We start from the raw sequence: 55,300 nt of genomic DNA on the forward strand, positions 1-55,300 counted from the left end.
CGGCGCTCGCCAACCAGACGGGCGCGTGGGCGTTCGCGGGTGTCGTGCCGCAGCGACTCGGCAACGAGCATCCGAGCATCTTCCCGTACGGCCCCTTCCCGACGGCCGACGGCGACCTCGTCATCGCGATCGGCAACGATCGGCAGTTCGCGCGACTGCGCGAGGGCCTCGGGATGCCCGTCGACGAGCGATTCCGCGCCGCGGCCGATCGCAGCCTACGTCGCGACGAACTCCGCCCGCTGCTCGTGGCGGCGCTGGCTTCGCGCTCCGCGCGCGCGTGGCACGAGGTGTTGTCCGGCTCCGGCGTCCCGTGCGCTCCGATCCTCGACATCGCCGAGGCGTTCGCGCTCGCCGACCGCCTCGGGCTCGCCCCGCTTGCGCGCACGGCGGACGGCGACGTGGTCGGCACGCGCAGTCCGGTGCAGTTCTCCGAGTCCCCCGTCGAGTACCGCCTCACCCCGCCGACACCTGATCGCGACCGCGACTGGGTCGAGCGCGAAGTCGTCGCGCGCGATCGTGAGGGAGGACGATTCGGCGCGTGACCGGGGATCCGGTACCATTGGAGGGTTGTCCGCACGCGCACCCTGCGCATTCAGCCGGACGACATGCACACACCCTCCTGCTGCCGGGAAATGCCCGGCAGCCGTTCTAGTCCGAAGGAGGTGGGTTAGTGACGCACCAGTACGAGCTCATGGTCATCCTGAGCCCCGAACTCGACGAGCGCCAGGTGGCGCCCAATCTCGACAAGTTCCTGAAGGTCATCACCAACGATGGTGGCTCGATCGACAACGTCGACATCTGGGGCCGTCGTCGTCTCGCTTACGAGATCCAGAAGAAGACGGAAGGCATCTACGCCGTCGTCAGCTTCACCGCGACGTCCGCCGCGACGCAGGAGCTGGACCGCCAGCTCAAGCTCAGCGAGCAGGTCATGCGCACGAAGGTCCTCCGCGCCGAGGAAGCGATCGCCCTGATCGAGTCCGAGCGCAAGCGCGCCGAAGAGAAGGCCGCCCGCAAGGCTGCCGCTCCCGCCAAGGTCGCGAAGGCGTAAGGGCGATGGCCGGCGAGACGATCATCACCGTCGTGGGAAACCTCACGGCTGATCCCGAACTGCGGTACACGCAGAACGGCCTCCCCGTCGCGAACTTCACGATCGCTTCGACCCCGCGCAACTTCGACCGCCAGGCGAACGAGTGGAAGGACGGCGAAGCGCTGTTCCTCCGCGCGAGCGTGTGGCGCGAGTTCGCCGAGCACGTCGCCGGCTCGCTGACGAAGGGCTCCCGCGTCATCGCGACCGGTCGCCTCAAGCAGCGCAGCTACCAGGATCGCGAGGGCAACAACCGCACCGCGATCGAGCTGGAGGTCGACGAGATCGGCCCGTCGCTGCGCTACGCGACCGCACAGGTCACGCGTGCGGCGAGCGGTGGCGGCAACTATGGCGGCGGTGCCGGCGGAGGCGGCGGGCAGCGCCCGGCGCAGGTCGCCGACGAGCCGTGGTCGACTCCGGGTTCGTCGAACGCCGGTGGTGGGGATGCCTGGGCCACGCCCGGTTCCTCCTACGGCGACGACACCCCCTTCTAAGAGATCTCCGGATGCTGCGGCATCCGACAACAACTAAGGACAAACAATGGCTGGAAAGGCTACCGGCGATCGCCGCAAGCCGCGGAAGGGCGCGAAGAACGCAGCCCCCGCGAAGGCGATCCGCGTCGGCGTCATCGACTACAAGGACGTCGCAACTCTTCGCAAGTTCATCTCGGAGCGCGGCAAGATCCGTGCCCGTCGTATCACCGGTGTCTCGGTGCAGGAGCAGCGTCTGATCGCCAAGGCGATCAAGAACGCGCGCGAAATGGCGCTCCTGCCTTACGCCGGCGCCGGCCGCTAAGGAGCACCTCATGGCAAAGCTGATTCTCACGAACGAGGTTGCCGGGCTCGGAAGCGCCGGTGACGTCATCGAGGTCAAGAACGGGTACGCCCGCAACTACCTCATCCCCCAGGGCTTCGCAGTGGCCTGGACCCGCGGTGGCGAGAAGCAGGTCGCTTCGATCCGCGCGGCGCGCGACTCGCGTGCGATCCACGACCACGAAGAGGCCGTGGCGCTCAAGGACGCCCTCGAGGGCACCAAGGTCCGTCTCGCCGTCAAGGCGGGCGCCGAGGGTCGCCTGTTCGGCTCGGTCAAGACGGGTGACGTCGCCGACGCCGTCAAGGCCGCCGGCCTGGGCGAGCTCGACAAGCGCAAGATCCACATCACCTCGCCGATCAAGTCGACCGGCGAGCACGAGGCGACGGTGCGTCTGCGCGACGACCTGACCGCCGTGATCACCCTTCAGGTGGTCGCCGCGAAGTAACAAGTTTCGGCACGCCGTTTCGTGTGCCGGATGACGATGCCGCGGACCTTCGGGTCCGCGGCATCTGTCGTTTCACTCGCGACGCCGAGCGGGCAGGTCGCTCCCGAGCGGGCGGGCTGCGAAACGCTGCAACCTGCCCGCTCGGGAAGAAAGTGCCCGCTCGGGCGAGCGGGAGCGGATGCCGCGCGCAGCCCCCCGGAGGCGCGGCATCCGCCCTTCCTGCACCGGGTCGTCGCAGGTGGCGAGTCCAGGCAATGCCCGCCGCCCGCTCGGACCCGGCGGTCTCTCAGACGAGCCCGCGACGGTGGCCGACGTACATCGCCCCCGCTCCCGCGAGCACGATGAGCAGCGACACGATGAGGATCGGCAGGATGCCGGGGCCGCCCGTCTCGGCGAGTGCCGCATCGGCGAGGATCATGCCCGCCGAGCTCGAACCGTCACCCGCTCCCCCGGGTGCGCCGGGCGTGACCGGATCCGTCGGGTCCGTCGGGTCCGTCGGCTCGGTCGGGTCGACCGGCGTCGTCGGAACCGTGGGCGTCTCGGTCGTCGTGTCGCCGACCACCGAGATGGCGTTGCCGCCGATCGTGATCGGGACCGCGATCGGTGCGACGACCTGCGTGCCGCCGATCGTTGAGTCCTCTCCACTCGTCGCCGGGTCGCCGGTGCCTCCGGGCATGACCGCCGGAGCCGTCGCGCCCGTGCTCTCGCTGTCGCCGACGACGCTGATGGCGTTGCCGACGGCGGTGACGGGAGCTGCCACCGGGGTCACGACCTGCGTGCCGCCGGCGATACCGTCGTCACCCGTCGTGGTCGGGGTTCCCGTTCCCGCGGGCGTCGTGCCGGCGGGTCCCGTGGTGTCCGTGCTCTCGCTGTCGCCGATGACGCTGATGGCGTTGCCGACGGCGGTGACGGGTGCGGTGACCGGTGCGACAACCTGGGTGCCGCTCGCGGTACCGTCGCTGCCGTCGGTCATCGGGCTGCCCGTGGTCCCGCCGGTCGTGCTCGCGGGTGCCGTGGTGCCCTCGCTCGAGCTGTCGCCGAGCACCGAGACGGCGTTGCCGGTGACGTTCACCGGGGCGGTGACGGGAGCGGCGACCTGGGTACCGCCGGCGATGCCGTCGTCTCCGTTGGTCGTGGGTGCCCCCGTGCCGGTCGGAGCGGTCGCGGCGGGTGCCGTGGTGCCTTCGCTCCAGCTGTCGCCGAGGACCGAGATCGCGTTGCCGGTGACGTTCACCGGTGCCGTGATCGGGGCCCCGACCTGGGTGCCGCCGAGGATCGAGTCCTCGCCGGTCGTGGTCGACGATGCCGCGTCAGCGGCTGCCGGGGCGGCCGCAGCGGGAGCTGCGGACCCTTCGCTCCCACTGTCCCCGAGGGCGGAGATCGCATTGCCGGTGAGGGTGATCGGCACGTCGAGACCCAGGAGAGCCTGGGTGCCCGACAGGATGCCGTCGGCACCGCCCGTCTGCAAGGCCGGCGCCGAGGCTGCCGGTGCCGGCGCGGCGGCGGGTGCCGCGGCATCCGTCGACGAACTCTCGCCGAGGACGGACACCGCGTTGCCGGTCACCGTGACCGGAACGCTCACCGAGACGAGCGCCTGCGTTCCGGACGCGACGGCGTCCTGCCCGCTCGTGCTCGCGGCGGGTGCGAGTGCGGCGGGTGCGGCGGGTGCCGGTGCCGCGTTCGTGCTCGAGCTGTCGCCGAGCAGCGAGATGGACGTATCGGTGACGGTGATGGGCAGCGACACGTCGATGAGGGCCTGGGTGCCCGAGAGCAGCCCGTCCTCGCCTGAGGTCGTGTCGTCGGCCGCGTTCGCGGCCGTTGCGCCGAGCAGCGTGATGCCGCCGGCGAGAGCGACGCCCCACAGGGCGCGCTTGATGATGGTGCGCATGGTCTTGCTCCCTTGCTGAGTGATCGGATGATGCGCGCTGAGCGCGCGGATGCGTGTCGCCCATGGGAGGGCGGAGCGTCCCGATCAATCAGGGGAGACGTCGGTGGATGCTGGAGGCGCCGGAGGCACGCGGTCGTCCGACAGTCCTGCGCGACGCACCCAGGCACGGTGTGCGGCGAGCGGGATCATGGCGACGAGCGCCCAGGCACCGGAACCCGCTCCCGCGGGTCCCGTGGTGGTTGATGACAGCAGGCAGAGTCCTGCTGTGTGAGTCGAGGGGAGGGATGCCGCGGCAGAGGCGTCCGCCGGCGCAGAGGCGGCGGGCATGCGCGTGGAGAGCACCGCGATCATCGCGATCGAGTGGCGCGTGGCTACCGACGCGGCCTCGTGCATGTGCGCTGGCGCCGGGGCGGTCGTCGCCGTCAGCACCGCCTGCGGAGCCGCCGGGGAAGCCGGTGTGCCCGGCACGGCGACGACGGGGTCGGTGATGTCGACGACGGTGTCGAGCGTCGCGCCGAGGGTGTCGTCGAGGGTGGTTCCGACGTCGAGAAGCGCGCGGTCCAGCTGCAGCGAGGAGACGAGGTCGCCGACGAGCGGAATGTCGCTCACGAGCTCCGTCGTGGGCTGTACGACCTCGGAGACGACCGGCTCGACGACGGCCGTGACGACGCCTCCGCCGAGCGTCTCGGCAACGGGTGCGGTCACCGCGGTGACGACGGACCCGACGGTGTCGACGGTCTCGGTGACCGGCTGCTGCACCGGCGCGGGTGCGACGGCGACCACCGAGGTGACGACGTTCGACACGGTTCCACCTACTGCGGAAACGGTGTCGGTGACGGTCGTGGTCGTCGAGTCGAGCAGAGATGTGACGGCACCCAGAAGCCCTGGCTCGTCGTCTTCGGCGGCCTGCGCGTGGCCGGCGCCGAGCCCGAGGACGAGCGAGATGAGGATCCAGGCGAACGCGGTTCCGAGCCCGATCAGGGCGAGGCGCAGGATCCGTTCGAGCGATGGTGCGATGTCCACGTTCACCTCCCCCATACAGAAATGGGCTGCGCTCTCCGGTCGGATCGCGCATCGGGTGCCTGGACCCCTGACGATACGCCGATGGAAGACGGTCGTCCAGAGGGGCGGTGAAAATCGCCGAGATCCCACACCGCAGGAAGACGTTGGAGGATGTGTTCGGACGGTAAGTGTTTTACACAACCCGCCTTTCGGTGGACAAACCTTCAATCCATACTTCAACCGCGTCTGAGTGCACAGGTTGTGGAAAGCAATACGCCTGATCAGAAGTCATTTCGACGGAAGAATCGGCTATCGACCCGCGAGTTCTCCACAGTCGTTGTGCACAGGCTGCTCGGCGTTTCTCGCAATCTCTCCACAGAGTTATCCACAGGCTGTGTTGCAGGTGTCGGACCCCGTCCATAGCGTGGTCTCCGGCAGTCGGGGGGCTGCGCGCAGAGGCGCAGAAAGGGAGTGTGCATGTCGATCGCGGACATCTCCGACGACCGCCTTGGTGGTCCCCGCGAAAACCAACGCACACCACCGCACGACTTCCTTGCGGAGCAGAGCACCCTCGGCGGCATGATGCTGTCGAAGGATGCCGTGGCCGACGTCATCGAGTCGCTGCGCGGTTCGGACTTCTACGTGCCGAAGCACGAGCTGATCTTCGAAGCGATCCTCACGCTCTACTCGCACGGCGAGCCGACCGATGTCGTCGCCGTCACCGACGAGCTCATCAAGACCGGCGAACTGCAGCGCGCCGGCGGCGCCGACTATCTCCACACGCTCACCTCGATCGTGCCGACCGCCGCGAACGCCGGGTACTACGCATCCATCGTCAACGAGCGCGCGCTGCTGCGTCGCCTCGTCGACGCCGGCACGCGCATCGTGCAGATGGGGTACTCCGGCCAGGGTGAAGCACTCGACCTGGTCAACAACGCGCAGGCCGAGATCTACTCGGTCACGGGCGCGGAGGCGGCCGAGGACTACGTGCCACTGACGATCGCGGTGGATGCCGCGGTCGACGAGATCGAGGCAGCTCGTGGCCGCGACGGCCAGATGACCGGCATCCCTACCGGCTTCTCGGGTCTCGACCAGCTGACCAACGGCATGCACCCCGGCCAGATGATCATCATCGCGGCGAGGCCGGCGATGGGTAAGTCGACGCTCGCCCTCGACTTCGCGCGCTCCGCGGCGATCAAGCACGACATGCCCACGATCTTCTTCTCACTCGAAATGGGTCGCAGCGAGATCGCGATGCGCCTGATGAGCGCCGAGGGTTCGATCCCTCTGCAGGCGATGCGCAAGGGCACGCTCGACTCGCGGGACTGGACGACGATCGCCGCGACGCGCGGTCGCATCAACGACGCGCCCCTCTATATAGACGACTCGCCCAACATGACCCTGGTCGAGATCCGCGCCAAGTGCCGCCGGCTCAAGCAGCGCGTGGGGCTCAAGATGGTCGTCATCGATTACCTGCAGCTCATGACCTCGGGCAAGCGCGTCGAGTCGCGCCAGCAAGAGGTCTCGGAGTTCTCGCGCGCACTCAAGCTCCTCGCGAAGGAGCTCGGCGTGCCGGTCGTCGCTCTGTCGCAGCTGAACCGTGGCGCCGAGCAGCGCGCCGACAAGAAGCCCGCACTCTCTGACCTGCGCGAGTCCGGCTCGATCGAGCAGGACGCCGACATGGTCGTGCTGCTGCACCGGGAGGCCGCCTACGAGCGCGACAGCCCCCGCGCGGGCGAGGCCGACCTGATCGTCGCGAAGCACCGTAACGGTCCGACCGACACGATCACGGTCGCCTTCCAGGGCCACTTCTCGCGCTTCACGGATATGGCGCCCGGCGACTTCGGGTAGCTGTAGGTTCCCGATGAATCCTGCGGATTCCACGGCAGTGTGCGGCTGAACGTGCGGGTACGCAGGTCAGCGTGAACGACGCGCGTCGATCGCGGCGCGCAGATGGCTGTTGCAAGTTCCGGGCTGGAATTGCCGACCTAGAGGGTGGCGCCGAGGTCGGCGAGCCGTTGCGGGTCGGCGAGGACGTCGAGGTGGACGATCCGGTCTTCTGCGATGACGAATGCCATCACCGAGACGAGGCGGCCGCACGCGTAGGCCGCGACTCCTGACATCCCGTCGATCAAGACCGGGCGGGAATGCTGAGCGAGCTTCACCGCGAACATCGCCTGGGCGGCGATATCGTCGACGCCCTGAAGGGACTGTATGGTCGCCCCGTAGTCGGCACGCAAGGTGACTTCGGTGTCCAGGAGCGCGAGGATGCGGGTGAGGTCGCCACTGCTGACAGCCGCGAGCCACGCGTCGACGATCACGCGGCCGGCGCGGCGGCCGTCCTGCGGATGCTCGGCGCCGCGCAGCCGTCGACGCGCACGCGAGGTGAGTTGGCGGACGGCATCCGGCGACTTGTCGACGACCGCGGCGACCTCGGTGAACGGCTGGCCGAAGACATCGTGGAGCACGAACGCGATCCGCTCGACCGGGCTGAGCGTCTCCAGCACGACCAGCAGCGCGGTGTTCACCCGATCGGACAGGGCCACCGTGTCGAGCGGATCCTCCGCCGTTCCGGGCTCGTCGTCCCACGCTTCGAGGTGCCACGACCGCTCCCAGGTGCGCCGCGGGGCGCGCAGCAGATCGAGGCAGATCCGTGAGACGACGGTCGTGAGCCACGCGTCGAGGTTGTCGATGCTGTCGGCGTCAGTGCGGGCAAGTCGGAACCACGCCTCCTGCACGGCATCGTCCGCGTCCGACTCCGATCCGAGCAGCCGCACCGCCATCCGCCGCATTCGCGGCCGCGCGGCCTCGAATCGCTCCACAACCTCCACAGGGTCGACCATGTCACATCCTCCCGTCCGTGCTCGTCATTTGATTGACGAGCACGCCGACCGCGGTGTGACACCGAGGAGAGACTTCATGACCCGCATCCTGATCACCGGCGGCACCGGCACTATCGGCCGCCGCGTCGTCCCCCTGCTCGCAGGTAGGGCCGACACCGTTCGCGTCGCCTCCAGGCGGCCGGCCACGCACCCCGATCCCGGCATCGAATGGATGCCGGTGGACACCGTGCGAGGCACGGGACTCGACCAAGCGGTGACCGATATCGACACCGTTCTGCATCTGGCCGGTGGAGCGAACGGTGACGACACCGGCACACGCAACACCGTGCATGCGGCGCACGAAGCCGGGATTGATCACGTCGTGCTCATCTCGGTCGTCGGTGCGGATCGGATGCCAATCGGCTACTTCCGACGCAAAGCCTCGTCAGAGCGGATCGTCGAAGAGTCCGGCATCCCGCACACGATCATCCGCGTCGCACAGCTCCATCAGTTCGTGCATCCGATCGCCCGGACCCTGTCGCGCCTGCGACTCGCACCACGCGGCCTCCGATTCGAGCCGGTTGACGTCGACCGCGTCGCAGAGCGCCTGGCAGAGCTCGTGACATCACCGGCCGCGGGAAAGGTCGGCGACCTCGCCGGGCCGGAAGTGCTCTCCGCGCACGATCTCGTCATGCAGTACCGGGCACAGCAGGGCAAGCGCGGCGGGTTGATCGCCTTAGGCATTCCCGGCGCCGTCGGACGTGCGTACACCGCAGGAGACAACCTCGCCCAGGATCCCGACCGTGGAGTGGTCACCTGGCGCGACTACCTCGACGTGTCGACCACCTAGTTCGACGCGGCGACAGCCGAAGGAGTCACGTCGAAATCGACACCCACACGCAGAGGCCACCCGCGATCAAGAAGAAGACCCACGACGGGTGCCTACCCCGCGTGAACAAGAGGGGAAGGACCGCGCACGCGAAGCAGGTGATTCCTATCGTGAGCACGATCCCTCGGATCCCGGTCCCTGCCGCGATATCGACCAGCACGGCGGCGAAACCCAACCCCAGAACACTCGTGATGTGCCACGCGAACCGGACGACGCCGACCGTACGACTTCGATCACCCAATAACGGCGGCAGATCGTCACGTGTCGACAGCGGCACGATCAGGAAGCGCTCGCCCAGACACGAGTGCAGCAGCATCAGCAACCCAAGCACCACCGCGGCCGAAACCAGCACGGAGGTCGTGAGCACGGGCCCAGCATAGACGTCGCGTGAATCCGGCCCCGACGTCCGGTGCGGGCTCCGAGTCGCACGCCACGAACGGACTGACGCGGAGGAACCTGCACGATGACAGCGATCCGACCGGTACCGGCGCGGCGGACTCTCACGCTCTGGCCACGCTCGCCGTGTAGGAATACGCAAAGTAGCGCGAACAGATCTCGCGAACAGGGACGCAAACTAGCGGGGATTCAGAGCCATTTCACGCATGGTCGATCGGGATCCGACAGTAGCAATCGTCGCCCGCCGACTCCATCTGCGGTAGCGAAGTGCGTCGGCACGGTGTCTCCGAAGCTCGCGGTCCCCGAGGGCGTGAGCTAGTCAGTCGCACTCAGCGCGGCGCGAGTCCCTAGAGTGTGGCCATGCCCTGTTCGTCGCTTCCTCTCTCGTAAGGCTTGGCGCGACCGATCCCTCGAGGGCTCCTCATTCATTCCCGTCCGTCCGAACCCCCGGGTACGTTCGCCACGATGGCGCGGAGGCTGCAGCATCCGTCTCCGGCGTGTGAAGCTCGACCCGATCCGACACCGCCGGCCATCCCACGCACCCACCACACGAGGAACGAACTGATGACCACAACCACCCCGACTCCACGGCGTCGAACGCCGATCTGGGCCGTCGTTCTGCTGATCGTCCTCGTGGGAGGTGTCGCCGCGATCGCGGGGATCGCTTTGGGCATGCTGTTCGGTCCTCAGCAGACCGCGACCAGGTCGGAAGTTGTCAAGTACGTGCTCCCGCAACAGAAGGTCGCACTCGCCAGCCTTCGAATAGAAGGCGTGGAAAGGGTGAAGAAGGACGGCGAGATCTTCGGGATCCCGGTCGACGCTGCGGACAGGATGAAGTACCTGATCTACAGCTTCGACGCCAACGTCGGGCTCGACGGCGCGCGGGTGCGTGTCGACCAGACGGGCGATCACACCTACCTCGCGTCGGTCCCGGCGTTCGATTTCCTGAGCCACAGCAACATCCACTTCGAAGACCCGATCGACGACGATGGCCTGCTCGCGTTTCTGACCGACGAGATCAGCCAGAGCGAGATGACGAATCGCATCCTCAGTGACGAGAACAAGGCCGAGTACGTGACGAGCAGCATCGACACACTGAAGAGCCAGACGGAGGCCTTTTACGGAGGCATCGTCACTTCCGTTGACCCGGACGCCGATCTGACCTTCGAGTTCGCGAAATGACCGCCGCCGCCAACCCGGAGGAGCCCGCCATGACCGACGACCCGGTTGTCACGCCCGAGGACGGCGAGCAGGAGTTCCTCTCCGCGACCAACCAGGCGAAGTCGAAGTACGGCCGGTTCAACCTCGCGATCATCGGCGGCTCGGGCGTCGGCAAGTCCTCGCTCGTCAACGCGGTCTTCGGGCGTGACTGGGCGAAGACCGGCAAGGGGCTGCCCGTCACGCGCGGCGTGCAGTACTTCCACGACGAGACGCTCGGCATCTGGGATGTCGAGGGGTTCGAGATCGGATCGTCCGTGCCGCCGCGCGAGCAGCTGCGTGCGCACCTCGAGACGATCAAGACGCATCCCGCCGACACGCAGATCGCCGTCGTCTGGTACTGCATCAAAGCCACGGACGACCGCCTCACGCCCGCCGACATAGAGATGATCCGAGAGCTCGCCGCGGACGGGCTACCGGTCGTGCTCGTCCTCACGAAGGTCGACTGGAGCAAGAACCCGATCACGGGCGCCCGCGGTGTGGCGAAAGACCTCGAGTCGTTCGTCGAGTGGCTCGAAGAGCCCGTGGATGAGAACGGCGAGCCCCTCAGCATCCCGTACGAACGCGTCATCCTCACCTCTACCCGCGACAAGCACGGAAAGGGCAAGGGGCACGGCCTCGGTGAGCTCGTGGCCGAGACCCTCTCCCTCTCGCCGGAAAACGAGAAGGACGCCTTTCGCATCGCACAGCGACTCAACCTCCCGTGGAAGCGCGAGATGGCCCGGCCGATCATCGCGGCAGCTTCCGCCGCTGCCGGAGCAGCCGCAGCCGTCCCCGTTCCCGTTGCAGATGCCGCGGTTCTGGCGCCGATCCAGCTCGGAATGATGGGGCGCATTGCCGCGATCTACGACCTCGACATCAAGGTCATGCTCTCGGCCGGTGCGCTCGCGCAACTCGGCGTGCAGATCACGGGGCAGGCGCTCGCGCGCAGCTTCCTCAAGGTGATCCCCGTCGCCGGCAGTGTCATCAGCGCCGGCGTCGCGCTGTCGCTGACGGCCGCGACAGGCGAAGCCTGGATGCGCCTATGCGAGCAAGTGCATACCGGCAAGATCGACCCGGCCAAGATCGGCGAGGCGTGGGGTCAGTTCGCTCCCTCTGTCCTGGACGTGGGCAAGAAGTGGGCCGAGCAGAAGGTCGCCAAGAGCTGAAGCGTAAACGAGTACAAACGTCTATAAACCGATCCAACGGGAGCATGGGCGTTGCGATTCCAGATCGGACTGCTCAACCCCGACGACGTGATCACCGCGTTGGGCCGGCCGTGGCGAAGTGGACTTCGCGCTGCCGTACTTGCGCGACTACCTCAGAAAGCACACCGTGACGGATGCCGCGGGACGTCTCGCCCCGCTGTCGGCGCTCCCGCCGCCGCCCGACATGGAGGACGTGACATGAAGGGAATCGAGAGCCCGCCGGGAATCATCCCTCAGTCCCCGTCGTTCGCGTAGGCATGCGTGCGATCGTCTACACCGAGCCCGGTGCGTCCTCCGTCCTCTCCCTCGTCGACCGTGAGGTGGCCGATCCCGGTCCCGGCGAGGTGCGGGTGAAGGTCGCCGTTTCAGGCGTCAACCCGACCGACTGGAAGGCGCGCTCTGGCGGCGGGTCGCGCACGCAGTTCGACGAGACGGTGCCGAATCAGGATGGCGCGGGCACGATCGATGCCCTCGGTCCGGAGGTCTCGGGACTCCAGGTGGGAGACCGCGTCTGGATGTTCCTCGCGCAGTACGAGCGCCCGACGGGCACCGCGCAGGAGTACGTGAACGTGCCCGCTTCGCGTGTCGCTCCGCTTCCGGACGGCGTCGGGTTCGAGATCGGCGCGAGCCTCGGGGTTCCCGCGATGACCGCGCACCGCGCCCTCACCGTGCACGAGTACGGCCCGGCGCGGCTCGAGCCGGGTGCGCTCGACGGGCGCACGGTGCTCGTCGCCGGCGGTGCCGGAGCGGTCGGGCACGCCGCGATCCAGCTCGCGCGCTGGGCGGGTGCGACAGTCATCACGACCGTGAGCAGCCGCGAGAAGGCCGCGCTGGCAGAGGCCGCCGGCGCGCACCACGTCGTGGACTACACCGACGACGATGCCGCCGACCAGATCGCGAAGCTCGCGCCGGCCGGTGTCGATCAGATCGTCGAGGTCGCGCCGGCCGCGAACATCGACCTGGATGTCCGGGTTGCGGCGAACCACACGAGCATCGCGTACTACGCGAACGAGCGCGGGGAGGCGGCATCCGTCCCCGTCCTCGCCGCCTTCGCGAAGAACATCCGCTATCAGGGACTGCTCGTCTACACCGTCGGTGCGGAGGCGTGGGCCGCAGCGGCCGAGGATGTGACGCGCGCGCTCGCCGACGGCGCACTGCCGGTGGGCGAGGAGGCGGGGCTGCCGCTCACGTGGTTCGACCTCGCCGACACCGCGTCGGCGCACGACGCCGTCGAGAACGGCGCCATCGGCAAGGTGCTGATCAGGGTCTCCGACAGCGCGAGCTGAGCCCTCCGGCCAGCCGAAAACGGCCAGCGCGGTAGCGGCATCCATCCCGCGATTCAACTCCTGCGGTACCGTCCGGTATGACCGACACAGGTGCGCGGCTCGAGCAACTCCTGGAGGACTACGTCGAGCGCGGCGTGATCCCGGGCGCCGTGGCGGCCGTCGGCGACGACGTCGTCGCGGTGGGCGCGGCATCCACAGGCGGACCGCCGATGCAGACCGACGCGATCTTCCGCATCCAGTCCATGACGAAGGCGGTGACGAGCGTCGCGGCGCTGCGGTTCGTCGAAGAGGGGCGCATCGGGCTCGAGGACGCGATCGACGAATGGATGCCGGAACTCGCGCAGCGCCGCGTGCTGCGCACCCCGACCGCCCAGCTCGACGACAGCGTTCCCGCGTCGCGACCGATCACGCTGCGACATCTGCTGACGAACACGAGCGGCTACGGGTCGATCATGGTCGAATCACCGCTGGCCCGCGCGATGACCGAGAACGGCACGGAAGGCGGTCCGCAGTCGCCCGAGCTCGACGCGGAGGAGTGGCTGAGACGCATCGCGACCCTTCCGCTCGCGTTCCAGCCGGGTGAGGGGTGGCGGTACCACCACTCGTTCGCGATCCTCGGCATCCTGCTGTCGCGGCTCGCCGGCGCGCCGCTCGGAGAACACCTGCGACGAGTGATCTTCGACCCGCTCGGGATGCCCGACACCGACTTCTCGATTCCGATGGAGAAGGCGCACAGGCTCCCGCCGGCATACCGAGACGTCGACGGAGAGCTCGTCGAGACCGAACCGGCAGGCGCCGGGTTCTCCGTCGGCCCGCCCCCGTTCGATGTGAGTCATGGCGAGCTCGTGTCGACCGCGGCGGACTTCATGCGGTTCGAGCGGATGCTGGCTCGTGGCGGCGACGGCATCGTCTCGCCCGAGCACCTGCGCCTTATGACGACCGACCAGGTGCCCGATCGCGTCAAGACCGACGACAGCTTCTTCCCCGGATTCTGGAGCGGGACCGGCTGGGGCTTCGGGGTCGCCGTCGTGACCGCGGGCGAGCACCGCGGTCGCTACGGCTGGTCAGGCGGACAGGGGACCGACTTCTACGTCGATCCCGACGGCACGCCCGCCGTCCTGCTCACGCAGGTCGAGATGGGCGGGACGATCATGCCGCTCCTCTCCGAGTTTCAGTCGGTGCGCGACGACCGGAGGTGAACCGGACAACCCCCTGTCTCAACGGCCGTCGCCGCCATACGCTGGGCCGATGGAAGAGATGGAACCCCAGACCGCATCCGGCAAGGTGCTCTGGCACTTCACGATGTCGCTGGACGGGTTCGTCGCGGGGCCGGGTCATTCGATGGACTGGATGCAGGGCATCGAAGAGGCCGGCGATCGCGACATCGTAGCCGAGTACGTCGCGACGACGGGCGCCGTTCTCGGCGGACGGGACGGATGGGATGCCTTCCCCGACGCGAGTATGACGTACGGCGGCCGCTGGAGCGGCGCGACCTTCGTGCTCACGCACCATCCCGAAGACGCGGCCCCTTCGCCGGGCGTGACGTTCCTCGACTGCGATGTCGCCGAGGCCGTGCGGATCGCACTGGATGCCGCGGGCGGCAAGAACGTTGAAGTGCTCTCGCCGACGATCGGCAAGCAGCTCCTCGAACGGGGGCTCCTCGACGAGATGGACATCCACGTCGCTCCGGTGCTGCTCGGCGACGGCATCCGTCTCTACGACAACCCCGGAGGTTCGCCGGTCGCGCTCACCCTCCTGAACGGCGGGCCGAGCCGCGTCGAGGTGGGACTCCGTTACCGCCCGGTGCGCTGACGGACCAGCTCCTCCGTGAGCGGATCGGCGTCGGCCGGGTCGAGGTGCCGGTCGGCGAGCTGCTCGAGGGGATCCCGCGCCACGCTCGTTCCACCGAGCCCCGGCCCCGGGCGAGCGCCGGCGGAGAGCAGGCGGCGCAGGAGCGGGAGGTCGCCGGCGCTGAGCGTCGGATTCTGGAACAGTACGTTCACCGGGGTGAGGTGCGAGAGCTGGATCGAGGCGTCCACACCGTTCTCGAGAAGGAGGAATGCGATCTCGCGCCGGTGGCGGGGATTCGGATTCGCAAGCGCGGCGTCCAGGAAGTAGCGGCGGTCGGGCATTCCCGTCGCGACGTCGAGGAACTCGTTGAGTGATCCGGTGAGCGCGCGCTCGTGCCGATCGCCCAAGCGCGCGAAGCCCTGCGCGATCTCGTCGTGCTCGGGCATCCGGTCCAGGAGGTGGCGTGCGTACTGCGGGTCGGAGAAGAGGTCGGGCGTGAACTCGTTGCCGACGACCCACGCCCACAGCAGCTGCCCGACTCCGAGCGTCGTCGACGTGAGGGCCGTCCAGGGGTCGGCAGCGGTGCGCAGGCGGCGGATCATGCCGTCGCTCGCGCGCCAGTCGTAGGTGTCGAACCAGAGCACGGCCCGCGCGGCGGGCAGCGAGCGACCGGTGTCCGCGTCGGTGACCACGCCGAAGAGCCCACGGGAATCGCGATCGGCCACGAGTGACATCAGGTCGGCGGGCACGCCGGCGAAGAGGTCCACTTGGTCGTCGAAGGACGGCGCCGCGGCATCCTGCGCCACAGGGAACGAGAGCAGGAGCGCCCGCCCGTCGTGGGTGAAGTGCCACACCCAGAAGTGATCGCCGGCGCGCAGACGTCCGCGCCGCGCGCGGGGCACGAGGTCGGACCCCCGCAGCGGCGGACCGCTCCAAGCGATCTCGTCGGGCGGGGGCACGGTCGAGGTCAGCGTCGCTACCTCGCCGAGCACCCGAGCACGGCGACGGAGTTCCCACATGCTGGTGCCGCGCATCACGTCGAGCACGGCGTCAGCCGGCGCGATCAACAGGATCGCCTGCGGTTCCTCGTCGTAGGACGCATCGGGGATGCCGGCGAGGAGCAGCACGGCGTGACCGTTCACCCACCACATCGGGGCGGACATCAGGCCGGTGCCGCGCATCACGCGAGCCACCGGCGACCGGCGCATCTGCCCGGTCTGGGGATCGTCGCCGCTGACGGACCCCGCGCGACCCCACCTCGTCTCCATCGCGGCCGAGAGACCGTCGACCCAGTCGCGCAGGATGTCGACGGTCCAGGGCTCCGACTTCGCGACGACGGCGCGGAGGATGCGGCCGTCGAGCACGCTCAAGGTCCGGCCGCCGACGCGGAACCCATCGACGCCCTCAGCCCGATCGGGGTCGGTGTCCCACCACAGCTCCGACGCGCGCTCGATCTGGTCGACCATCTCGTCGTGGCTCACATCACGCGGAAGTCCGTAGCCGAGGCGCTCGCCGACCGGCGGCCGCGGCTGCTCGGGAACGGGGCACGCCGCGAAGACGCGCTCGATGTACGCACGGCGCTCCTCGTCGACGCCGCCCGTGAAGTCCTCGGCGACGAGAGCGCCACCGAGCCGATACGGGCGACGAACGGCTCGCGCGAAGCCGAAGTCATCCATCCCGAACACGTTGAGGGCCCCGATCTCGAGCATGCTCGCGGGGACGCGCCAGTGCTCGCCGTCGAACCACGCGAGGCCCGAGATGATCGGCAGCGGCCTGTCGCCCAGCATCCGGAACTCCAGCTCGTGCTGTGCGGGATGCCCGTCCACCGTCTCGGCGGGGGCAGCGATGAGCTCGCGAAGATCCGCGGGCACGCCGTCGAGCATGCGCGCGATGAGAATCAGCCGCGCCTCCTCGCGATCGGTATCGCCGTCGCCGGGTTCCTCGGTCAACTGATCGGCGATCAGCTGGTCCGCCGCCGCGGTGACGAACTCCGACTGCGGGTCCTGCAGGACGACCAGCATCCGTCCGTCGTCGGCGAACGTCCACACCGACGTCGTGCCGTCCTTCGCGCGCAGTCCGAGGCGCGAGGCCTCGAGGACCGCATCGCGCACGCGGACTTCGCCCTGCCCGAACATCGCGCTCAGCAACCACGCGCGCCGGCGCAGCTCGAGCGGGTGCTCGCCGTGCATGAGCAGGTCGTGCACGGTGATCTCGTCATCGGCGAGCACTGCCAGTCCGCCCATCGCATACTCGCGCGGCATGACGGCCATCACCTGGCGCAGCGCGCTCGTCACGGGCTCGTCGGCCCACCCCGACAGCAGGGCGCAGGTGAACTCGCCGCGGTCCCAGACTTCGGCCTCGTCGAAGCCGACCGCGACCATCATGTAATCGAGAATGCCCTCGGGCTCCTTCGAGACGCCGACGAGCCTCGGCGGGCGAACCTGGGGCGCGCCCCACGTCTCGACGAGCACCCGGTGCACGTCCTCGACCGACCGCAGCGCGACCTCGGCGTACTCTGCCGGCGACAGGGGGTGGTTCTGCGCCGAGTACTCGTCGGGGTCGTAGCCGCCGAGGGGGACGAGCCACACGCCCTGCGCGACATCGACCTCGACGCCTTCGAAGACGAATTCGGCATCGGCGGGGTCATCGGCGAGGCGGGCGAGCAGTCGATCGAGGAAACCCGGCACACTCTCGGCACCCCCGGGCGGCAGATAGACGGGAAGGTCGTCGTCGTCCGGCTCGGTGCTGTGTGACATGCGCTCCCTCTCGATGGGTGCATCCATTCTCACCCGGGCGCCCGTGTGCCGGAGGAGCCGATCGACAGCACCGAGCCGATGGAGCTGGTCGAGCCCCCGGATGCGGGTGGATCAGGAGGCCGGCGCGGCCTTCTTCACGAGCTCGGTGACGCGCTTCTTCGTCTCGGGCGTGAGCTTCAGCAGCGCGAAGGCCGACGGCCACATGTCCCCGTCGTCGAGCTGCGCAGGCTGCTCGAATCCGAGGGTCGAGTAGCGGGTCTTGAACTTGCTCGCCGGCTGCACGAAGACCACGATCTTGCCCTCCTCATTGGCCCAGCCCGGCATCCCGTAGTACGTCTTCGGCACGAGGTGCGGGGCGACGTCGGTCACGATGTCGTGCACGCCCTTCGCGAGCTTCTGGTCGGCGGCGTCGAGCTTCTCGATCGCCTCGAGCACGGCCTTGAGCCCCGCTTGGCGGTTCTTTCCCGCCTTCTCCTGAGCGCGGAGCTCCTTGGCGCGTTCCTTTACCGCGTCGCGTTCTTCCTTCGACAGGCCCTCGGCCATCATGCACGTCCTTTCGTTGTGACCCGAGTCACGCTACGGGCGATGCATGCCGCGCGCTTCTCCGATCCTGATCGGTTTCACGACCCGGCGGTGAGCGAGGGGATCAGCACGCGGTCGACGAGTTCGACGGCCTCGTCGTCGGTGAGGGCGCGCCCCGCCGTCGTGAGGCTGCGGAAGGCGAGGGCGGGCAGGATCGTCGCGACGAGTTCGAGGGGCGCGTCGGCGGTGAGGATGCCGCGCTCCACCGCGCGCGCCAGCACGCGGTTCAGCACCTGGACGGGAGGGCGTCCGACCGACGCGGCGGCGGCTTCGCGCAGCGCGGGATCGTTCTTCGACTCGAGCAGGACGTGCGCGAGGATGCGGGCCGAGCGCTCGTCCCTTCCCGAGTAGTGGCGCGCGCAGAGGAGCAGGTCTTCGCGCAGCGATCCCGTGTCGGGAACGTCGGGTGCGCGGTACAGGCGCTGCACGGCGGCGACGATGAGCTCGGTCTTGCCGTTCCACCGCCGGTAGATGGCGGCCTTGCCGCAACCGGCTGCGCGGGCGACGGCATCCAGCGTCATCGTCGTCGGCCCCTCGGCGGCCAGAAGGTCGGCCGTCGCGCGCAGGATCGCCTCGTCGACGTCGGGATCGCGGGGACGACCGGCGGCCGGAGAACTCATGCGATCACTTTACATTTCGAGACCGAGGAGTATCGTAAACGATTACGGAACCCTCCAGTATCGGAATAGGAGAACGTCATGACCGCAGCATCCGCCACCCAGTCCACGTCCACCGGTGCGCGTGCTGGCATCCTCGTCGCGACCGTCGCGGTCGCCGTCGCCCTCAACGCACTCGTCGCCGCCATCGCGACCGCGGCGGGCGCCCCCGCGTCGTGGGCACCGCTCACCCTGCCCGTCTTCGGGGCCTTCACCGTCGTGCCTCTCGTGATCGGCTGGTTCGCGTGGCGCTTCGTCGCCCAGCGCGTGCGCAATCCTCGTCGCACGATGCCGATGCTCGCGCTCGCCGTGCTCGTGCTGTCGTTCATCCCCGACATCGTGCTGCTCGCGACCGGCTTCATCCCCGGCACGACGACGGCAGGAGTGATCGCACTCATGACCATGCACGTCGTCGTGATCGGCACGGCGGTCGCCGGCTACACGCTGGCATCGCGTCGCTGATCAGAGCCTCTTGACGGGCCTGTACGCGAACCGCACCTTCACGACGCCGTGATCGCCGGTGCCGTCGAGCTTGTGGTCCTCGCTGTTGAGGTGGTCGTTGTTGATGGTGAGGCCGTCGAAGAGCCACAGGCGCCGCTCGCTGTGGTCGTAGAACTGCTCACTCACGAGCACGTGGTCGAGCGATTCGCGCAGATCGTCGTGCACGTGCGTGTAGTAGACGTCACGGGTGTCGCGGTACTCCTGCAGCGTCTGTGCTGTGTACAGGCCGATGTCGGCACCGCCCCTCGACTCGCCGACGAGATAGCGCGGCTGCTCGGTGAGGATGTTGAGCGTGTTGCTGTGCTGCCCGTCGTTCAGGTCGCCGAGCACGATGACGGGTGTCACCGTGCCCTTCATGACGTCGGTCAGCAGCACGCGCAGCGCCGTCGCCTCGGCCGTCCGCTGGATCGTCGCGAGCGCGGACCCGAGCGCCGTGACGTGCGGCTTATAGGTCTCGGGATCCTGCTGGTACCAGACCTCGGTGTCGATCCGGATCGGCAGCTTCGACTTCAGGTGCGCGACGAACACTTCGGCGTGCGGATGATCGTCGCGCAGCGCGATCGACATGCGCAGCACGGGCCGCGAGAACCGCGGCACGTTGACGTAGATCCCCGGCGACTGCGGATCCATCGGCGTCGTCGACTGCAGCCGCATCGCCTCGGGGAACGTGTCGACCCAGACGGGGTCGGCCGCCCGCAGTCCGTGCTTGACGAGCGCCGCGCAGATGATGCGGTCGCCGTCGGCGGGCGAGGCGATGAGCTCGTAGGTCTGATCGAGCCCGGATGCCGCGAGCACATCCGCCATCGCCTGGCGGTGCCAGAGCTCCTGCAGGCCTACGACATCGGCATCCAGCGTCTTGAGCTGCGAACCGATCCACGTGAGCTTGCGTGCGTACTCATCCGCCGTCCACGGCGTCTGCCCGGGATTCATCCGCTCACCCGGCAGCTGCAGGTTGTACAGATTGAACGTCGCGACGCTGAAGTTCTTGCGGTTCATGGGGCGATCCTCCTCTCGCACAGAGCGCGGGGCCAGAGCCGCTGATACCGGGGTAGCGTAGTTAGGTGGCCCTTACCTCTCGCACGACTCCCCGCGCCCCCCGACCGCTCATCGAGCTCGAGGTGGTGCGCACGACGTGGCTCAGCCCGCACCTCGTGCGCGTCACGCTCGGCGGCGCAGGATTCGCAGGGTTCGAAGACCGCCCCGACACCGACAAGTACGTCAAGCTGCGCTTCACGGCTCCCGAAGGTCACCCCGTGACCCGCACCTACACGGTGCGCACGGTCGACGCCGAGGCGCAGACGCTCGACCTCGACTTCGTGGTGCACGGCGACGAGGGGCTGGCGGGCCCGTGGGCCGCCGCGGTCGAGCCGGGTGCGCGGCTCAGCTTCATGGGTCCGGGCGGTGGTTACCTCCCGAACTCCGAGGCGGACTGGTTCCTGCTCCTCGGCGACCTCTCGGCCGTGCCGGCGATCGCCGCGGCGCTCGAGGCGCTGCCGACGGATGCCGTCGGCGCCGCGATCATCGAGGTCGACGCCGAAGACGCCATCCTGCCGATCGCCGCACCCGTGGGCGTCGACGTGCGGTGGATCGTGGATGCGTCGCATCCCACCGCCCTCCTCGCCGACGCGGTGCGCGACCTGTCGTGGCGGGACGGTCACGTCGACGTCTTCGCGCACGGGGAACGCGAGTCCATGAAGCAGCTGCGCCGTGCGCTCTTCGACGAGCGCGGACTCGAGCGCTCGCAGGTGTCGCTCTCGGGCTACTGGGCGCGCGGCCGCACCGAGGACACCTTCCAGGCCGAGAAGCGCGAGCCGATCGGCCAGATCTTCCCGACGTCGGCGTGACGTCCGCCGAGCGTGTCCGCGACGCGATCGTCGCCGACATCGAGGCATCCGGCTTCGGAGCTCACGGCCTGCACGTGCGCGTCGGTGATGAAGTGGCCGCGCATCGGTGGACGCCCGACGTCCGGGAGGACATCCACTCGGCGGCGAAGGCCGTGTGCTTCCTCGCGGTCGGCATCGCGGTGGACGAGGGTGCGATCTCGGTGGACGAGCCGATCGCGACGTCCCTGCCGTCGTTCGAGGTCGCGGACCGCGAGATGACGCTGCGTCGGCTGCTGTCGATGACGAGCGGCGTCGACTTCCCGTGGACGCCGACGCTCATGACGGACTGGCCGGATCTCGCTCGCGAGTTCCTGTCGCGGCCCTCGGCCGGGCGGGGATTCCAATATTCGAATGCCAGCACGTACACCGCGATGCGCGTGCTCGATACCCGCGTCGGTGATGTCGCCGAGTACCTCGGGTCACGCCTCTTCGCGCCGCTCGGGATCGAGGCGCCGGACTGGACCCGATGCCCGAACGGGTACATCGAGGCGGGCGGAGGGCTCTGGTTGCGCACCGAGGAGCTCGCCCGTATCGGCCTGCTCGTGCGCGACCGCGGCGTGTGGGAGGGCTCGCAGCTCGTGTCCGCGGAATGGGTGGGCGCGCTCGGCACGGAATGGTCGGTCACCGGTTCCGAGCCGCCGTATGCCGGCTACTCGCTCGGGGCGTGGGCAGGGCCCGGGGCGGCGTGGCGCATCCACGGCGCGTACGGGCAGCTCGTCATCCTGCAGGGCGATGCGGTCGTCACGATCACGGCCGACGATCACTTCGGGGCGGATGCCGCGGCGGCGTCCGTCGTGCGCGTGCTGGAGTCCTGACCGGGGCTTCGTCCAGCCGGCGCTCGGTACAATCCCGTGTGACCTCCGAGACTCCCGCCGCCGGCTCGATCGACCCCGAAGAGCTCGCGATCGCCCTGCGGGTCATCGAAGCGACGGCATCCCTCGATCCCGAAGATCCCGACTACATCGCGCTGCGCCGCGCCACCGGCAAGATGTATAAGGACGTCAAGCGGCAGTCCCGCAAAGAGAAGCGCCAGGCGATCGCCGATGCTGACCGAGCCGTCGTCGCGGCCACGGCGACGGGTGCTCCCGACCGCATCGACGACGAGACCCGCGGCATCCCGCTCGCTGCGCGCACCGAGACGCCCCATGCCGGCGAGCTCATCAAGCCGCGCGCCTGCTACATCTGCAAGCAGCCGTACACGCTCGTCGACGCGTTCTACCACCAGCTGTGCCCCGAGTGCGCGGCCATGAGCCACGAGAAGCGGGATGCCCGCACCGACCTCACCGGCAAGCGCGCGCTGCTCACGGGCGGGCGCGCCAAGATCGGCATGTACATCGCGCTGCGGCTGCTGCGCGACGGCGCGCACACGACGATCACGACGCGGTTCCCGCGCGACGCGGTGCGCCGGTTCTCGGCGCTGCCCGACTCGCCTGACTGGATCCACCGGCTCAAGATCGTCGGCATCGACTTGCGAGACCCTGCCCAGGTGATCGCGCTCGCCGACGCGGTCGCCGCCGATGGCCCGCTCGACATCCTCATCAACAACGCCGCGCAGACGGTGCGGCGCTCGACGGGGGCATACAAGCCGCTGGTGGATGCCGAGCTCGCGCCGCTTCCGACGGGCCCGCTCCCCGAGCTCCTGACCTTCGGGCACACGAACGACGCGCATCCGCTCGCGCTGGCGCAGTCGGTGTCCGCGCATCCGATCCTCGCGTCGGCCGCCCGCACGGCCGAAGAGCTCACGGCCGAGGCGATGGCCGCGGGGTCGTCGTCGCTCGAGCGTCTCGCCGCCGGAACGGCGATCGACGCGGGCGGCCTCGTGCCCGACGAGAACCACATCAACAGCTGGACCCAGTCGGTCGACCAGGTCGAGCCGCTCGAGATGCTCGAAGTGCAGCTCGCCAACATGACGGCGCCGTTCCTGCTCGTCTCGCGCCTGCGGCCCGCGATGGCGGCATCTCCCGCCCGACGCACGTACGTCGTCAACGTCTCGGCGATGGAGGGCGTGTTCGGTCGCGGATACAAGGGCCCCGGGCATCCGCACACCAACATGGCCAAGGCGGCGCTCAACATGCTCACGCGCACGAGCGCGCGCGAGATGTTCGAGACCGACGGCATCCTCATGACGGCGGTCGACACGGGCTGGATCACCGACGAGCGCCCGCACTACACGAAGGTGCGGCTCGCCGAAGAGGGGTTCCACGCGCCGCTCGACCTCGTCGACGGAGCCGCGCGCGTCTACGACCCGATCGTCCGCGGCGAGGCGGGCGAAGACCTCTACGGGATCTTCCTCAAGGACTACCGCAAGAGCCAGTGGTGAGGCCTCGCTCGGCCGCTTCGACGCGTGAGTGTCGCAGAACGTAGGAGATTCGGGCCCGGGGCGACCTTCGGCGACGTCGACCGCGAAATCTCCTACGGTTTGCGACGTGAACCGCCTACGCCGCTCAGGCGGGCAGGAAGTAGGTCCGCGCGAGCGGCGCGATCTCGAGCTCGTCGGCATCCGCGCGCGTGACCCAGCGCAGCTCCTCGATCTCGGCCGCGATGACCGGTGTGGCGCCGTCCAGGTCGGCTTCGAAGACGTCCGCCACGACGAGGAACCCCGGCTCGTTCGCCGCGTGCGCCGTGAACGAGCCGAGCGATCGCAGGTCGTGGGCGGCGATCCGCACGCCGATCTCCTCTTCGAGCTCGCGCGACAGCGTCTCGGCGGGCGACTCCCCCGGCTCGGGCTTGCCACCCGGCTGCATGAACGCCGTCGTGCCGGCCTTGCGCACGAGCAGCAGTCGACCGCTCTCGTCCGTGATGACGGCGGCGGAGACGTGGATGACGCGATCGGGCACGGTCGCACGGTATCACCCGGGTCGGGTCGACCGGCGGCACAAACTAGACTGGAGGCATCCCTTCCGCAATCCCAGGATCCACTGTGTCTGACACCGCCGCCGCTCGCACCTTCGAGGTGCGCCACGTGCAGCTCGCGCGCGCCGCGTTCGCCGCGATCGCGACGGTCATGATCACGTTCTCTTCGGATCACTCGGCGGTCGTCGGGGTGGCCGTCTTCAGCGGTTTCGCCATCGCGACGGCTCTCGTGCACTTCGCCGCCGCGTGGCTCGTGTACCCGGCCGGAGCGCGCTGGCCGTCGATCCTGATGGGTATCGTGACGCTGCTCGCCGGCATGGCCGGCGGACTCACTCCGCTGCGCACGATCACGGGTTTCTTCGCGATCGTCGTCACGTGGGCTGTCATCACGGGTGTCATCGAGACCGTCGCCGGCGCTCGCGGTCTGCGCGCGCTGAAGCCGCGCGAACTCAAACCCGGCGAGATCGCCCCCTGGTCCGACGGAACACCCGCAGCGGTCGCACCACGTGGTGACAGCCGCGATGCGCTCGTCGTCGGCATCATCTCGATCATGCTCGGACTGGCGCTCCTGTGCGTGCCGACGGGTTTCGCCCTGCCGTACGCCGTCGAGGACATTCAGGGCACGCTCACGGGCATCACGATCGCCGTCGGCATCTTCGGCGGCTATGCCGCGATCGTCGCGGTGTACCTCGCGATCGCGGGGTTCTCGCCGCGCGCGGCGGCTCCGGCATCCACCCCCACGACCGAGGACGCCGCGTGACCGACCGCCCCACCCGCCGCGACCTCATGAAGCCCGTGCAGCTGCTCGGGCTCGCCTTCGGCTCCGCGCTGTTCGCGGGCATCGTGACGCTTGTGTCGATGGGCTTCTTCCAGCAGCGGTTCGAGGGTCAGTCCGAGCGCGCGCTGGTCGTCGCGGCCGTCGTCGCGGGCATCACCTTCATCGTCGTGCTCGTCGTCGTGGCGCTGCTGCTGCTCGCGGTCGACCCCGCGCAGATCACGAAGACCGTCGACAAGCCGATCCTCGTCGAGAAGGACGAGAAGAACGCCGCTCCGGATGCCCCGGAGCCCGGCGAGGCCCCGAAGGCCTAGCTCCCTGCTGCGGTCGCTGACCTCGGCGACAGTTCCGCGCGCCGCGACGCGCATAGCTCAGGATGAACGCGTCGCATGCCGCCGTTCGCAGCACTTTCGAGCCGATCGATCCTGAGCGCTTCACGCTCGGCGATCGATCACTGCTCAGTGCAGCTCGTCGACCAGCCTCGACGCGAGGCCCGCATAGGTCGCGGGGGTGAGTGCGAGCAGGCGCTCCTTCGCGGCATCCCCGATGTCGAGACCCTGCACGAACTCGGCGAGCTCCGCCGCACCGACGCGGCGGCCGCGCGTGAGGTCCTTGAGCAGCGCGTAGGGGTCGCTGATGGACGACCGACCCGCCGCGATCTCGGCGCGCACGACGGTCTGGATCGCCTCGGCGAGGACCTCCCAGTTGGCGTCAAGGTCGGCCAGCAGCACGTCCTCGGCGAGCGAGATCTCCTTGAGCCCGCGCTCGAGGTTGTCGAGCGCGAGCAGCGAGTGCCCGAAGGCGACGCCGATGTTGCGCTGCGTCGTCGAGTCGGTGAGGTCGCGCTGCATCCGCGACGTCACGAGGGTCGAGGCGAGCGTCGCGAACAGCCCGCCCGCGATCTCGAGGTTCGCCTCGGCGTTCTCGAACCGGATCGGGTTGATCTTGTGCGGCATCGTCGACGACCCCGTCGCGCCGGCGACGGGGATCTGGGTGAAGTAGCCGATCGAGATGTAGGTCCAGATGTCGGTCGCGAGGTTGTGCAGGATGCCGCCGGCATGACGCGCGCGGTCGTAGAGCTCCACCTGCCAGTCGTGCGACTCGATCTGCGTGGTCAGCACGTTGAAGTCCAGGCCGAGGCCCTCGATGAACTCGCGCGAGAGCGACGGCCAGTCGACCGACGGCTCGGCGGCGAGGTGCGCCGACCACGTGCCGGTCGCGCCCGAGAACTTCGCGAGGTACTCGCCGCCCTCGATCTGCGCCGCGACTCGTTCGAGCCGCCACGCGAAGACGGCGAGCTCCTTGCCCATCGTCGAGGGCGTCGCGGGCTGACCGTGCGTGCGCGAGAGCATCGCGGCATCGCGGTGCGCGATCGCCGCCGATCGCAGCGACGCGATGACGGCCCGCAGCTTGGGCAGCCAGACGGCGACCACGGCCCGCTTGACGGTCAGCGCGTACGACGCCGAGTTGATGTCCTCGCTCGTCGCGGCGAAATGGGTGAGCTCGGCGATCGCGGTGAGGCCGAGAGTGTCGAGCCGATCGCGCACGAGGTACTCGACGGCCTTGACGTCGTGGCGGGTGATCGCCTCGCGCTCGGCGAGCCAGTCGATCTCGGGTTGCCCGAACTCGAGGTAGAGCGCGCGCAGCCGCGCCTTGTCGTCGTCGGTCAGGGGCGACGTCTCGAAGAGCGAGCGGTCGGTCAGCGCGATGAGCCACTCGACCTCGACCTCGACCCGGGCCCGGTTGAGTCCGGCCTCGGACAGGTAGTCGGCGAGTCCGGTGACGGCGGTGCGGTAGCGACCGTCGAGGGGGCTGAGGGGCTGGGGAGGCAGAGAGGTCACAAGCGTCCGTTCGTGCGCCGGCACTCAGATGGCCGGTCGGATGGCGGGTTCGAGCTGCCGGAAGAGCGCCCGGCTCGCGCTCTCGATCATACCGAGCACCTCATCGAACATCCCCCGGCCCGCGTAGTACGGGTCGGGCACGTCGAGGGTCGCCGCGTGCGGATCGAACGCGAGGAGCAGCGCGATCTTGTCGGCGTCGCCGTCGTCGCGCGCCCATCCGCGGAGAATGCGCTCGTGGCTGCGGTCGAGCGCGATGACGAGGTCGCTGTTCGCGAAGTCGTCGTGCGTGAACTGGCGTGCCCTGTGCCGCGTTCCGTCGTACCCGCGGCGTCCGAGCGCTTCGATCGTCCGCTGATCGGCCTGCTCGCCGACGTGCCAGTCGCCCGTGCCCGCACTCGTCGACACGACACGACTGCCGAGGCCGACGGCATCCGCCGCCTCACGGAACACGACCTCGGCCATCGGCGACCGGCAGATGTTCCCCGTGCACACGAACACGACGCGGAAAGGATCCACGGGGGTCGCCGACATGACCTACATTCTGGCCCGCGCGGTGGGGTGCCGTCGATCATCGTTCACCGGATGGATACACGCAAGGGGTTCCGCGACCGGCACCACGCCCGTAGCGTGAGTGTCCTGGGGGCCCGAAAGGGTCCCTTTTCGCGTCTAGATGGAGGTTCTCGTGAGTCGTCCCCCGCTCCGATCGTCTGTGATCGCCGTCGCGGTCGTCACCGCCGCAGCGCTGCTCGGCGCCGCTCCGGCACACGCCGCGCCACCCCCCGACCTGCTGATCAGCGAAGTCATCGAGGGGTCGAGCAACAACAAGGCGGTCGAGATCTACAACGGCACCGCTGCCTCGATCGACCTGTCAGCGGGCGGCTATTCCCTCTCGTACTACTTCAACGGAGCGACGACGGCCGGGCTCACGATTCCGCTGAACGGCGCGGTCGCGAGCGGCGACGTCCATGTGGTCGCGCACGGCTCGGCGAACGCGACGATCCTCGCGACCGCCGACCAGACGAGCAGCGCGAACTGGTTCAACGGCGACGACGCCATCGTGCTCACCAAGGGCGGCACGGCGATCGACGCCTTCGGGCAGGTCGGCTTCGACCCGGGCACCGAGTGGGGAACGGGGCTGGTGTCGACGGCCGACAACACCCTGCGGCGCCAGGCAGACGTGTGCGCGGGCGACGCGAACGCTTCCGACGTCTTCGACCCATCCATCGAGTGGGACGGCTTCGCGACCGACACCTTCGACGGGCTCGGGATCCACACGACCGACTGCAGCGACGCCGAGCCGCCCGTCGATCCGCCGGTGGATCCGCCCGCCGTCGAGGCGGGCTGCGATCTGCCGGTCGTGACGATCGGCTCGATCCAGGGTGCGGGAGCCACCACCCCCGTGCCGGGGACGACCGTCCGTGTCGAGGGCACCGTCGTGGGCGACTTCCAGACGGGCGGATTCAACGGGTACTACGTGCAGGATTCCGGTGACGGGGATGCCGCGACCTCCGACGCGGTGTTCGTCTACGCCGTCGGCGGCGCGGCCGTGAACCCCGGCGATGTCGTCAACGTCGTGGGAACCGTGAACGAGGCCTTCGGTCAGACGCAGATCACCCTGGGCGACCTCGAGGTCTGCGCGACGGGCGCGGAGCTGCCCGCTGCGACGCCGCTCACGCTCCCCGCGACGGCGGAGCAGAAGGAGGCGCTCGAGGGCATGCGTGTGACGCTGCCGCAGCAGCTCGCGATCGGCGAGACGTTCGACTTCGCGCGTTACGGCACGATTTCGCTCACGGTCGGCCGCCAGTACCAGCCGACGCAGCTGTACGACGCCGGTTCGCCCGAGGCGATCGCCCTCGCGGACGAGAACATCGCGGCATCCCTCACCGTGGATGATGGTCGCAGCAACCAGAACCCGGACCCCGCGATCCACCCGAACGGCGACGTGTTCACGCTCGACAACACGTTCCGCAGCGGCGACCTCGTGACGAACACGACCGGCGTGCTGGACTACCGATTCGACACGTGGGCGATCCAGCCGACGCAGGGTGCCGACTTCGCAGTGGGCAACGCGCGCACCGGGGCGCCGGAGGTCGAGGGCGCGCTGAAGGTCGCGAGCTTCAACGTGCTCAACTACTTCACGACGCTCACGGGTCCGGATGCGCGCGGCGCGAACAACCCCGAGGAGTTCGAGCGTCAGGAGGCGAAGATCGTCACGGCGCTCGCCGAGATCGACGCCGACGTGTTCGGCCTGATCGAGATCGAGAACAACGGAACGGCTGTCGCGGCGCTCACGGCCGCGCTCAACGAGCGGCTCGGCGCCGAGGTCTACGACTACGTCGAGACGGGCGTCATCGGCACGGACGTCATCACGACTGCGCTGCTCTACAAGCCCGCGTCGGTGACGCCGGTGGGCGCGTTCCAGCTGATGGACGAGGCGAAGGATGCCCGTTGGCTCGACGACTTCAACCGCCCGGGTCTCACCCAGGCGTTCGAGGACGCGTCGGGTGCGACCTTCGCGGTCGTCGTGAACCACCTGAAGTCGAAGGGCTCGGACTGCAACGCGGTCGGGGATCCGACCGATCCGAACGGTCAGGGCAACTGCAACGGGGTGCGCACGCAGGCGGCCTCGGCGCTCTCCGACTGGCTCGCGACCGACCCGACGGGGATCGGTGCCGGGCGGGAGCTCGTGCTCGGCGACCTGAACTCGTACGCGCAGGAGGACCCGATGCAGGCTCTCTACGCCGCCGGGTATACCGACGTCGCGGACGCCGACTCGTACACGTACGTGTTCGACGGGATGCTCGGCTCGCTCGACCACGCGCTCGCGGGCGCCGCGATCGCGGGTGAAGTGGCCGATGCGGCGGTGTGGAACGTGAACGCCGACGAGCCGAGCCTGATCGACTACGACACGTCGTTCAAGCAGCCCGCGCAGGATGCGCTCTACGCACCTGACGCGTACCGCTCGAGCGACCACGACCCGGTCGTCGTGGGCCTCGACCTGATCAAGCCCGATCGGACGAAGCCGACCGCGACGGTCAAGGCCGGGTCGAACTTCACCGTCCAGACGGGATCGACGTACGACCTGCTCAGCTACAAGCTGTATGACGCGGGCAAGATCGACAAGGTCTCGATCAACGGCAAGGTGAAGGACCTCACGAACAACACCTGGTCGGACGTGAACTTCCTCAAGCCGGGCACGTTCGGAGCAGTGCGCGGTCTGAACACGATGGTCGTCTACGACGTCGCCGGAAACACGAACACCTACACGTTCACGTTGAACTAGCGAGGGTTCCTCGCAGGATGCAGGGGCGGCATCCACTCCCCGACTTCGGGAGTGGATGCCGCGTCCCGTTCCTCCCCACATGACATGTGCCAGGCTTCGTCCACAGAAGCCCCGTCACGTTGCGGATGGCGCCCGCCCGACGCGCACCATCGGTGAATGACCTTCTCCGCCTGCGCTCCCGCGGCGACGCCCGAACTCGACGTCGTCGTGCGTGAGCTCGAACGCCTCTCGGACCGCCTGCTCGACGTCGCCCACATCGCTCGATCGCTCGCTGCCGCCACCGACTGGCAGGCCCGCGCGGCGGTGGCCTTCCACGAGAAGGCGACGCGGTGGGCGGGCACGGTATCGGGTTTGGGCTGCCTCGCAGAGACGACGCGGATCGATGCCGTACAGGCGCGCGAGAGCGCGCGCTCTCGCTCTGAATGGGCGTGCCCGTGACCGATCCGGGGGTCCGTCCTCGGCCGGATGCGGGGACCGACCGGCCGACGCCGCCGCCGACCGGCGATGTCGAGATCCGCGGCGGGGGCGCGGTGGCCGTCGACACGCAGACGCTGCGGGACGCGGCATCCCGCTTCGACACGACGCGAGCCGAGCTCGACGCGCTGCGGGACCGACTGGGATCGCTCCAACTCATGCTCTTCGCCGAGCGCGACGTCGCGTGGGGGGCGGCCAGCAGCGCATCCGTGCTCTTGGCGCGGCTCGCCGAGACGATGGCCGACGCGGATGCGATCGCGGCCGATCTGCGTTCGGCGGCCACCGTATACGAGCTCGTCGAGCTCAACGCGCAGCACACCGCTGCGCGGCTCGCCGGCGACGAGGTCGCGCTCGCGCGGATCGAGGCGCGCCGCGACGACATCATGCGGCTGCACCCCGACGCGATGGGTAGGGCGAACCTCTTCGAGTTCGAAAGGGCCGTCCTGTGGCCGTCCGAGCTCGTGCGCGAAGCGACACAGCTCGGGTACGACCTGGGCGGCATGTTCGAGACCTTCTTCGGCGAGGGCCTCGGCAAGGCGATGGGCTTCCTGCCGGGCGTCGTGGGCGGCGTGGTGCTCGGCGGGCTCACGATCGGGGGCGTCACCGCCGCGGGCCTCGGCGGGCAGGGGCGGGTGGCACGGAATTCTCGCCTGACCGGCGACGCGCCCGCCGTCGCCATCGTGCGGGTCGGGTCGGGCACGACGACTGCGCCGTCGGGGCTCGCGGCTGCCGCGCAGCGGATCCCGAGCGGCGACGCCCGCGTACGCGTCGAGGTCTACACGATGCGCGACGGATCGAAGCAGTACGCGACGTACATCGCCGGGATGAAGGATGCCGCGGTCCGCGGCGGCCGTGACCCGTGGGACAACGAGTCCAATGTGCAGCTCTGGGCCGGCGAGAAGTCCGCGTCCTACGCCGCGACTGCGCGAGCGCTCGAAGCGGCCGGCGCTCGGCCCGGCGACACCGTGCACATCATCGGCCACTCGCAGGGCGCGATGGTCGGAGCGCACCTCGCGCTCGAGGGCGGCTACGACACCCGCACGCTCGTGACGTTCGGTTCGCCGGTCGAGGCCGATGTCGGGCCGGGCACCGTGAGCGTCGGGATCAGGCACAGCGACGATGCGGTCGCCGCACTCGCCGGGGGCGGCCACGCCGCACCCGTCGGGGCGCCGGGCAGCTTCGTGGTCGAGCGTGTCTTCGATGAGGACCCGGGCCTGACGTCCCACGGCATCAGCGCTTACGCCGACACTGCGGCGAAGGTCGATGCATCCACCGATCCGCGCGTCGACGCCGTGCGCGAGACGTTCGCCGAGCTCGGGACGGCGGTCGAGGTCGACGTCGTCGAGTACTCCGCGGAGCGCCTCGACGCCGTCAGTCCCGCTTCTGCTTCGGTCGCAGGAAGATCCCGAAGATCCAGTTGATGAGCGAAATGATGAGGGCCGCCACGACGCCCCACCAGAAGTCCTCGACGCGCAGGCCGAAGTTCCAGAACGTCGTGATCCACGCCGTCAACCACAGCAGGAACGCGTTGATGATCAGGCCGATGAGCCCGAGCGTGAGGATGTAGATAGGGAAGGCGAGCACCTTGATGACGGTGCCGATGATCGTGTTGACGATCGCGAAGATCGCTGCGACGAGCAGGAGTGTGAGCACCATCTGCAGGGTCTCGCCCGGCGGGAAGGCGATGACCGAGACCTGCAGCGCCGGGATCAGGGTGACGACCCAGATGGCGAAGGCGTTGACGACGACACGGATGAGGAAGCCCATAGTCCGGCCAGTCTGCCACGGCGCGCAGCGCTCGCGCAGAGGCATTTCGATCAGCCCGCGGCCCCGGTGCGGAATCGTGCCGCGATCTCGAGCACCTCCAGTCGACTCTGCGCGACGTCGAGCACGAGTTCGAACGCGTCGTCCGTCGACATGACGACCACGTGGCCGTTCAGTTCGAGGAACGTCAGGGTCGCCACCCACGAGAATCGCTTGTTGCCGTCGAAGAAGGGATGGTTCTGCGCGAGCGACGACATCAGCGCAGCGGCCTTATCGAAGATGTCGACGTACGCCTCGATGCCGAACATCGAGCTCGACGGCCGAGCGAGCGCCGAAGAGAGCAGGCCGAGATCACGGACGTGAAGGCCCATGTCCGCGGCGATGGCGGCCGCCTGAGGCAGTTCGAGATAGTCGGTCATGCGTCTTCGAGGCGCGTGAGCAGTTCCCCGTATCGAGCACGGACACTCTGCGCGATCGATGTCGCGCGCTCGGTCTTCGAGTCACTGCTCAACAGCAACTCCGTCGCTTCGAGAATCAGTGCGTGCTTGGACGTGTGCCTGCGCTCGGCAAGCGCGTCGAGCGCAGCGTCGAGTTCCTCCGGGAGTCGCACCGTCATTGCCATACCGAAATGGTATCAAGGTGCCATTTCGGTATCTACCGCCCACGGAATGGACGCCCTCCTAGACTCGGGGCGTGACCTCCGACATCCCGATCCGCGTTCGTCCCGAGATCGCCGCCCTGCCCGCGTACAAGCAGGGCAAGCAGGCGGGGGCCGAGGCGTTCAAGCTTTCGAGCAACGAGAATCCCTTCGATCCACTCGACGGCGTCGTCGAGGCTCTGCAGGCGGCGACGTCGGTCAACAGGTATCCGGATGCCTCGGCCGCTCGCCTGCGCGCGCGGCTCGGCGAGCGGTTCGGCGTCTCGGCCGACGCCGTGCACATCGGCGCCGGCAGCGTCGCGATCCTCGCGCAGCTCGTGCAGGCGACCTCGGGCCCTGGCGACGAGGTCATCTACGCCTGGCGGTCGTTCGAGGCGTATCCGTGGCTCGCCGTCGTCGCCGGTGCGACCGCCGTTCAGGTGCCGCTCACGGTCGACGCGCGGCACGACCTTCCCGCGATGGCGGCCGCGATCACCGACCGCACGCGCGCGATCATCGTGTGCAGCCCGAACAACCCGACCGGCCCGATCGTGACGCAGGCCGAGTTCGACGACTTCGTCGCTCAGGTGCCGCCCGACGTGCTCGTCATCCTCGACGAGGCGTACGCCGAGTTCGTCACCGACCCCGATGCTGTCGACGGCCTCTTCGTCCTGGGCAACGCGGGGCGAGACAACGTCGTCGTGCTTCGCACCTTCTCCAAGGCGTTCGGACTCGCAGGGCTGCGGGTCGGCTACGCCGTGGGGCATCCGCGCATCCTCGACGCGGCGCGCAGCACCAGCATCCCGCTCTCCGTCACGCTGCAGGGCGAGACGGCGGCCCTCGCGAGCCTCGACGCCGAAGCAGAGCTGCTCGAGCGCGTCACGACGATCGCCGAGCGCCGCGACCGGCTCGCGGCCGCGCTGCGCGAGGGCGGGTGGGCCGTGCCGCAAGCGCAGGGCAACTTCGTGTGGCTGCCCGCGGGCGACGAGACGATGTCGATCGCGGGAGAGTTCGAGGCGGCGGGACTCATCGTCAGGCCCTTCGCCGGCGACGGCATCCGCATCTCGATCGGCGAAGAAGAGTCTGTCGAGAAGGTCCTACGGATCGCGGCATCCGTTGTGAAAGACCTCCCGGAAGCCCATCCAGCGCGAGGGCTAGCGTAGAACGGTGACGACGCCCGAGACCCTGTCTGCTGCGCCCAGCCCGGCCGAGGAGTCGGGCCTCGTGCGCATCCTCGACGCGGACGGCCGCTTTGCGCCGACCCCCGCCGCCGAGCCGTACCTCGCTCTCATCGATGGCCTCGCCGATGCCGAGCTCGAGGTCCTCTACCGCGACATGACCGTGATCCGCGCCTTCGATCGCCAGGCGACGAACCTGCAGCGGCAGGGGCAGCTCGCGCTGTGGCCGCCGAGCTTCGGCCAGGAGGCCGCGCAGGTCGGCTCCGCACGCGCGGCACGCGCGCAGGACCACATCTTCCCCTCCTACCGCGAGCATGTCGTGACGCGGATCCGCGGCGTCGACCCGATCGACATCATCCGCGTCATGCGCGGGCTGACGCACGGGGGCTGGGATCCGACCGACCCCAAGAACGGCAACACGCACATCTACACGCTCGTGCTCGGCTCGCAGACGCTCCACGCGACAGGCCTCGGGATGGGCCTCGTGTTCGACCGGCGCTGCGGCACGGGCGACCCCGAGCGCGACGAGGCCGTCATCGTCTACTACGGCGACGGCGCCTCGAGCCAGGGCGATGTGCACGAGGCGATGGTCTTCGCCGCGAGCTACCGCACACCCGAAGTGTTCTTCCTGCAGAACAACCAGTGGGCGATCTCGGTGCCGGTCTCGACGCAGTCGCCCGCGCCGCTCGTGCGCCGGGGCGACGGGTACGGCATGCCCAGCATCCAACTCGACGGCAATGACGTCCTCGCGAGCTACGCCGTCACGCGGACGGCCCTCGACGAGGCGCGCTCGGGAGCGGGCCCCCGCGCGATCGAGGCGCTCACCTACCGCATGGGCGCGCACACGACGAGCGACGACCCGACGAAGTACCGCACGTCCGACGAAGAGGCGTCGTGGGCGCGCCGCGATCCCATCGAGCGCATGCGCGCGTACTTGACGGGGCGCGGCGCATCAGACGCGTTCTTCGACGACGTGGATGCCGAGGCCGCCGCCGTGGCGGACGACGTGCGCGTGCGCACCTCGGCGCTCGGCGGCCTCGACCGCGAGGCGATGTTCGCGCACGTCTACAGCGAGCCGCATCCGCTCATCGATGAGCAGCGCGCGTGGCTCGCGGACTATGAAGCCTCGTTCGAGGGCGGTGCCTCGTGAGCGACACGACGACGGTGATGCCCATCAGCAAGGCACTCAATGCGGGAATGCGCACCGCGATGGCGGCGAACGATCGCGTCCTGCTCATGGGCGAGGACATCGGCCGGCTCGGCGGTGTGTTCCGCGTGACCGAGGGCCTGCAGGCCGAGTTCGGCGACCGACGCGTGCTCGACACGCCGCTCGCCGAGTCGGGCATCGTCGGCACGGCGATCGGCCTCGCGATGGCGGGGTTCCGTCCCGTGATCGAGATCCAGTTCGACGGGTTCGTGTTCCCGGCGTTCGACCAGATCACGACGCAGCTCGCGAAGCTCACGAACCGGCACGAAGGTTCGTTGGCGCTGCCGGTCGTGGTCCGCATCCCGTACGGCGGCCACATCGGCGCCGTCGAGCATCACCAGGAGAGCCCCGAGGCCTACTTCGCGCACACCCCGGGACTGCGGGTCGTGAGCCCGTCGACGGCGAACGACGCGTACTGGATGATCCAGGATGCGATCGCGTCCGACGATCCCGTGATCTTCCTCGAGCCGAAGGCGAAGTACTGGCAGAAGGGCGAAGTCGACACGTCGGCACGCGCCGTGCCGCTGCACGCCTCGCGCGTCGTGCGCCGCGGAACCGATGTGACACTCGTCGGCCACGGCGCGATGGTGACGACCCTTCTGCAGGCGGCCGCGCTCGCCGAGGCCGAGGGAACGTCGTGCGAGGTCGTCGACGTGCGCTCCCTCTCGCCGATCGACTACGGGCCGATCCTCGACTCCGTACGACGGACGGGCCGCATGGTCTACGCGCAGGAGGCGCCCGGCTCGGTCAGTGTGGGCTCCGAGGTCGCGGCGACCGTGATGGAGAAGGCGTTCTACGCGCTCGAGGCACCCGTGCTGCGCGTGTCGGGCTTCGACGTCCCGTTCCCCGCGGCCAAGCTCGAGGGCGTCTATCTGCCCGACGCCGACCGCGTCCTCGAGGCCGTCGACCGCGCACTGGCCTACTGACGTCTCGTCGCTTCGGCCCTCGCTCAACGACCGGATTCATGGAAGGAATACCCGATGAGCACTCAGACGTTCGTCCTCCCCGATGTCGGCGAGGGCCTCACCGAGGCCGAGATCGTGCAGTGGCGTGTCGCGCCCGGCGACACGGTCGCCGTCAACGACGTCCTCGTCGAGATCGAGACGGCGAAGTCGCTCGTCGAGCTGCCGTCACCCTTCGCGGGCACGGTCGGCGAGCTCATCGTCGCAGAGGGCGCGACGGTCAACGTCGGCGCGCCGATCATCACCATCGCGGATGCGGCGGCCGCGGCATCCGTCGTCGGGCAGAGCGAGCACGGCGAGCCGGCGGAAGCCGAGTCCGAGGGCGAGGGTGCCGTGCTCGTCGGGTACGGCACGGGCGGTGCCGTGACGTCGCGGCGGCGCAAGCCCGCCGTCACGGCCGAGCAGCGGGTCGAGGCCTCCGTGGGCGTCGTCGCGAAGCCCCCGATCCGCAAGCTCGCACGCGACCTGGGAGTGGACCTCGGCGCGGTGAAGCCGAGCGGACCCGCCGGAGAGGTCACGCGCGACGACGTCGTGAAGCACGCCTCGCAGGCGTCCGTCTTCCGCAACCTCGAGACGCCCGAGTGGAGCCCCGTGCGCGAGGAGACGATCCAGGTCGCGCCCCCCGTGGACGAGTCGCGCGAAGAGACGATCGCCGTCAAGGGCGTCCGCAAGGCGACGGCATCGGGCATGGTGCGCAGCGCCTACACCGCGCCGCACGTGTCGGTGTGGACGGACGTCGACGCCTCGCGCACGATGGAGCTCGTCAAGCGGCTCAAGGCGTCGCCCGACTTCGCCGACACGAAGGTCTCGCCGCTGCTGATCATGGCGCGCGCGGTCATCTGGGCCGTCCGCCGCACCCCGATGGTCAACGCCGCGTGGATCGACGCCGAGGACGGCGCCGAGATCCGCGTGCGCCACTACGTCAACCTCGGCATCGCCGCGGCCACACCGCGCGGACTGCTCGTGCCGAACATCAAGGACGCGCAGAACCTCAACATGCAGGGTCTCGCTCGCGCGCTCGAGAAGCTCACCGTCACCGCGCGCGAGGGCAAGACCACACCCGCCGACCAGCAGCAGGGCACGATCACGATCACGAACATCGGCGTGTTCGGGATGGATGCCGGCACTCCGATCATCAATCCCGGGGAGGTGGGCATCATCGCGCTCGGCGCGATCCGCCAGAAGCCCTGGGTCGTCGACGGGGAGGTGCGCCCCCGCTGGGTGACGACGGTGTCGGGATCCTTCGATCACCGCGTCGTCGACGGCGACGGGGTCTCGCGATTCATCGCGGACGTCGCGTCGGTGCTCGAGGAGCCCGCGCTGCTCCTGGACTGACACCCGGTCTGTTCTGCGATCGGCGTGTCGTCTCCGGCGTCGATACCCCTCCGACCGCAATGAACTTCCGGTTCACACCATTGACGCCTCTCACGGGGTCCGACCTGCACGTTCCACACGTGGGCTGCGGTGAACTTCCGGCTCACACCCTTGCCCCTTCGTATGTGACCCGGAAGTTCATTGGCGGACGGGTCGTGTGTGAACCGGAAGTTCATGGATGGGTGAGTCATGTGTGAACCGGAAGTTCATTGGCGGGCGGGTCGTGTGTGAACCGGAAGTTCATCGATGAAAAGAGTGAACGTCGCCACGATTTGAGAACGATTATCAATAACGTTAGGCTCGACGCGTGACCACTCGACGCATCGTGCTTCCGACCGCCCTGGCCGCGGCATCCGTCCTCGTCCTCGCCGGCTGCGCATCCACGCCGACGACTGACGACGGGCGCATCGCCGTCGTCGCATCGACGAACGTGTACGGCCAGATCGTCGAGGCGATCGGCGGCGATCTCGTCGACGTCACCTCGATCGTGTCGTCGGCCTCGCAGGATCCGCACTCCTTCGAGCCGAGCGCCCGCGACCAGCTCGCCGTCTCGCGCGCGGCGCTCGTCGTCGAGAACGGCGGTGGGTACGACGCGTTCGTCGACACTCTCATCGACGCGAGCGGGACGGATGCCGCAGTCATCACCGCCGTGGAGCTCTCGCACGACTGGCCCGAGAACGAGGGGCACGACGACGAGGCGACCGAAGAGGCCGACCACGACCACGACCACGAGGGCCACGACCACGTCGAGGGCTTCAACGAGCACGTCTGGTACGACCCGCACACGATCGAGCACGTCGCCGAGGCGATCGCCGAGGAGCTGAGCGAGATCTCCCCCGATGACGCCGCGACGTTCACGGCGAACCTCGACGAGTTCCTCGCCGGCATCGCCGACCTCGAAGCCGGCCTTGCGGATCTCGACGCAGCGCACGGCGGCGCCGAGATCTTCGTGACCGAGCCCGTCCCGCTCTACCTGACGAATGCAGCAGGGCTCGTCAACGTCGCGCCGGACGCCTTCACCGAAGCCGTCGAAGAGGGCCAGGACGTGCCTCCCGCGACGATGCTCGAAGCGCTCAAGCTGCTGCGCGGCGGCACGGTGGAGCTCGTCGTCGTCAACGCGCAGACCGGCGGCGCCGAGACGACCGCCGTCACCGACGAGGCCGATGGGGCGGCGATCCCCGTCGTCGACTTCACGGAAACGCTGCCGGAGGGCCAGACTTACCTCTCGTGGATGCAGTCGAACATCGAGGCGCTGGGCCAGGCGCTGGCACCGTGACGCCGGCGCTCACGATTCGCGACGCGTCGCTGCGGCGCGGGGATCGCGAATTGTGGAGCGGCCTCGACCTCGATGTGCAGCCGGGCGAGCTCATCGCGATCCTCGGGCCGAGCGGTTCGGGCAAGACGACGCTGCTGCGCGCGATCCTCGGTCTCGAGCAGCTGAGCGGCGGCACGATCACCGCTCTCGGTGAGCCGGTGCGCGGCCGAGGCAGCCGTCGGATCGGGTACATCCCGCAGCAGCGCCCGTTGCCGCGCGAGACGTCGTTGCGCGGTCGCGACCTCGTCGCGCTCGGCATCGACGGACACCGCTTCGGGTTCCCCGTCCCGAGAAGAGGAGACAGAGCGCGCGTCGACGCGCTGATCGAGGCGGTGGATGCCACGGCCTTCGCCGAGCGGCCCGTCGGGCTCCTCTCGGGCGGCGAGCAGCAGCGCCTGCGCGTCGGGCAGGCGCTCGCCGACGATCCACGGCTGCTGCTGTGCGACGAGCCGCTGACGAGTCTCGACCTCGCGAATCAGCAGGCCGTCCTCGGCCTCATCGACCGGCACCGCAAGGAGACCGGCGCCGCCGTCATGCTCGTGACGCACGACATCAACCCGCTGCTGGGCAAGGTCGACCGCATCCTCTACATCGCGAACGGGCGGTTCATGCTCGGCAAGCCCACCGAGGTGCTCCGGTCGGACGTACTCACCGATCTCTACGGCGCGCACGTCTTCGTGCTGCGGGCCGGCGACCGGCTCGTCGTCGTCGGCGCTCCGGATGCGGAAGAGTCGCACCACCACCACGAGGAGCAGTCGTGAATTGGGCCGACATCGCCGACGCCATGTTCGGCGGACTCCCCGACTACGCCGAGATCCTCGCGCTCGTGTCGAACTCGGTCATCGCGGGAGCAGTTCTGGGGCTGGTCGGCGGCCTCGTGGGCGTCTTCGTCATGCAGCGCGACATGGCCTTCGCGGTGCACGGCATCAGCGAGCTCTCGTTCGCAGGCGCAGCGGCGGCGCTGCTCATCGGGGTCGACGTCGTGACCGGCTCGATCGTGGGATCCCTCATCGCCGCGGCGATCATCGGCTGGCTGGGCGCGCGGGCACGTGACCGCAACTCGATCATCGGCGTGCTCATGCCGTTCGGTCTGGGCCTGGGCATCCTCTTCCTGTCGCTCTACGACGGACGCAGCGCGAACCGCTTCAGCCTTCTGACGGGGCAGATCGTGTCGGTGCAGACCGGCCAACTCGGCTGGCTGATCGGCATCAGCGCCTTCGTGCTCCTAGGGCTGCTGCTCATCTGGCGGCCGCTGCGCTTCGACTCGCTCGACCCGCAGGCCGCGGCCGCGCGGGGCGTGCCGACGACGGCTGTCTCGCTGGGGTTCATGCTTCTCCTCGGGCTCATGGTCGCCGTCAGCGTGCACATCATCGGCGCGCTGCTCGTCATGGCGCTGCTCGTGACCCCGGCCGCCGCCGCGATGCGGATCGCGACCGGGCCGCTCGCGGTGCCGCTGCTCGCGAGTCTGTTCGGCTTCGTCTCGGCCGTCGGCGGCATCCTGCTCGCGATCATGGGAACCCTGCCGGTGAGCCCCTACATCACGACGATCTCGTTCGTCATCTATCTCGTCTGCCGAGGGATCGGCGCCCGCCGGGATCGCGTCACGCGCGTCTGACTCCCAGGCCCGTCAGAAGCGCGAAAGGTAGACTCCGGCCCATGGTCCAGCGCAACACGTGGCAGCGCGAGCGCGTGCGCGAAGCGCTCTCCGACGCCCCCGGCTTCGTGAGCGCGCAGTCGCTGCACGCCACGCTGCGCGATGAGAACACGGGCATCGGCCTCGCGACCGTCTATCGCGCGCTCGCGGGACTCGCGGCGCAGGGCGACGCGGATTCGCTGCAGAGCCCCGAGGGTGAGGCGCTCTACCGCGCGTGCTCGACCAGCGGTCACCACCACCACCTCATCTGCCGGTCGTGCGGCAAGACCGTCGAGATCGAGGCATCCGACGTCGAGCACTGGGCCCGGCGCACCGCCGAGAGCCACGGCTTCAGCGAAGCCGAGCACATCGTCGACATCTTCGGGCTGTGCTCGGATTGCACCGCGGCCCGGGCGAGCGAGCGTGTCGCGGACTGATCTGCCGACCGGCGAGGCCACGCGCACCCGGCGACCCCCGCAGAGCGCGGGGCGCATTCTCGTCCCGCTCGGCATCGGCGCGGTCGTCGTGGGCGCGCTCTTCGCGATCGACGCGTTCGCGCCGGGCTTCTTCGCCGACGCGCTGCCGACGCGTGCGCAGGACGGCCTGACCCTCGCGATCAGCGTACTGATCGAGTCGCTGCCGTTCGTCGCGCTCGGCGTCGTGCTGTCGATCGTCGTGCAGGTGTGGGTGCCGCCGGGTGTCATCGAGCGATGGATGCCGCGGCGGGCGTGGGCGCGGCGAGCCGTGCTCTCCCTCCTCGGCATGATCGTCCCGGTGTGCGAGTGCGGCAACGTGCCGTTCGCGCGCGGCCTGCTCATGCGCGGCTTCTCGGTGCCGGAAACGCTCACATTCCTGATCGCGGCGCCGATCGTGAACCCCATCGTGATCATCACGACGCACCAGGCGTTCGGATTCTCGGACGGCATCCTGATCGCGCGCCTCATCGGCGGCTACGCGATCGCGAACCTCATCGGATGGCTCTACAGCCGGCATCCGTCCCCCGACGCGCTGCTCACCGACCGGTTCCGCGACACGTGCGAGCTCGTGCTCGACGAGCCCGGTGGGAAGGGTCGGCGCAGCATCGCTCAGTTCGTGATCGAGCTGCGCGCCGTCATGCCCGCCCTCATCATCGGTTCGGCTCTCGCGGGGGCGGTGCAGGTGCTCATCCCCCGCGACGTCCTCCTCGCGATCGGATCGAACCCGGCGCTGTCGATCGTCGCGATGATCGCGCTCGCGATGGTCGTGTCGATCTGCTCGAACGTCGACTCGTTCTTCGCGCTGTCGTTCGCATCGACCTTCACGCCCGGTTCGATCGTCGCGTTCCTCCTCGTCGGTCCCCTGGTCGACGTCAAGATGCTCGCGCTGCTGCGCACCACCTTCACGACCCGCACCCTCGCCGGTCTCGTCGTGGTGGTCGTGCTGTCGGCCTTCGCGATCGGGGCGGTGGTCAACCTTGTGGCATAGCCTCGCGACCCGCTGGCTCGGCGTCGGACTCGCGTCGATCATCGCCGCCGTGACGATCGCGCTCGCCGCGACCGGCCGCCTGGGTCTCTACATCAACCCCGAATCGTCGTGGTTCGCCGTCGGGATGGCGGTCTTCGTCCTCTTGGGGGCGATCGCGAGCTTCGCGCTGCCGCTCGGCGACGAAGAGGACCACGGGCACGATCACGAGCACCACCACGGCCGAGACCGTGTCGGGCTCGCGGCCTCGATCTCGGGCGGGGTCGTCGCATCCATCGTCGCCCTCGCGACCCTCGTGCTCCCGCCCGCCTCGCTGTCGGCGGAGCTCGCCATGTCGCGCGACGTCGGCGCGCCGCCGCTCTTCGCCGGGGCGGATACCGTCGCTCTCGCAACGACAGGAGACACGGCCTCGTTCGGCATCGGCGAATGGTCGGCCGTCTTCGCGACGGCGACCAATCCTGAGGCGTTCGACGGTGACGACGTGACGCTCACCGGCTTCGTCACAGACGGCGAGAACGGCTTCGGGCTGACGCGCCTCGTGATCACGCACTGCGTCATCGACGCGCAGACCGCGACGATCCCCGTCTCGGCATCGGGTTCGGCGCCGGGCACGGGCCAGTGGGTCACGGTCGAAGGCACCGTGCGCTCGATGCCCGACGGACGTCTCGTGATCGACGCGTCGTCGGTCGAGGCGATCGACGAGCCGACGGACCCGTATGAGTACTGAGCCCACGACGCGCCGCGGCGCGGCCGGGTCGCGGCGCGAGCGGGATCGCGCCCGCCGCCGCCGCGCGTACCTCCGCGGGTTCGGCATCGTGCTCGGCGCACTGGCCGTCATCGGCGCGGGCGCGGCCGCCGTCGGCGTCGTGCAGGGTCCTCGCGTGACCGCGGTGCAGGTGGACCCCGCCGCCGCGACCGTGTCGTCGGGTGCGCGGCTCATCGTGACGACGTCGCAGGCGCTCGCCGACGTCGACCCTGCGCAGGTCACGGTCGATCCGGCCGTGCCGTTCACCGTCGACACGTCGGGCCGCAGCGTCGGGGTGCGTTTCACGCAGCCGCTGTGGGACGAGACGCAGTACACGGTCTCGATCGCCGACGTGACCGGGACGGGCGGCGGTGCGACGGCGACGATCGTGGAGTCGTTCACAACCCCTGCTGTCGACTTCCACCTGCTCCAGCGCGGCGGCGCCGACGGCGACGGCGACGGCGACACGGTCCTGCGCGCGGATCTCGCCGGCGAGACCCTGCCGATCTTCACGTCCTCGCACATCGAGGACTTCCGTGCGACGGCATCCCACCTCGTCATGTCCGTGCGGACCGACGAGGACGAAGCCTCGCTCATCGTGAGTGGTCCGAGCGGCGGGGGGATACGTCCGCTGCCGCTGCCGGGCAGCGGCTTCGTCTCGAACCTGCAGGCCGCTGATCGCGGCGAGGTCATCGGCTACACGTTCTCGGACGCCGACCTGGGGGCCGACGGCGGACTCGAGAGCGCACTTTTCACGGCGTCCCTCGCGGCGGGGGCGTCGGATGCCGACCCCACACCGATCGTCGTCGAGGGCGCTGATCCGCGGGTCGCGGAGTGGCGCTTCGTGCCCGACACCGACAGCATCCTGCTCCTCGGCTTCGACGGCACGCTCATGCTCACGGGCTCGACGGGCGGAGCCGGGACATCCCTCGGCACGGCCCTCGCGATCGAGGGTGTCGCGGGTACGGACGCGATCGTCGAGCGCCTCGAGGGCATGGTCGTCATCGACCTGACGGACGGCAGCGAGCAGCCGCTCGTCGCGGCCGACGGCGAGGAATCGCTCGGCACACTGCGGTCGGTGCTGCCCGTCGCCGGCGGCGGGACCCTGCGCACGTACGGGCGGTTCGATGACACCGGCCTCGTGTCGGAGGGGACCTCGGTCGCCTTCGTGAGCGACGACGGCACCGTGAGCGACGTCTCGGACGTTCCGGTCGAGGATGCCCTCGTGCAGGTGTGCGCGTCGCCCAGCGGCCGGTACGCGGCGGTGCTCGTCGCGCCGAGCGCCGTAGACAATCCGTACGACACCTATCAGCTGCCTCTGCCCGAGACGCTCGAGACCCGGATCGTGCAGATCTCGGACGGCGCCCCGGTCGAGACGGTCTCGGGCTTCGACATCTCGTGGTGCCGGGTGCCACCGCAGTGACCCTGCACGCAGCCACGCGCGAAGAGCTCGCCGACCTGCCGCTCGCGGTGGCACCGCGTCTGCTCGGCGGACTGCTGCGCACAGCCGTCGACGGCGTCGAGGTCGCCGTGCGGCTCACCGAGGTCGAGGCTTACCACGGGCAGGGCACGGGCGAGGTCCCCGACCCCGGATCGCACGCGCGCATGGGCCGGACGGCTCGCAATTCCACGATGTGGGGCGAGCCCGGCCACCTCTACGTGTACCTCAGCCACGGCATCCATTCCTGCGTCAACGTGGTGTGCGGTCCCGACGGGGTCGCGGGCGGGATCCTCCTGCGCGCGGGCGAGATCGTCGCGGGCAGGGATGCCGCGGCACGCCGCCGTCCGGCTGCGCGCAGTCCGCGCGACCTCGCGCGCGGACCCGGCCGGCTCGGCGATGCCGTGGGGCTGCGGCATCCCGCCCACGACGGCATCGACGCGATCACCGCCGCAGCCCGGCACGGCGCCACGGCGCGGCTGTGGCTGCGCGACGAGCCGCTCACGGCATTCGCATCGGGACCTCGCGTCGGGGTCGCCGGCGTCGCGGGGACGGATGCCTTCCCCTGGCGCTTCTGGATCCCGGGCGATCCCTCGGTGTCGGCGTTCCGCTGGGGCAGGGGCGCAGGACCCACCGTGCTAGACTGACTCTTTGTCTGCGCGCACTCCAGCACGCAGTACGTATCCCACCTCTTCGAATGCGGCTTTCGCCGTGCCCGAGCAGGGGGATGCAGACAAGGGATCTTGGGTGGGGCCGTCCGGCTCCACGGTACTAAGGAGACATCACTATGGCAGCAGTGTGCCAGGTGACTGGAGCAGTTCCCGGCTTCGGTCACAGCATCTCGCACTCGCACCGCCGGACGAAGCGCCGCTTCGACCCGAACGTGCAGAAGAAGACGTACTACGTGCCGTCGCTTGGGCGCAACATCAAGCTCAACGTGTCGGCCAAGGGCATCAAGGTCATTGACGCACGCGGCATCGAGTCCGTCGTCAAGGATCTCCTCGCGAAGGGGGTCAAGCTCTAATGGCCAAGAAGGCTCAGGACGTCCGTCCGATCATCAAGCTGCGGTCGACCGCGGGCACGGGTTACACCTACGTCACGCGCAAGAACCGCCGCAACAACCCCGACCGCATCGTGCTCAAGAAGTACGACCCGGTCATCCGCAAGCACGTCGAATTCCGAGAGGAGCGTTGATCCATGGCTAAGAAGAGCAAGATCGCGCGCAACGAGCAGCGCAAGGTGGTCGTCGACCGCTACGCCGCCAAGCGCGCCGAACTGAAGAAGGCGCTCGTCTCGCCCGAGTCGACGGACGAGCAGCGCGAGGCGGCCCGTGTCGGCCTCCAGAAGCTGCCCCGCAACGCGTCGCCCGTGCGCGTGCGTTCGCGCGACGTCATCGACGGTCGCCCCCGCGGTGTCCTCACGAAGTTCGGCATCTCGCGTGTCCGCTTCCGTGACATGGCGCACCGTGGCGAGCTGCCCGGCGTGACCAAGTCGAGCTGGTAAGCACCACACAGCACTGAGGGCCCCGAGATCTCCGGATCTCGGGGCCCTCGTCGTTCCAAGGTCAGGCGGCGTGCGACGTCGCCCACTCGAGGGCGAAGTCGGCGACCTCCTCCCAGCCGTCCTGGCTGACGATGCGGTGCGTGCGGCCGGGGTAGTACTTGTAGTCCACGACGGCCGGGCTGCCGGTCGCCTTGTACTTCTTCACGATGGCCTCGCCGATCGCGGGCGGAACGATGTGGTCCTTCTCGCCCGTGATGATGAGGAGCGGGGCGCGGTCGGTGCGGCCGTAGTCGACGTGGGATGCCCCGCCCTTCTCGTTGAACGCCCCACCGACGCCCTCGAAGAAGACGCGGTTGTAGGAGTTGACGGCGTACTCCTCCCACAGCGCATCCGACTCGTCCCGGGGCAGGTCGTTGCCGAACGTGAAGTGGAAGTGGCTCTTCGACAGCGGCTTCGCGCCGTTGCGGCCGAAGGGATTCGACAGGATCGGCGTGCCGGTCCACAGCGTCGACAGCGGCAGTGTCGTGATCCCCGCCGGCTGACCGGGGGTCACGCCGACGTACGCGGCGCCGAGCCCGCGGTCGGCGAGCATCTGCGTGAACAGTCCGCCGAACGAGTGGCCCATGATGATCGGCTTCTCGGGCAGGGCGCGGATGATGCGGTCGTAGTGGTCGACGATCTGCTTGATGCCGATCCCCTCGAGGGCTTCGGGGTTGCGGCGGATGTCGGCGACCTCGCGATCGTCGATGCCGGGCCAGCCCGGCACGATCACTTCGTGGCCCTGGGCGCGGAAGCGCTCGGCCCACGTGTCCCAGCTCTTCGGCGTCATCCACAGGCCGTGGATCAGGACGATCGTCTTCTTGCTCATGATGGTTCTCCTTCGGGGATGGGATCGGTGCTACGCTACGATGGTAGACCGAACGTTCTATCTACGCAAGGGTATTCCCAATGGAAGAGAATGAAGACATGAGCACGACGATGGATGCCGCGCCCGCCCGCCCGGCGTCGGCCAGGCAGCGACTGATCGAGGCGGCGACCGAGCTCTTCTACGGCGAGGGCATCCACTCGGTGGGTGTGGACCGCATCATCGAGACCGCCGGCGTCACCCGCGCGACGATGTACAAGCAATTCGCGGGCAAGGAGGGCCTCGTCCTCGCCTACCTCGAGGGGGAGGACCGCGGCCTGCGCGATCTGTTCGCGGTCGCCGCATCCGCCTCCGACGACCCCGACGTCCTGCTCGAGCTCGTCGTAGAGGGCATCTCGGCCGACATCCGAGATCGGCACACACGCGGCTGCCCGTTCGTCAACGCTGCCGCCGAGTACCCCGACGGCGGACCCGTGCGCGCGTTGATCGCCGACCACCGCGAGTGGTTCCGCAGCACCCTCGAGCAGCTCGCCGCGGGTGCCGGACTTCGCGAACCGGCGGAGGTCGCGGCATCCCTCGTCCTGCTCCGCGACGCCGCTCTCGTGGGCGGCTACCTCGACGGACAGGACCGCGTCGCGCCGGCTTTCGCGCGCACGGCGCGGGGAGTCATCGCGGGCGCGCGGGCGTGAAACGCGCGTCACAACCGCCACATTCGTCACATCTGAACCCCGACACGCCGCCGGATGTGTCCGCGCACGGCGGAAATCCGCGATTTTCCGCGGATTCTGGCTATAGTCGAGGCGGTCGATCCGACCAGCCGGGGGGCACTCGCCAACCGGTCCCAGCAATAGAGGCGGCGCATCTGTCGCCTTTTGGAGGACAACCCAATGGCTGACAAGTCCATCACCAAGACCGAACTCGTCGCGAGCATCGCGAGCGCCACCGGTCAGAGCCAGGCCGCCGTCTCGGGCGTGCTCGACTCCCTCTTCTCCACGGTCTCGGAGGCCGTCGCCAAGGGCAGCAAGGTCTCGATCCCGGGCTGGATCTCGTTCGAGCAGGTCGCCACCTCGGCTCGCACGGGCCGCAACCCGCAGACCGGCGCCGAGATCAAGATCCCCGCGGGCAAGCGCGTCAAGGTCACGGCCGGCTCGAAGCTGAAGGCTGCGGTCAAGTAACGACTTCGCACACGAAGGGGGGATGCCACGGCATCCCCCCTTCGTCGTTTCGTCTCGCTGCGCTCGTTCGACGACCCCTGCTCGCGAGCGCGACCGGAACGAAACGCCGACGCACGTAGGCTTGAGTGGTGAACGCGCGTGTGCTGCGGGCCGCAGGCCCGGCGATCCTGATCGTGGCCGCACTCGTCGCGATCGTGTGGGGCCTCGCGTATGGCGGAGGAGCAGCAGAGCTCACGACCGGGGACCCCGGCGCTTTCGTGCGCTGGAGCCTGCCGATCGCGAAGCTCTTCGTCAACCTCTCGGCCGCCGGGATGGTGGGCGTGCTGGTAACGGCGCTGTTCACGCTCGAGGCGGGGGAGCGCCCCTTCGATGCCGCATTGGATGCAGCATCCATCTCCGCCGCGATCTTCACGATCTCGTCCGCGGCGACCGGATTCCTGAGCTTCATCGACGCGTTCAACCCATCGCTCAGCGCGGGTCCCGAATTCGGCGCGCAACTGGGCCGCTTCCTCGTCGAGACCGAGTTCGGTCGCACGTGGCTCATCACGACCGTCGCCGGGGCCATGCTGACGGTGCTGACCTTCGCCGTGCGCTCTTGGACGGCGACGCTCTTCGTCGCGATCCTCTCCATCGCCGCGCTCGTGCCGATGGGCACACAGGGGCACTCGGGCGAGGAGGCGTTCCACCACGAGGCGATGACGGCGCTCATCCTGCACATCATCGCCGCCGCCGTGTGGCTCGGCGGGCTGCTCCTGATGGTGATCGTCCGGCCCCTGCAGACGCGCGACGAGACGGCGACGATGCTCGCGCGATACTCCAGCATCGCGCTCGCCGCCTTCATCGTCGTCGCGATCAGCGGCACCGTGCGCGCCGCGATCGGCCTGCGCGACGTCTCGGCGCTCTTCTCGCCCTACGGGCTCATCCTCATCGTGAAGGTCATAGCTCTCGTCTCGATCGGCGTCCTCGCCGCCTGGTACCGTCGGCGGCTCATCGGCCGTCTGCGCGAGGACGGAGCATCCCGACGCTTCTGGGGACTCATCGCTCTGGAACTCGCGCTCATGGGAATCGCGAGCGGCGCGGCGGCGGCGCTCGCGCGCACGCCTCCGCCGGTGCCGGCCGTGATCCCCGAGCGGCCGACCCCCGCCGAGGTGCTCACGGGCGCGCCGCTGCCGCCCGAGCTCACGATCGACCGCTGGTTCACATCGTGGAACGTCGACCTGATCTGGGCCTTCGCCGCCGGATTCGGGCTCTTCCTGTACGTCGCGGGTGTGTGGCGCCTCTACAAGCGCGGCGATCAGTGGCCGGTGTTCCGGACGGTGATGTGGATGCTCGGGCTCCTGCTCCTCGTCTGGGTGACCGCGGGCCCGGTCAACGTCTATCAGGACTACCTGTTCAGCATGCACATGATCGGGCACATGCTCCTGAGCATGGCGATCCCGGCGCTGCTGGTCGTCGGCGCACCCGTGACCCTCGCCGCGCGCGCGATCCACAAGCGCGACGACGGCACCCGCGGCGGGCGCGAATGGATCCTGTGGGCCGTGCACTCGCCCGTCGCCCGCGTGCTGACCAATCCGTTCGTCGCTGCCGGACTCTTCATCGGCTCGCTCTGGGTCTTCTACTACACCGACCTCTTCCGCTGGTCGCTCTACGACCACCTCGGGCACGAGTGGATGGTCGCGCACTTCCTCATCACGGGCTACCTGTTCGCCCTCACCCTCATCGGCATCGATCCCGTGCCCTGGCGACTGCCGTACGCGGGTCGGCTCCTCCTGCTGATCGGCGTCATGGCGATGCACGCGTTCTTCGGCATCGCGATCATGATGCAGTCCGGACTCATGGTCGCCGAGTGGTTCGGCTCGATGGGCAGGACGTGGGGGGCGACGCCGCTCGAGGACCAGTACGTCGGCGGCGGCGTCGCGTGGTCTGTCGGCGAGATCCCGACGCTCATCCTCGCGATCACGGTCGCGATCCAGTGGAGCCGATCCGACGAGCGGATGCAGAAGCGTCGCGACCGCCACGCGGATCGCACGGGTGATGCCGAGCTCGAGGAGTACAATGCCCGCCTCGCCGCGCTCGCCGAGAAGGACGCCCGCGCCGGCCGCTGAGCGACCTCAGCGGGTGTCGGGGCCGCCGACGGCGATCGTGGCCGTGCCGTCGGGGGCTATCGCGATCGTCGCGGTGACGATGAAGGGCACGTCGTCGCTCACCGCGTCCACCGAGCCGTCGAAGATCGAGCGGATGTCGACCTCGATGTGCGCGACGGCGTCGGTCGGCGGGATGACCCAGCCCGCTCCCTCCGGCTGGAGCGTCACCGCGGGCTGCTGCACGATCGACCAGGTCGGCAGCGACGCGATGCGGTCCTGCACGTAGTAGCCGAAGGGGCAGGATGTCGGCTGCAGCACCTGCTGTGTCGCGCACGCCGTCAGGAACTCCTCGACGCGGTCCTGCACGACCGCGACGAACTCATCGGTCGCGTGCGCCTGCACCTCGACCGGGATCTCGGTGAACGGGCTGTCCGAGACGACCGCGACACCCGGGGTGGCCGAGATCGCGGTGTCGACCGCGACGGAGTAGATGCCGGGGGAGAAGACGAGCATCGCGACGGGGGCGAGCGGATCGGCATCCACTCCGTCCGGTGACACCTGTCGCTTGTCGACCTCGAAGCCGTTCACCTCGAAGGTCATCGAGCCTTTGACGACGAGGTCCATGACTGCGAGCGGGCTCGTGCCGAAGCGCCACGTGGGCGCGAGGCCGATCTGGCCGGCGCGCACGACGTCGAACACGGTCGTTCCCTCGTACGTGCCGGCGCGGTAGGCCACGGTCACGCGTGTGGCGTCCGGCACCTCGACCTCGGACACGATCGACACGTCGCTCAGCGCCGCCATCGCAGCACGGCGCAGGAGTGCGTCCGACGCGTAGGGCGGAAGGCCCGCGGCATCCAGCTCCGTCGAATCGACGGCGACGCCCGGTATCGCGAGCGCCTCGCTCGCGCGTCCTTCGCTGATGAGCGAGAGGTAGCGCTCGACGAACGCCGAAGCGCTGTAGAACTGCTTGCCGATCACGGCCACACCGGCCCACACCGCACCCGCCAGCAGAACCCCGACGATGCCCAGCACGACGAGATCGCGCGCCAGGCGCGGACGCCGCCCGGCCGGGGTGGAGTCGCTCGGTTGCGGGGGGCTCACGTCCCCAGTCTAGGAAGACGGGGAGCCGGCTCCTCCCGAACCGTCACATCCGCGCGGTTTCGCACCGGTCGCGCGCGTGCACCGGCAGAGCGCGGCGTCCGCTCGTTAGCATTGATCGGTGAACACGCCCCCGCTGTCTGCCGAGCAGGAGGCGCTGTTCCGGCTCATCGAGGATACGAACGAGCACGTCTTCGTCACAGGGCGCGCAGGCACCGGCAAGTCCACGCTCCTGCAGTACCTCGCCTGGAACACGTCCAAGCAGATCGCCGTGTGCGCACCCACCGGCGTCGCTGCCCTCAACGTCGAGGGTCAGACGATCCACTCGCTCTTCCGCCTGCCGATCGGCCTCATCGGCACGACCGACGAGAAGCAGTCCGACGCGACGCGCAAGATCCTCAACGCGATCGAGACCCTCGTGATCGATGAGATCTCGATGGTGAACGCCGATCTGATGGATGCCATCGACCGCTCGCTCCGCATGGCCCGCGGTCGGCGCAACGAGCCGTTCGGCGGCGTGCAGATCGTGATGTTCGGCGACCCTTATCAGCTCGCACCGGTGCCGCCCAAGGGCGACGAGCTGCGCTACGTGCAGGACCACTACCGGTCGTTCTGGTTCTTCGACGCCCACGTGTGGGCGGGCGCCCCCGCAGCCGAGAGCGACGGACTGATAGACCTCGGTCGCCACGGCACGGATCTGCACATCCGCGAGCTCGTCGACATCCATCGGCAGTCCGACGCGGGATTCAAGGCGATGCTCAACGCCGTGCGCCACGGCGTCGTGACGGCCGATATCGCCGGAAAGCTCAACGAGGCCGGCGCACGGGTTCCGCCCATAGCATCCGACGACGAGCCGCCCATCATCACGCTCGCGACGCGCAACGACATCGTGAACGGCATCAATCGCCGTCACCTCGAGGCGCTCAAGGGCCGCGAGCAGACGGCGGTCGCCGAGGTGAACGGGGACTTCGGGCGGGGGGATGCCGGGTACCCCGCCGACCCGCAGCTCAAGCTCAAGGTCGGCGCGCAGGTCATGTTCCTGCGCAACGACCGCGGCTCGTTCCCCGATCCGCCCCGGTGGGTCAACGGAACGATCGGGCGGGTGACCCGCATCGCGGGCGGCACGGTGCGCGTCGACGTCGACGGCGACGAGTTCGACGTCGAGCCCGCGGTGTGGGAGAAGTACCGCTACGCCTACGATCCAGGGTCCAAATCGCTCACACGCGACATCGTGGCGGAGTTCACGCAGTTCCCCCTGCGCCTCGCGTGGGCCGTGACGATCCACAAGTCTCAGGGCAAGACGTACGACCGGGCGATCGTCGACCTCGGCTCGGGCGCCTTCGCGCCGGGTCAGACGTACGTCGCGCTCTCGCGACTCACGTCGCTCGAGGGGCTCTACCTCACGCGGCCGCTGCGGCCGAGCGACATCCGCGTCGACCTCGACGTGCGCCGATTCATGGCGGATGTCAGACGCGAGGCATCCACGCCCCGGCTTTCGGGCTAGGCGACGTCGGCGGCCTTCGCGCGCGACAGGTCCTCGAAGAGCTCGGTGTTGAAGCGATACGCGAGCAGCACTTCGTCGATGACGCGCTCCCGTTCGGCGGCATCCCACGGCGCGGCATCGAGCTGTTCGCGATAGACGTCCTTGAACGCGGCGGGGTCGGCGATGTCGTCGAACAGATAGAACCCGATGCCATTGGTCTCGAAGCCGAATCGGCGGGCCATCAGGCGCCCGATGAACTGACCGCCGGACAGATCGCCGAGATAGCGCGTGTAGTGATGCGCGACGAACCCGCCCGCCCACGTCGCGCCGACCTGGTCGATGCGCTCGACGTAGCGCCTCGTCGTGGGCAGCGGCTCGATCACGTCACGCCAATCGGGACCGAGGAGGAACTCGAGGTCCGCTTCGAGAGCGGGCAGTCGGGTGAGCTTGTCGCTGATGAAGACGGATGCCACGGGGTCGTTGCGCATCTGCCCGGCCGTGCGCTCGAGAGCTTCGTAGATGAACCAGTGCTGCGCGACGAGTGCGATGTAGTCGTCGCGAGTGCCTTCGCCGCGCACGAGGTCGGCCATGAAGCCCGCGTGCTCGCTGCCCGAGTGCGCACCCGACGAGCGCTCGCGCAGCGCGGTGGAGAAGGAGATGACGTCGCTCATGCGGCCATGATACGGGAAGTTAGGGCAACCTAACCACCGCGAAATCGTCAGGCGTGCGGTCGCGGTGCGACGCCGAGCCGCCCGCACGCGAGGTCGTACAGCGCGACGATCTCGCGGCGCACCTCGGGGCGCTCCGAGATGGGGCCCCCCGGCCACGGCACGCGCACATCGACCGTTCCCCCCGTCGGGCTGACGGCGAGCCAGTCGCCGCCGTCGCCGTCGAAGTCGACCATCGTCGACGACGTCGCGTCGGCGTCCGGGCCGAATGCGCGGGCGATGAGCAGATTGTCGTCACCGTGGTCGCCGTTCATGTGCCCGAGCACGGCGGACCGCACCGATTCGTCGAAGATGTGCGTCATACTTCACAGCCTACGGACGGCCGTTGCACGGTCGTTACTCTGGTGTGTTTGAATTCAATGCACGACCGGGGGTGATGCGAGTGAGAACCAGGGCGCGGATCGCTGCGGCCGCCAGTGCCGTCGTCGCGCTCGTCGTCGCGCTCGCGGCCTGTTCCGTCTCACCGCAGACCGAGGTCACCCTCCCTCCCCAGGTCGACCGCGCGTTCCCGGACGACGTGACCGCGCAGTTCGACGACGCCGTCGCCAACGCGATGGCCGCCACCGGAGCATCCGGGGCCATCGTCGGCGTGTGGGCGCCGTGGAGCGGAGCCTGGACGGCTGGGGTCGGCACGCAGTACCCCGGTTCCTCCGACGCCGTCACGACCGACATGTCGTTCCGCGTCGGTCAGCTCACTCGTCCCATGACGTGCGACGTGCTGTACGCCGTCGCCGCAGAGGGCAGAGTGAACCTCGATGATCCCGTGCCCATGTACGTGTCCGGCGTCGCCGATCTGACGGACGTCACGCTCGGTGACCTCTGCGATGGAACGTCCGGCATCGGTTCGTACTCCGGGCAGCTGCGACCCCTGTGGATCGCGAACCCGTCACGTGTCTGGAACCCGCGCGAGCTGGCGAGCTTCGGGCTCGGCGCCGATCGCACGACCGAGCCCGGTGAGGGCTTCCGCGATTCCGACGCGGGCTACGTCCTGCTCGGCCTCGCCCTCGAGCGGGCGACGGGTAAGACCGCCTCCGCCCTCATCCAGCAGTATGTGGCCGCGCCCCTGGGCCTCACCGGTACTCAGCTCCCGTCTGTCAAGCCGGCCGCACCCAGCGGCGACCCGCTGACCGGCCTCGTCTCGCTGCCCATCGAGGGTGGAGTGAACTGCGTCGAACCCCTCGACATCACCGAGGTCTCCTCGAGCATCGGCTACACCGACTCCGGTGTGGTCTCGACGCTCGACGACATGCGCCACTACGTGCAGGCCTTGGCGACCGGCGCCTCGGCTCCCTCCGAAGCCGCAGCGGATCGGTTCGAGGGGGGCAAGCCCACCTATGCCAAGGCTCCGTCGTGGCTGACGACGGCCGGTGGCGCGGTCCTCTCGGGTTCGCTCGTCGGGCAGAGCGGCTGGGTGCCGGGCTATTCGACGGCCGCGTACTCCGACCCCTCGACCGGCCTCACCGTCGTCGTCGTCCTCAACAACTCCGCGACCAACCAGGCGGGGGCGCTCGCGTGGGAACTCGCATCCCTCGCTTCGAAGGCCCCGGCGGCCGAGGGCCAGACGGCTCCCGAGGCGGGGCTGCCGTGGACGGCTGAGCAGTACCACCAGGCGATCGCCGCCCGCCCGGTGTGCGCGCCGCCCGCCGCGGGCTGATCTTCCTCGTGCGCGCACGATCCGGGCAGACCTCTGCCCTCCTGCTGGTCATCGCAGGACTGGCGTGCCAAGAGGTCGGGGCGTCCCTCGCCGTCCTGCTGTTCCCCGCGGTCGGACCGCTCGGGATGGTCATGCTGCGCCTCGTCTTCTCGGCCGTCGTGCTTCTCGTCATCGCACGACCTTCGCTGCGCGGTCATTCGCGCGACGGGTGGCTTGCCGTGCTCGCGTTCGGACTCGTGCTCGCCGTCATGAACGCGCTCTTCTACCTGGCGCTCGAGCGCCTCCCGCTCGGCGTCACCGTCACGATCGAGGTGCTCGGCCCTCTCGTGCTGTCGATCGTCGCGGCCAAGCGCGCCTCGGCGTGGCTGTGGGCTCTTCTCGCGCTCGCCGGGGTCGTCGCCTTGGGCGGTGGGGGCTGGGATCGCCTCGATCCGCTGGGGGTCGTCTTCGCGCTGGGCGCTGCGGCGAGCTGGGCGTTCTACATTCTCGCCTCTGCCCGGGTGGGCCGTGAGTTCCCGCGCCTCGACGGTCTCGCCCTCGCAATGTCCGCAGGCGCGCTCCTGTCGCTCCC

General features: G+C 69.1%; 61 protein-coding genes (2 of these 61 cut by a window edge). 43 read left to right on the forward strand and 18 right to left on the reverse strand.

The genetic code is table 11. From position 1 onward, the window contains the following. The 5 genes from MA876_RS04655 to rplI all read left to right on the forward strand — a co-directional run. Positions 1–542, forward strand: the end of a protein-coding gene (locus tag MA876_RS04655; protein ID WP_248146496.1) for a CaiB/BaiF CoA transferase family protein. Its footprint begins 604 nt before the window's first position; 542 of the gene's 1,146 nt are visible here — the last part of the coding sequence; its start codon lies off the left edge, out of view; the stop codon is at positions 540–542. Between the two features lie 128 nt (positions 543–670). Beyond that, positions 671–1,048 (forward strand): 30S ribosomal protein S6, encoded by a 378-nt coding sequence (gene rpsF / locus MA876_RS04660; RefSeq protein ID WP_248146499.1) that lies wholly within the window; start codon positions 671–673, stop codon positions 1,046–1,048. Between the two features lie 5 nt (positions 1,049–1,053). Further along, entirely contained in the window at positions 1,054–1,578 is a 525-nt protein-coding gene (locus MA876_RS04665) for a single-stranded DNA-binding protein (protein WP_248146501.1), read from the forward strand. Between the two features lie 46 nt (positions 1,579–1,624). Next, positions 1,625–1,879 (forward strand): 30S ribosomal protein S18, encoded by a 255-nt coding sequence (rpsR, locus tag MA876_RS04670; protein WP_005054609.1) that lies wholly within the window; start codon positions 1,625–1,627, stop codon positions 1,877–1,879. Between the two features lie 10 nt (positions 1,880–1,889). Continuing rightward, positions 1,890–2,342, forward strand: coding sequence for a 50S ribosomal protein L9 (gene rplI, locus MA876_RS04675; RefSeq protein ID WP_248146503.1), 453 nt, complete (start codon positions 1,890–1,892; stop codon positions 2,340–2,342). A gap of 286 nt (positions 2,343–2,628) precedes the next feature. Here the strand turns inward: rplI and MA876_RS04680 are convergent, their stop codons facing one another. Together MA876_RS04680 and MA876_RS04685 are read right to left on the reverse strand one after the other, a co-directional pair. Next, positions 2,629–4,230 carry a chaplin family protein gene (locus tag MA876_RS04680; protein WP_248146505.1) on the reverse strand — a complete coding sequence of 534 codons (1,602 nt, stop codon included), beginning with the start codon at positions 4,228–4,230 and terminating at the stop codon, positions 2,629–2,631. Positions 4,231–4,314: 84 nt separating this feature from the next. Next, entirely contained in the window at positions 4,315–5,253 is a 939-nt protein-coding gene (locus MA876_RS04685; RefSeq protein WP_248146507.1) for a hypothetical protein, read from the reverse strand. Between the two features lie 456 nt (positions 5,254–5,709). Here MA876_RS04685 and dnaB point away from each other — a divergent pair, with 456 nt between their 5' ends. Continuing rightward, the gene (gene dnaB / locus MA876_RS04690; protein WP_248146509.1) at positions 5,710–7,083 is read left to right on the forward strand and encodes a replicative DNA helicase; all 1,374 of its coding nucleotides are present in this window, start codon (positions 5,710–5,712) and stop codon (positions 7,081–7,083) included. A 137-nt stretch (positions 7,084–7,220) separates the two neighbouring features. Here dnaB and MA876_RS04695 read toward each other — a convergent pair whose 3' ends face one another. Further along, a complete protein-coding gene (locus MA876_RS04695; RefSeq protein ID WP_248146511.1) occupies positions 7,221–8,075 on the reverse strand; it encodes a sigma-70 family RNA polymerase sigma factor in 855 nt (284 codons plus the stop codon). Positions 8,076–8,151: 76 nt separating this feature from the next. Between MA876_RS04695 and MA876_RS04700 the strand changes: the two genes are divergently transcribed. Beyond that, positions 8,152–8,904 (forward strand): SDR family oxidoreductase, encoded by a 753-nt coding sequence (locus tag MA876_RS04700; protein ID WP_248146513.1) that lies wholly within the window; start codon positions 8,152–8,154, stop codon positions 8,902–8,904. 25 nt (positions 8,905–8,929) lie between these two features. Here the strand turns inward: MA876_RS04700 and MA876_RS04705 are convergent, their stop codons facing one another. Beyond that, complete coding sequence (locus MA876_RS04705; protein ID WP_248146515.1) at positions 8,930–9,310, reverse strand: hypothetical protein; 381 nt, start codon at positions 9,308–9,310, stop codon at positions 8,930–8,932. A gap of 494 nt (positions 9,311–9,804) precedes the next feature. Between MA876_RS04705 and MA876_RS04710 the strand changes: the two genes are divergently transcribed. The 6 genes from MA876_RS04710 to MA876_RS04730 all read left to right on the forward strand — a co-directional run bounded on the left by MA876_RS04710 (position 9,805) and on the right by MA876_RS04730 (position 14,842). Beyond that, positions 9,805–10,521 (forward strand): hypothetical protein, encoded by a 717-nt coding sequence (locus MA876_RS04710; RefSeq protein WP_248146517.1) that lies wholly within the window; start codon positions 9,805–9,807, stop codon positions 10,519–10,521. Between the two features lie 29 nt (positions 10,522–10,550). Next, positions 10,551–11,705, forward strand: coding sequence for a GTPase (locus tag MA876_RS04715; protein ID WP_248146519.1), 1,155 nt, complete (start codon positions 10,551–10,553; stop codon positions 11,703–11,705). Between the two features lie 118 nt (positions 11,706–11,823). Further along, positions 11,824–11,946, forward strand: coding sequence for a hypothetical protein (locus MA876_RS18955; protein ID WP_275561777.1), 123 nt, complete (start codon positions 11,824–11,826; stop codon positions 11,944–11,946). Positions 11,947–12,001: 55 nt separating this feature from the next. Continuing rightward, entirely contained in the window at positions 12,002–13,030 is a 1,029-nt protein-coding gene (locus MA876_RS04720) for an NADPH:quinone reductase (protein WP_248146521.1), read from the forward strand. 77 nt (positions 13,031–13,107) lie between these two features. Beyond that, positions 13,108–14,229, forward strand: a complete 1,122-nt coding sequence (locus MA876_RS04725) for a serine hydrolase domain-containing protein (RefSeq protein ID WP_248146523.1) — start codon at positions 13,108–13,110, stop codon at positions 14,227–14,229. Positions 14,230–14,278: 49 nt separating this feature from the next. Then, positions 14,279–14,842, forward strand: coding sequence for a dihydrofolate reductase family protein (locus MA876_RS04730; protein ID WP_248146525.1), 564 nt, complete (start codon positions 14,279–14,281; stop codon positions 14,840–14,842). Here the strand turns inward: MA876_RS04730 and MA876_RS04735 are convergent. From MA876_RS04735 to MA876_RS04745, 3 genes are all read right to left on the reverse strand, one after another. Next, positions 14,824–17,577 carry a hypothetical protein gene (locus MA876_RS04735; RefSeq protein WP_248146527.1) on the reverse strand — a complete coding sequence of 918 codons (2,754 nt, stop codon included), beginning with the start codon at positions 17,575–17,577 and terminating at the stop codon, positions 14,824–14,826. The two genes, MA876_RS04730 and MA876_RS04735, sit on opposite strands and share 19 nt — an antisense overlap. A gap of 111 nt (positions 17,578–17,688) precedes the next feature. Next, positions 17,689–18,120: a hypothetical protein gene (locus MA876_RS04740; RefSeq protein ID WP_248146529.1), complete on the reverse strand. Its 432-nt coding sequence runs from the start codon at positions 18,118–18,120 to the stop codon at positions 17,689–17,691. 77 nt (positions 18,121–18,197) lie between these two features. Next, complete coding sequence (locus MA876_RS04745; protein ID WP_248146531.1) at positions 18,198–18,779, reverse strand: TetR/AcrR family transcriptional regulator; 582 nt, start codon at positions 18,777–18,779, stop codon at positions 18,198–18,200. Positions 18,780–18,857: 78 nt separating this feature from the next. Between MA876_RS04745 and MA876_RS04750 the strand changes: the two genes are divergently transcribed. Next, a complete protein-coding gene (locus MA876_RS04750; RefSeq protein ID WP_248146532.1) occupies positions 18,858–19,277 on the forward strand; it encodes a DUF6069 family protein in 420 nt (139 codons plus the stop codon). On the opposite strand, the gene MA876_RS04755 is transcribed toward MA876_RS04750, so the two are convergent. Further along, positions 19,278–20,312: an endonuclease/exonuclease/phosphatase family protein gene (locus MA876_RS04755; protein ID WP_248146534.1), complete on the reverse strand. Its 1,035-nt coding sequence runs from the start codon at positions 20,310–20,312 to the stop codon at positions 19,278–19,280. Between the two features lie 65 nt (positions 20,313–20,377). Between MA876_RS04755 and MA876_RS04760 the strand changes: the two genes are divergently transcribed. From MA876_RS04760 to MA876_RS04770, 3 genes are read left to right on the forward strand one after another with little or no spacing between them, the layout of a single operon-like run. Then, positions 20,378–21,160 (forward strand): siderophore-interacting protein, encoded by a 783-nt coding sequence (locus MA876_RS04760; protein ID WP_248146536.1) that lies wholly within the window; start codon positions 20,378–20,380, stop codon positions 21,158–21,160. Further along, positions 21,157–22,014, forward strand: a complete 858-nt coding sequence (locus MA876_RS04765; RefSeq protein WP_248146537.1) for a serine hydrolase domain-containing protein — start codon at positions 21,157–21,159, stop codon at positions 22,012–22,014. Before MA876_RS04760 ends, MA876_RS04765 begins: the two co-directional genes overlap by 4 nt. 38 nt (positions 22,015–22,052) lie before the next feature. After that, positions 22,053–23,519, forward strand: a complete 1,467-nt coding sequence (locus MA876_RS04770; protein ID WP_248146539.1) for an SDR family NAD(P)-dependent oxidoreductase — start codon at positions 22,053–22,055, stop codon at positions 23,517–23,519. 124 nt (positions 23,520–23,643) lie between these two features. On the opposite strand, the gene MA876_RS04775 is transcribed toward MA876_RS04770, so the two are convergent. After that, positions 23,644–24,036 carry an NUDIX hydrolase gene (locus MA876_RS04775; RefSeq protein ID WP_248146540.1) on the reverse strand — a complete coding sequence of 131 codons (393 nt, stop codon included), beginning with the start codon at positions 24,034–24,036 and terminating at the stop codon, positions 23,644–23,646. 83 nt (positions 24,037–24,119) lie between these two features. Between MA876_RS04775 and MA876_RS04780 the strand changes: the two genes are divergently transcribed. Both MA876_RS04780 and MA876_RS04785 read left to right on the forward strand, forming a co-directional pair. After that, entirely contained in the window at positions 24,120–24,812 is a 693-nt protein-coding gene (locus MA876_RS04780) for an acyl-CoA synthetase (RefSeq protein ID WP_248146541.1), read from the forward strand. Next, positions 24,809–25,141, forward strand: a complete 333-nt coding sequence (locus tag MA876_RS04785) for an amino acid transporter (protein ID WP_308221637.1) — start codon at positions 24,809–24,811, stop codon at positions 25,139–25,141. Before MA876_RS04780 ends, MA876_RS04785 begins: the two co-directional genes overlap by 4 nt. Positions 25,142–25,285: 144 nt before the next feature. On the opposite strand, the gene purB is transcribed toward MA876_RS04785, so the two are convergent. Both purB and MA876_RS04795 read right to left on the reverse strand, forming a co-directional pair. Continuing rightward, positions 25,286–26,668 (reverse strand): adenylosuccinate lyase, encoded by a 1,383-nt coding sequence (gene purB, locus MA876_RS04790; protein WP_248146542.1) that lies wholly within the window; start codon positions 26,666–26,668, stop codon positions 25,286–25,288. Positions 26,669–26,692: 24 nt separating this feature from the next. Further along, the gene (locus tag MA876_RS04795) at positions 26,693–27,199 is read right to left on the reverse strand and encodes a low molecular weight protein-tyrosine-phosphatase (RefSeq protein WP_248146543.1); all 507 of its coding nucleotides are present in this window, start codon (positions 27,197–27,199) and stop codon (positions 26,693–26,695) included. Between the two features lie 151 nt (positions 27,200–27,350). On the opposite strand from MA876_RS04795, the gene MA876_RS04800 reads away from it, so the two are divergent. The 3 genes from MA876_RS04800 to MA876_RS04810 all read left to right on the forward strand — a co-directional run bounded on the left by MA876_RS04800 (position 27,351) and on the right by MA876_RS04810 (position 31,846). Continuing rightward, the gene (locus tag MA876_RS04800; RefSeq protein ID WP_248146544.1) at positions 27,351–29,951 is read left to right on the forward strand and encodes an ExeM/NucH family extracellular endonuclease; all 2,601 of its coding nucleotides are present in this window, start codon (positions 27,351–27,353) and stop codon (positions 29,949–29,951) included. A gap of 156 nt (positions 29,952–30,107) precedes the next feature. Beyond that, positions 30,108–30,389 carry a hypothetical protein gene (locus tag MA876_RS04805; protein WP_248146545.1) on the forward strand — a complete coding sequence of 94 codons (282 nt, stop codon included), beginning with the start codon at positions 30,108–30,110 and terminating at the stop codon, positions 30,387–30,389. Next, on the forward strand, positions 30,386–31,846 hold the full coding sequence (locus MA876_RS04810) for an alpha/beta hydrolase family protein (RefSeq protein WP_248146546.1): 1,461 nt from the start codon (positions 30,386–30,388) through the stop codon (positions 31,844–31,846). Before MA876_RS04805 ends, MA876_RS04810 begins: the two co-directional genes overlap by 4 nt. On the opposite strand, the gene MA876_RS04815 is transcribed toward MA876_RS04810, so the two are convergent. From MA876_RS04815 to MA876_RS04825, 3 genes are read right to left on the reverse strand one after another with little or no spacing between them, the layout of a single operon-like run. Further along, positions 31,797–32,192 carry a phage holin family protein gene (locus tag MA876_RS04815; RefSeq protein WP_248146548.1) on the reverse strand — a complete coding sequence of 132 codons (396 nt, stop codon included), beginning with the start codon at positions 32,190–32,192 and terminating at the stop codon, positions 31,797–31,799. The two genes, MA876_RS04810 and MA876_RS04815, sit on opposite strands and share 50 nt — an antisense overlap. Positions 32,193–32,242: 50 nt before the next feature. Further along, on the reverse strand, positions 32,243–32,608 hold the full coding sequence (locus tag MA876_RS04820) for a type II toxin-antitoxin system death-on-curing family toxin (RefSeq protein WP_248146550.1): 366 nt from the start codon (positions 32,606–32,608) through the stop codon (positions 32,243–32,245). After that, the gene (locus tag MA876_RS04825) at positions 32,605–32,811 is read right to left on the reverse strand and encodes a ribbon-helix-helix protein, CopG family (RefSeq protein WP_248146552.1); all 207 of its coding nucleotides are present in this window, start codon (positions 32,809–32,811) and stop codon (positions 32,605–32,607) included. Before MA876_RS04825 ends, MA876_RS04820 begins: the two co-directional genes overlap by 4 nt. Before the next feature lie 71 nt (positions 32,812–32,882). Here MA876_RS04825 and MA876_RS04830 point away from each other — a divergent pair, with 71 nt between their 5' ends. From MA876_RS04830 to rpsN, 15 genes are all read left to right on the forward strand, one after another. Continuing rightward, positions 32,883–33,989, forward strand: a complete 1,107-nt coding sequence (locus MA876_RS04830; protein WP_248146554.1) for a histidinol-phosphate transaminase — start codon at positions 32,883–32,885, stop codon at positions 33,987–33,989. 4 nt (positions 33,990–33,993) lie between these two features. Further along, on the forward strand, positions 33,994–35,154 hold the full coding sequence (locus MA876_RS04835; RefSeq protein ID WP_248146556.1) for a thiamine pyrophosphate-dependent enzyme: 1,161 nt from the start codon (positions 33,994–33,996) through the stop codon (positions 35,152–35,154). Between the two features lie 17 nt (positions 35,155–35,171). After that, positions 35,172–36,137, forward strand: coding sequence for an alpha-ketoacid dehydrogenase subunit beta (locus MA876_RS04840; RefSeq protein WP_248147179.1), 966 nt, complete (start codon positions 35,172–35,174; stop codon positions 36,135–36,137). Positions 36,138–36,191: 54 nt separating this feature from the next. Further along, entirely contained in the window at positions 36,192–37,508 is a 1,317-nt protein-coding gene (locus tag MA876_RS04845; protein WP_248146558.1) for a dihydrolipoamide acetyltransferase family protein, read from the forward strand. A 346-nt stretch (positions 37,509–37,854) separates the two neighbouring features. Then, entirely contained in the window at positions 37,855–38,823 is a 969-nt protein-coding gene (locus MA876_RS04850; protein ID WP_248146560.1) for a metal ABC transporter solute-binding protein, Zn/Mn family, read from the forward strand. Beyond that, entirely contained in the window at positions 38,820–39,623 is an 804-nt protein-coding gene (locus MA876_RS04855; RefSeq protein ID WP_248146561.1) for a metal ABC transporter ATP-binding protein, read from the forward strand. Before MA876_RS04850 ends, MA876_RS04855 begins: the two co-directional genes overlap by 4 nt. Continuing rightward, entirely contained in the window at positions 39,620–40,477 is an 858-nt protein-coding gene (locus MA876_RS04860; RefSeq protein ID WP_248146563.1) for a metal ABC transporter permease, read from the forward strand. The genes MA876_RS04855 and MA876_RS04860 overlap by 4 nt, the downstream gene beginning before the upstream one ends. 41 nt (positions 40,478–40,518) lie before the next feature. After that, positions 40,519–40,932: a Fur family transcriptional regulator gene (locus MA876_RS04865; protein ID WP_248146565.1), complete on the forward strand. Its 414-nt coding sequence runs from the start codon at positions 40,519–40,521 to the stop codon at positions 40,930–40,932. After that, positions 40,919–41,959, forward strand: coding sequence for a permease (locus tag MA876_RS04870; protein WP_372491485.1), 1,041 nt, complete (start codon positions 40,919–40,921; stop codon positions 41,957–41,959). Before MA876_RS04865 ends, MA876_RS04870 begins: the two co-directional genes overlap by 14 nt. Further along, positions 41,949–42,683 carry a TIGR03943 family putative permease subunit gene (locus tag MA876_RS04875; protein WP_248146567.1) on the forward strand — a complete coding sequence of 245 codons (735 nt, stop codon included), beginning with the start codon at positions 41,949–41,951 and terminating at the stop codon, positions 42,681–42,683. Before MA876_RS04870 ends, MA876_RS04875 begins: the two co-directional genes overlap by 11 nt. Next, positions 42,673–44,124, forward strand: a complete 1,452-nt coding sequence (locus MA876_RS04880) for a hypothetical protein (RefSeq protein WP_248146569.1) — start codon at positions 42,673–42,675, stop codon at positions 44,122–44,124. The genes MA876_RS04875 and MA876_RS04880 overlap by 11 nt, the downstream gene beginning before the upstream one ends. Continuing rightward, positions 44,121–44,786: a DNA-3-methyladenine glycosylase gene (locus MA876_RS04885; RefSeq protein WP_248146571.1), complete on the forward strand. Its 666-nt coding sequence runs from the start codon at positions 44,121–44,123 to the stop codon at positions 44,784–44,786. Before MA876_RS04880 ends, MA876_RS04885 begins: the two co-directional genes overlap by 4 nt. 140 nt (positions 44,787–44,926) lie before the next feature. Further along, positions 44,927–45,163, forward strand: coding sequence for a 50S ribosomal protein L28 (gene rpmB, locus MA876_RS04890; protein WP_150449445.1), 237 nt, complete (start codon positions 44,927–44,929; stop codon positions 45,161–45,163). Next, positions 45,163–45,333, forward strand: a complete 171-nt coding sequence (rpmG, locus tag MA876_RS04895) for a 50S ribosomal protein L33 (RefSeq protein WP_005051772.1) — start codon at positions 45,163–45,165, stop codon at positions 45,331–45,333. The genes rpmB and rpmG overlap by 1 nt, the downstream gene beginning before the upstream one ends. A gap of 3 nt (positions 45,334–45,336) precedes the next feature. Further along, positions 45,337–45,642 (forward strand): 30S ribosomal protein S14, encoded by a 306-nt coding sequence (gene rpsN / locus MA876_RS04900; protein ID WP_248146573.1) that lies wholly within the window; start codon positions 45,337–45,339, stop codon positions 45,640–45,642. Positions 45,643–45,703: 61 nt separating this feature from the next. On the opposite strand, the gene MA876_RS04905 is transcribed toward rpsN, so the two are convergent. After that, positions 45,704–46,510 carry an alpha/beta hydrolase gene (locus tag MA876_RS04905; RefSeq protein WP_248146576.1) on the reverse strand — a complete coding sequence of 269 codons (807 nt, stop codon included), beginning with the start codon at positions 46,508–46,510 and terminating at the stop codon, positions 45,704–45,706. 98 nt (positions 46,511–46,608) lie between these two features. On the opposite strand from MA876_RS04905, the gene MA876_RS04910 reads away from it, so the two are divergent. The 3 genes from MA876_RS04910 (at position 46,609) to MA876_RS04920 (ending at position 49,787) form a co-directional block, all read left to right on the forward strand. After that, complete coding sequence (locus MA876_RS04910; protein WP_248146578.1) at positions 46,609–47,196, forward strand: TetR/AcrR family transcriptional regulator; 588 nt, start codon at positions 46,609–46,611, stop codon at positions 47,194–47,196. 198 nt (positions 47,197–47,394) lie between these two features. Next, a complete protein-coding gene (locus MA876_RS04915; RefSeq protein WP_179435630.1) occupies positions 47,395–47,682 on the forward strand; it encodes an HU family DNA-binding protein in 288 nt (95 codons plus the stop codon). Positions 47,683–47,810: 128 nt separating this feature from the next. Then, complete coding sequence (locus MA876_RS04920; RefSeq protein WP_248146580.1) at positions 47,811–49,787, forward strand: bifunctional copper resistance protein CopD/cytochrome c oxidase assembly protein; 1,977 nt, start codon at positions 47,811–47,813, stop codon at positions 49,785–49,787. Between the two features lie 6 nt (positions 49,788–49,793). On the opposite strand, the gene MA876_RS04925 is transcribed toward MA876_RS04920, so the two are convergent. Further along, a complete protein-coding gene (locus tag MA876_RS04925) occupies positions 49,794–50,867 on the reverse strand; it encodes a hypothetical protein (protein WP_248146582.1) in 1,074 nt (357 codons plus the stop codon). Between the two features lie 118 nt (positions 50,868–50,985). Between MA876_RS04925 and MA876_RS04930 the strand changes: the two genes are divergently transcribed. Next, complete coding sequence (locus tag MA876_RS04930; protein ID WP_248146584.1) at positions 50,986–52,368, forward strand: ATP-dependent DNA helicase; 1,383 nt, start codon at positions 50,986–50,988, stop codon at positions 52,366–52,368. On the opposite strand, the gene MA876_RS04935 is transcribed toward MA876_RS04930, so the two are convergent. After that, complete coding sequence (locus tag MA876_RS04935; protein WP_248146586.1) at positions 52,365–53,018, reverse strand: biliverdin-producing heme oxygenase; 654 nt, start codon at positions 53,016–53,018, stop codon at positions 52,365–52,367. The genes MA876_RS04930 and MA876_RS04935 overlap by 4 nt on opposite strands. 47 nt (positions 53,019–53,065) lie before the next feature. Further along, on the reverse strand, positions 53,066–53,377 hold the full coding sequence (locus MA876_RS04940) for a DUF2470 domain-containing protein (protein ID WP_248146588.1): 312 nt from the start codon (positions 53,375–53,377) through the stop codon (positions 53,066–53,068). 74 nt (positions 53,378–53,451) lie between these two features. Between MA876_RS04940 and MA876_RS04945 the strand changes: the two genes are divergently transcribed. Next, on the forward strand, positions 53,452–54,729 hold the full coding sequence (locus tag MA876_RS04945; protein WP_248146590.1) for a serine hydrolase domain-containing protein: 1,278 nt from the start codon (positions 53,452–53,454) through the stop codon (positions 54,727–54,729). A gap of 8 nt (positions 54,730–54,737) precedes the next feature. Further along, a protein-coding gene (locus MA876_RS04950; RefSeq protein WP_248146592.1) for an EamA family transporter crosses the window boundary here: on the forward strand, positions 54,738–55,300 show its 5' portion. The gene runs 313 nt beyond the window's last position; 563 of the gene's 876 nt are visible here — the first part of the coding sequence; it begins with the start codon at positions 54,738–54,740; the stop codon falls past the right edge of the window.

It is taken from the genome of Microbacterium aoyamense (assembly GCF_023155855.1).
In the GTDB taxonomy this organism is placed as follows: domain Bacteria; phylum Actinomycetota; class Actinomycetes; order Actinomycetales; family Microbacteriaceae; genus Microbacterium; species Microbacterium aoyamense.

Excerpts from the sequence above, each read along its gene's own strand:
- MA876_RS04910 (WP_248146578.1), top strand. The coding sequence starts at position 46,609 with ATGAGCACGACGATGGATGCCGCGCCCGCCCGCCCGGCGTCGGCCAGG.
- MA876_RS04755 (WP_248146534.1), bottom strand. The coding sequence starts at position 20,312 with ATGAACCGCAAGAACTTCAGCGTCGCGACGTTCAATCTGTACAACCTG.
- MA876_RS04840 (WP_248147179.1), top strand. The coding sequence starts at position 35,172 with ATGCCCATCAGCAAGGCACTCAATGCGGGAATGCGCACCGCGATGGCG.
- MA876_RS04710 (WP_248146517.1), top strand. The coding sequence starts at position 9,805 with ATGGCGCGGAGGCTGCAGCATCCGTCTCCGGCGTGTGAAGCTCGACCC.
- MA876_RS04700 (WP_248146513.1), top strand. The coding sequence starts at position 8,152 with ATGACCCGCATCCTGATCACCGGCGGCACCGGCACTATCGGCCGCCGC.
- MA876_RS04730 (WP_248146525.1), top strand. The coding sequence starts at position 14,279 with ATGGAAGAGATGGAACCCCAGACCGCATCCGGCAAGGTGCTCTGGCAC.
- MA876_RS04715 (WP_248146519.1), top strand. The coding sequence starts at position 10,551 with ATGACCGACGACCCGGTTGTCACGCCCGAGGACGGCGAGCAGGAGTTC.
- rpsR (WP_005054609.1), top strand. The coding sequence starts at position 1,625 with ATGGCTGGAAAGGCTACCGGCGATCGCCGCAAGCCGCGGAAGGGCGCG.
- MA876_RS04845 (WP_248146558.1), top strand. The coding sequence starts at position 36,192 with ATGAGCACTCAGACGTTCGTCCTCCCCGATGTCGGCGAGGGCCTCACC.
- MA876_RS04725 (WP_248146523.1), top strand. The coding sequence starts at position 13,108 with ATGACCGACACAGGTGCGCGGCTCGAGCAACTCCTGGAGGACTACGTC.
- MA876_RS04820 (WP_248146550.1), bottom strand. The coding sequence starts at position 32,608 with ATGACCGACTATCTCGAACTGCCTCAGGCGGCCGCCATCGCCGCGGAC.
- MA876_RS04695 (WP_248146511.1), bottom strand. The coding sequence starts at position 8,075 with ATGGTCGACCCTGTGGAGGTTGTGGAGCGATTCGAGGCCGCGCGGCCG.
- dnaB (WP_248146509.1), top strand. The coding sequence starts at position 5,710 with ATGTCGATCGCGGACATCTCCGACGACCGCCTTGGTGGTCCCCGCGAA.
- rplI (WP_248146503.1), top strand. The coding sequence starts at position 1,890 with ATGGCAAAGCTGATTCTCACGAACGAGGTTGCCGGGCTCGGAAGCGCC.
- MA876_RS04805 (WP_248146545.1), top strand. The coding sequence starts at position 30,108 with ATGACCTTCTCCGCCTGCGCTCCCGCGGCGACGCCCGAACTCGACGTC.
- MA876_RS04940 (WP_248146588.1), bottom strand. The coding sequence starts at position 53,377 with ATGACGCACATCTTCGACGAATCGGTGCGGTCCGCCGTGCTCGGGCAC.
- MA876_RS04680 (WP_248146505.1), bottom strand. The coding sequence starts at position 4,230 with ATGCGCACCATCATCAAGCGCGCCCTGTGGGGCGTCGCTCTCGCCGGC.
- MA876_RS04740 (WP_248146529.1), bottom strand. The coding sequence starts at position 18,120 with ATGGCCGAGGGCCTGTCGAAGGAAGAACGCGACGCGGTAAAGGAACGC.
- MA876_RS04935 (WP_248146586.1), bottom strand. The coding sequence starts at position 53,018 with ATGAGCGACGTCATCTCCTTCTCCACCGCGCTGCGCGAGCGCTCGTCG.
- MA876_RS04750 (WP_248146532.1), top strand. The coding sequence starts at position 18,858 with ATGACCGCAGCATCCGCCACCCAGTCCACGTCCACCGGTGCGCGTGCT.
- MA876_RS04720 (WP_248146521.1), top strand. The coding sequence starts at position 12,002 with ATGCGTGCGATCGTCTACACCGAGCCCGGTGCGTCCTCCGTCCTCTCC.
- MA876_RS04825 (WP_248146552.1), bottom strand. The coding sequence starts at position 32,811 with ATGGCAATGACGGTGCGACTCCCGGAGGAACTCGACGCTGCGCTCGAC.
- MA876_RS04815 (WP_248146548.1), bottom strand. The coding sequence starts at position 32,192 with ATGGGCTTCCTCATCCGTGTCGTCGTCAACGCCTTCGCCATCTGGGTC.
- MA876_RS04665 (WP_248146501.1), top strand. The coding sequence starts at position 1,054 with ATGGCCGGCGAGACGATCATCACCGTCGTGGGAAACCTCACGGCTGAT.
- rpmB (WP_150449445.1), top strand. The coding sequence starts at position 44,927 with ATGGCAGCAGTGTGCCAGGTGACTGGAGCAGTTCCCGGCTTCGGTCAC.
- MA876_RS04745 (WP_248146531.1), bottom strand. The coding sequence starts at position 18,779 with ATGAGTTCTCCGGCCGCCGGTCGTCCCCGCGATCCCGACGTCGACGAG.
- MA876_RS04945 (WP_248146590.1), top strand. The coding sequence starts at position 53,452 with ATGCGAGTGAGAACCAGGGCGCGGATCGCTGCGGCCGCCAGTGCCGTC.
- MA876_RS04865 (WP_248146565.1), top strand. The coding sequence starts at position 40,519 with ATGGTCCAGCGCAACACGTGGCAGCGCGAGCGCGTGCGCGAAGCGCTC.
- MA876_RS04915 (WP_179435630.1), top strand. The coding sequence starts at position 47,395 with ATGGCTGACAAGTCCATCACCAAGACCGAACTCGTCGCGAGCATCGCG.
- rpmG (WP_005051772.1), top strand. The coding sequence starts at position 45,163 with ATGGCCAAGAAGGCTCAGGACGTCCGTCCGATCATCAAGCTGCGGTCG.
- rpsN (WP_248146573.1), top strand. The coding sequence starts at position 45,337 with ATGGCTAAGAAGAGCAAGATCGCGCGCAACGAGCAGCGCAAGGTGGTC.
- MA876_RS04880 (WP_248146569.1), top strand. The coding sequence starts at position 42,673 with ATGAGTACTGAGCCCACGACGCGCCGCGGCGCGGCCGGGTCGCGGCGC.
- MA876_RS04905 (WP_248146576.1), bottom strand. The coding sequence starts at position 46,510 with ATGAGCAAGAAGACGATCGTCCTGATCCACGGCCTGTGGATGACGCCG.
- MA876_RS04795 (WP_248146543.1), bottom strand. The coding sequence starts at position 27,199 with ATGTCGGCGACCCCCGTGGATCCTTTCCGCGTCGTGTTCGTGTGCACG.
- MA876_RS04735 (WP_248146527.1), bottom strand. The coding sequence starts at position 17,577 with ATGTCACACAGCACCGAGCCGGACGACGACGACCTTCCCGTCTATCTG.